Source organism: Streptomyces sp. NPDC037203 (assembly GCF_055605065.1).
The window spans coordinates 1-53,595 of record NZ_JBVJUC010000009.1 but is presented as its reverse complement, the minus strand read 5'-3'; the positions used below and the strand labels follow the sequence as shown (position 1 = coordinate 53,595).

The 53,595-nt window shown below is 71.6% G+C and carries 58 protein-coding genes (1 of these 58 only partly in view); 27 read left to right on the top strand and 31 right to left on the bottom strand.

Going from position 1 to position 53,595, the window contains the following annotated elements:
* From ACZ7EC_RS23570 to ACZ7EC_RS23560, 3 genes are all read right to left on the bottom strand, one after another.
* Window positions 1-1,161: the 5' portion of a phospholipase D-like domain-containing protein gene (locus ACZ7EC_RS23570; protein ID WP_471065394.1), read on the bottom strand. Its footprint begins 48 nt before the window's first position; 1,161 of the gene's 1,209 nt are visible here — the first part of the coding sequence; it begins with the start codon at window positions 1,159-1,161; its stop codon lies beyond the left edge, outside the window.
* Between the two features lie 190 nt (window positions 1,162-1,351).
* Window positions 1,352-2,536: a PP2C family protein-serine/threonine phosphatase gene (locus ACZ7EC_RS23565; protein ID WP_471065761.1), complete on the bottom strand. Its 1,185-nt coding sequence runs from the start codon at window positions 2,534-2,536 to the stop codon at window positions 1,352-1,354.
* A gap of 300 nt (window positions 2,537-2,836) precedes the next feature.
* Window positions 2,837-3,541 (bottom strand): GntR family transcriptional regulator, encoded by a 705-nt coding sequence (locus ACZ7EC_RS23560; protein ID WP_471065392.1) that lies wholly within the window; start codon window positions 3,539-3,541, stop codon window positions 2,837-2,839.
* A gap of 219 nt (window positions 3,542-3,760) precedes the next feature.
* Here ACZ7EC_RS23560 and ACZ7EC_RS23555 point away from each other — a divergent pair, with 219 nt between their 5' ends.
* Window positions 3,761-4,687, top strand: coding sequence for a dihydrodipicolinate synthase family protein (locus ACZ7EC_RS23555; RefSeq protein WP_471065390.1), 927 nt, complete (start codon window positions 3,761-3,763; stop codon window positions 4,685-4,687).
* Window positions 4,688-4,717: 30 nt separating this feature from the next.
* The gene (locus tag ACZ7EC_RS23550; protein ID WP_471065388.1) at window positions 4,718-5,719 is read left to right on the top strand and encodes a proline racemase family protein; all 1,002 of its coding nucleotides are present in this window, start codon (window positions 4,718-4,720) and stop codon (window positions 5,717-5,719) included.
* Between the two features lie 111 nt (window positions 5,720-5,830).
* Here the strand turns inward: ACZ7EC_RS23550 and ACZ7EC_RS23545 are convergent, their stop codons facing one another.
* The 4 genes from ACZ7EC_RS23545 to ACZ7EC_RS23530 are packed head-to-tail and all read right to left on the bottom strand — an operon-like array spanning window position 5,831 to window position 9,493.
* A complete protein-coding gene (locus ACZ7EC_RS23545; protein WP_471065386.1) occupies window positions 5,831-7,300 on the bottom strand; it encodes an FAD-dependent oxidoreductase in 1,470 nt (489 codons plus the stop codon).
* Entirely contained in the window at window positions 7,297-7,641 is a 345-nt protein-coding gene (locus ACZ7EC_RS23540; protein WP_471065384.1) for a (2Fe-2S)-binding protein, read from the bottom strand. Before ACZ7EC_RS23540 ends, ACZ7EC_RS23545 begins: the two co-directional genes overlap by 4 nt.
* Window positions 7,638-8,837 (bottom strand): NAD(P)/FAD-dependent oxidoreductase, encoded by a 1,200-nt coding sequence (locus ACZ7EC_RS23535; protein ID WP_471065382.1) that lies wholly within the window; start codon window positions 8,835-8,837, stop codon window positions 7,638-7,640. Before ACZ7EC_RS23535 ends, ACZ7EC_RS23540 begins: the two co-directional genes overlap by 4 nt.
* A 38-nt stretch (window positions 8,838-8,875) precedes the next feature.
* On the bottom strand, window positions 8,876-9,493 hold the full coding sequence (locus ACZ7EC_RS23530) for a helix-turn-helix domain-containing protein (protein WP_471065381.1): 618 nt from the start codon (window positions 9,491-9,493) through the stop codon (window positions 8,876-8,878).
* 213 nt (window positions 9,494-9,706) lie between these two features.
* Between ACZ7EC_RS23530 and ACZ7EC_RS23525 the strand changes: the two genes are divergently transcribed.
* Window positions 9,707-10,666 carry a LysR family transcriptional regulator gene (locus tag ACZ7EC_RS23525; protein WP_471065379.1) on the top strand — a complete coding sequence of 320 codons (960 nt, stop codon included), beginning with the start codon at window positions 9,707-9,709 and terminating at the stop codon, window positions 10,664-10,666.
* Between the two features lie 100 nt (window positions 10,667-10,766).
* On the opposite strand, the gene ACZ7EC_RS23520 is transcribed toward ACZ7EC_RS23525, so the two are convergent.
* Window positions 10,767-13,058 carry a M9 family metallopeptidase gene (locus ACZ7EC_RS23520; RefSeq protein ID WP_471065378.1) on the bottom strand — a complete coding sequence of 764 codons (2,292 nt, stop codon included), beginning with the start codon at window positions 13,056-13,058 and terminating at the stop codon, window positions 10,767-10,769.
* Between the two features lie 435 nt (window positions 13,059-13,493).
* Between ACZ7EC_RS23520 and ACZ7EC_RS23515 the strand changes: the two genes are divergently transcribed.
* Together ACZ7EC_RS23515 and ACZ7EC_RS23510 are read left to right on the top strand one after the other, a co-directional pair.
* A complete protein-coding gene (locus tag ACZ7EC_RS23515) occupies window positions 13,494-13,865 on the top strand; it encodes an ATP-binding protein (RefSeq protein ID WP_471065376.1) in 372 nt (123 codons plus the stop codon).
* A gap of 216 nt (window positions 13,866-14,081) precedes the next feature.
* Window positions 14,082-14,990: a TolB-like translocation protein gene (locus ACZ7EC_RS23510; RefSeq protein WP_471065374.1), complete on the top strand. Its 909-nt coding sequence runs from the start codon at window positions 14,082-14,084 to the stop codon at window positions 14,988-14,990.
* Between the two features lie 45 nt (window positions 14,991-15,035).
* Here ACZ7EC_RS23510 and ACZ7EC_RS23505 read toward each other — a convergent pair whose 3' ends face one another.
* From ACZ7EC_RS23505 to ACZ7EC_RS23485, 5 genes are all read right to left on the bottom strand, one after another.
* Entirely contained in the window at window positions 15,036-15,599 is a 564-nt protein-coding gene (locus tag ACZ7EC_RS23505; RefSeq protein WP_471065373.1) for a hypothetical protein, read from the bottom strand.
* 92 nt (window positions 15,600-15,691) lie between these two features.
* Window positions 15,692-16,126: a DUF6010 family protein gene (locus ACZ7EC_RS23500; RefSeq protein ID WP_471065371.1), complete on the bottom strand. Its 435-nt coding sequence runs from the start codon at window positions 16,124-16,126 to the stop codon at window positions 15,692-15,694.
* Window positions 16,123-16,419: a DUF3817 domain-containing protein gene (locus tag ACZ7EC_RS23495; RefSeq protein ID WP_471065370.1), complete on the bottom strand. Its 297-nt coding sequence runs from the start codon at window positions 16,417-16,419 to the stop codon at window positions 16,123-16,125. The genes ACZ7EC_RS23500 and ACZ7EC_RS23495 overlap by 4 nt, the downstream gene beginning before the upstream one ends.
* Window positions 16,420-16,421: 2 nt before the next feature.
* Window positions 16,422-16,898, bottom strand: a complete 477-nt coding sequence (locus ACZ7EC_RS23490; RefSeq protein WP_471065369.1) for a DUF2269 family protein — start codon at window positions 16,896-16,898, stop codon at window positions 16,422-16,424.
* Window positions 16,895-17,059 (bottom strand): hypothetical protein, encoded by a 165-nt coding sequence (locus tag ACZ7EC_RS23485; RefSeq protein WP_471065368.1) that lies wholly within the window; start codon window positions 17,057-17,059, stop codon window positions 16,895-16,897. The genes ACZ7EC_RS23490 and ACZ7EC_RS23485 overlap by 4 nt, the downstream gene beginning before the upstream one ends.
* Before the next feature lie 358 nt (window positions 17,060-17,417).
* Here ACZ7EC_RS23485 and ACZ7EC_RS23480 point away from each other — a divergent pair, with 358 nt between their 5' ends.
* Entirely contained in the window at window positions 17,418-18,356 is a 939-nt protein-coding gene (locus tag ACZ7EC_RS23480) for a GlxA family transcriptional regulator (protein ID WP_471065366.1), read from the top strand.
* Window positions 18,357-18,439: 83 nt separating this feature from the next.
* Here ACZ7EC_RS23480 and ACZ7EC_RS23475 read toward each other — a convergent pair whose 3' ends face one another.
* Window positions 18,440-19,552, bottom strand: coding sequence for a sensor histidine kinase (locus ACZ7EC_RS23475; RefSeq protein ID WP_471065365.1), 1,113 nt, complete (start codon window positions 19,550-19,552; stop codon window positions 18,440-18,442).
* The gene (locus tag ACZ7EC_RS23470) at window positions 19,549-20,217 is read right to left on the bottom strand and encodes a response regulator (RefSeq protein ID WP_471065363.1); all 669 of its coding nucleotides are present in this window, start codon (window positions 20,215-20,217) and stop codon (window positions 19,549-19,551) included. The genes ACZ7EC_RS23475 and ACZ7EC_RS23470 overlap by 4 nt, the downstream gene beginning before the upstream one ends.
* A 266-nt stretch (window positions 20,218-20,483) precedes the next feature.
* Between ACZ7EC_RS23470 and ACZ7EC_RS23465 the strand changes: the two genes are divergently transcribed.
* Complete coding sequence (locus tag ACZ7EC_RS23465; RefSeq protein WP_471065361.1) at window positions 20,484-21,791, top strand: DUF418 domain-containing protein; 1,308 nt, start codon at window positions 20,484-20,486, stop codon at window positions 21,789-21,791.
* 12 nt (window positions 21,792-21,803) lie between these two features.
* Here ACZ7EC_RS23465 and ACZ7EC_RS23460 read toward each other — a convergent pair whose 3' ends face one another.
* From ACZ7EC_RS23460 to ACZ7EC_RS23440, 5 genes are all read right to left on the bottom strand, one after another.
* Entirely contained in the window at window positions 21,804-22,865 is a 1,062-nt protein-coding gene (locus tag ACZ7EC_RS23460) for a 1-acyl-sn-glycerol-3-phosphate acyltransferase (RefSeq protein ID WP_471065360.1), read from the bottom strand.
* A gap of 74 nt (window positions 22,866-22,939) precedes the next feature.
* The gene (locus ACZ7EC_RS23455; RefSeq protein ID WP_471065359.1) at window positions 22,940-23,797 is read right to left on the bottom strand and encodes a patatin-like phospholipase family protein; all 858 of its coding nucleotides are present in this window, start codon (window positions 23,795-23,797) and stop codon (window positions 22,940-22,942) included.
* A gap of 125 nt (window positions 23,798-23,922) precedes the next feature.
* Window positions 23,923-24,117, bottom strand: coding sequence for an antitoxin (locus ACZ7EC_RS23450; RefSeq protein ID WP_471065357.1), 195 nt, complete (start codon window positions 24,115-24,117; stop codon window positions 23,923-23,925).
* Window positions 24,118-24,336: 219 nt separating this feature from the next.
* Window positions 24,337-25,500 (bottom strand): PP2C family protein-serine/threonine phosphatase, encoded by a 1,164-nt coding sequence (locus tag ACZ7EC_RS23445; RefSeq protein ID WP_471065759.1) that lies wholly within the window; start codon window positions 25,498-25,500, stop codon window positions 24,337-24,339.
* A 35-nt stretch (window positions 25,501-25,535) separates the two neighbouring features.
* Window positions 25,536-27,113 carry a sensor histidine kinase gene (locus tag ACZ7EC_RS23440; protein ID WP_471065355.1) on the bottom strand — a complete coding sequence of 526 codons (1,578 nt, stop codon included), beginning with the start codon at window positions 27,111-27,113 and terminating at the stop codon, window positions 25,536-25,538.
* A 123-nt stretch (window positions 27,114-27,236) separates the two neighbouring features.
* Between ACZ7EC_RS23440 and ACZ7EC_RS23435 the strand changes: the two genes are divergently transcribed.
* The 4 genes from ACZ7EC_RS23435 (at window position 27,237) to ACZ7EC_RS23420 (ending at window position 30,489) form a co-directional block, all read left to right on the top strand.
* A complete protein-coding gene (locus tag ACZ7EC_RS23435) occupies window positions 27,237-27,590 on the top strand; it encodes a hypothetical protein (protein ID WP_471065354.1) in 354 nt (117 codons plus the stop codon).
* 18 nt (window positions 27,591-27,608) lie between these two features.
* Window positions 27,609-28,040, top strand: coding sequence for a response regulator (locus ACZ7EC_RS23430; protein ID WP_471065352.1), 432 nt, complete (start codon window positions 27,609-27,611; stop codon window positions 28,038-28,040).
* Window positions 28,041-28,280: 240 nt separating this feature from the next.
* Complete coding sequence (gvpJ, locus tag ACZ7EC_RS23425; RefSeq protein WP_471065351.1) at window positions 28,281-28,646, top strand: gas vesicle protein GvpJ; 366 nt, start codon at window positions 28,281-28,283, stop codon at window positions 28,644-28,646.
* A gap of 334 nt (window positions 28,647-28,980) precedes the next feature.
* Window positions 28,981-30,489, top strand: a complete 1,509-nt coding sequence (locus ACZ7EC_RS23420) for a cryptochrome/photolyase family protein (RefSeq protein ID WP_471065349.1) — start codon at window positions 28,981-28,983, stop codon at window positions 30,487-30,489.
* A gap of 110 nt (window positions 30,490-30,599) precedes the next feature.
* Here the strand turns inward: ACZ7EC_RS23420 and ACZ7EC_RS23415 are convergent, their stop codons facing one another.
* Both ACZ7EC_RS23415 and ACZ7EC_RS23410 read right to left on the bottom strand, forming a co-directional pair.
* Window positions 30,600-30,983 (bottom strand): darcynin family protein, encoded by a 384-nt coding sequence (locus ACZ7EC_RS23415; protein WP_471065347.1) that lies wholly within the window; start codon window positions 30,981-30,983, stop codon window positions 30,600-30,602.
* 33 nt (window positions 30,984-31,016) lie between these two features.
* A complete protein-coding gene (locus ACZ7EC_RS23410; RefSeq protein WP_471065345.1) occupies window positions 31,017-31,910 on the bottom strand; it encodes an NAD(P)H-binding protein in 894 nt (297 codons plus the stop codon).
* Window positions 31,911-32,014: 104 nt separating this feature from the next.
* On the opposite strand from ACZ7EC_RS23410, the gene ACZ7EC_RS23405 reads away from it, so the two are divergent.
* The 3 genes from ACZ7EC_RS23405 (at window position 32,015) to ACZ7EC_RS23395 (ending at window position 34,702) form a co-directional block, all read left to right on the top strand.
* On the top strand, window positions 32,015-32,998 hold the full coding sequence (locus ACZ7EC_RS23405; protein ID WP_471065757.1) for a LysR family transcriptional regulator: 984 nt from the start codon (window positions 32,015-32,017) through the stop codon (window positions 32,996-32,998).
* A gap of 222 nt (window positions 32,999-33,220) precedes the next feature.
* The gene (locus ACZ7EC_RS23400) at window positions 33,221-33,712 is read left to right on the top strand and encodes a hemerythrin domain-containing protein (RefSeq protein WP_471065343.1); all 492 of its coding nucleotides are present in this window, start codon (window positions 33,221-33,223) and stop codon (window positions 33,710-33,712) included.
* A gap of 564 nt (window positions 33,713-34,276) precedes the next feature.
* Window positions 34,277-34,702: a DUF6003 family protein gene (locus ACZ7EC_RS23395; protein WP_471065341.1), complete on the top strand. Its 426-nt coding sequence runs from the start codon at window positions 34,277-34,279 to the stop codon at window positions 34,700-34,702.
* 56 nt (window positions 34,703-34,758) lie between these two features.
* On the opposite strand, the gene ACZ7EC_RS23390 is transcribed toward ACZ7EC_RS23395, so the two are convergent.
* A complete protein-coding gene (locus tag ACZ7EC_RS23390) occupies window positions 34,759-35,139 on the bottom strand; it encodes a DUF2267 domain-containing protein (RefSeq protein ID WP_471065339.1) in 381 nt (126 codons plus the stop codon).
* Window positions 35,140-35,766: 627 nt separating this feature from the next.
* On the opposite strand from ACZ7EC_RS23390, the gene ACZ7EC_RS23385 reads away from it, so the two are divergent.
* Together ACZ7EC_RS23385 and ACZ7EC_RS23380 are read left to right on the top strand one after the other, a co-directional pair.
* On the top strand, window positions 35,767-36,396 hold the full coding sequence (locus ACZ7EC_RS23385) for a DUF4291 domain-containing protein (protein WP_471065338.1): 630 nt from the start codon (window positions 35,767-35,769) through the stop codon (window positions 36,394-36,396).
* Between the two features lie 219 nt (window positions 36,397-36,615).
* Complete coding sequence (locus ACZ7EC_RS23380) at window positions 36,616-37,323, top strand: alpha/beta fold hydrolase (RefSeq protein ID WP_471065336.1); 708 nt, start codon at window positions 36,616-36,618, stop codon at window positions 37,321-37,323.
* A 70-nt stretch (window positions 37,324-37,393) separates the two neighbouring features.
* Here ACZ7EC_RS23380 and ACZ7EC_RS23375 read toward each other — a convergent pair whose 3' ends face one another.
* From ACZ7EC_RS23375 to ACZ7EC_RS23365, 3 genes are all read right to left on the bottom strand, one after another.
* Window positions 37,394-37,954, bottom strand: a complete 561-nt coding sequence (locus ACZ7EC_RS23375) for a hemerythrin domain-containing protein (RefSeq protein ID WP_471065334.1) — start codon at window positions 37,952-37,954, stop codon at window positions 37,394-37,396.
* Between the two features lie 274 nt (window positions 37,955-38,228).
* On the bottom strand, window positions 38,229-39,113 hold the full coding sequence (locus ACZ7EC_RS23370; protein WP_471065332.1) for a glucose 1-dehydrogenase: 885 nt from the start codon (window positions 39,111-39,113) through the stop codon (window positions 38,229-38,231).
* 472 nt (window positions 39,114-39,585) lie between these two features.
* Window positions 39,586-40,086: a hypothetical protein gene (locus ACZ7EC_RS23365; RefSeq protein ID WP_471065331.1), complete on the bottom strand. Its 501-nt coding sequence runs from the start codon at window positions 40,084-40,086 to the stop codon at window positions 39,586-39,588.
* 370 nt (window positions 40,087-40,456) lie between these two features.
* On the opposite strand from ACZ7EC_RS23365, the gene ACZ7EC_RS23360 reads away from it, so the two are divergent.
* The 4 genes from ACZ7EC_RS23360 to ACZ7EC_RS23345 all read left to right on the top strand — a co-directional run bounded on the left by ACZ7EC_RS23360 (window position 40,457) and on the right by ACZ7EC_RS23345 (window position 42,370).
* Window positions 40,457-40,783, top strand: a complete 327-nt coding sequence (locus tag ACZ7EC_RS23360; RefSeq protein ID WP_471065329.1) for a hypothetical protein — start codon at window positions 40,457-40,459, stop codon at window positions 40,781-40,783.
* A gap of 384 nt (window positions 40,784-41,167) precedes the next feature.
* Window positions 41,168-41,329: a hypothetical protein gene (locus tag ACZ7EC_RS23355; protein WP_471065328.1), complete on the top strand. Its 162-nt coding sequence runs from the start codon at window positions 41,168-41,170 to the stop codon at window positions 41,327-41,329.
* A 2-nt stretch (window positions 41,330-41,331) separates the two neighbouring features.
* Complete coding sequence (locus ACZ7EC_RS23350) at window positions 41,332-41,607, top strand: DUF4190 domain-containing protein (RefSeq protein ID WP_471065326.1); 276 nt, start codon at window positions 41,332-41,334, stop codon at window positions 41,605-41,607.
* A gap of 160 nt (window positions 41,608-41,767) precedes the next feature.
* Window positions 41,768-42,370, top strand: coding sequence for a hypothetical protein (locus ACZ7EC_RS23345; protein WP_471065324.1), 603 nt, complete (start codon window positions 41,768-41,770; stop codon window positions 42,368-42,370).
* A 177-nt stretch (window positions 42,371-42,547) separates the two neighbouring features.
* Here ACZ7EC_RS23345 and ACZ7EC_RS23340 read toward each other — a convergent pair whose 3' ends face one another.
* Window positions 42,548-42,976, bottom strand: a complete 429-nt coding sequence (locus ACZ7EC_RS23340; protein WP_471065755.1) for an ATP-binding protein — start codon at window positions 42,974-42,976, stop codon at window positions 42,548-42,550.
* 220 nt (window positions 42,977-43,196) lie between these two features.
* Between ACZ7EC_RS23340 and ACZ7EC_RS23335 the strand changes: the two genes are divergently transcribed.
* Together ACZ7EC_RS23335 and ACZ7EC_RS23330 are read left to right on the top strand one after the other, a co-directional pair.
* A complete protein-coding gene (locus ACZ7EC_RS23335) occupies window positions 43,197-43,577 on the top strand; it encodes an STAS domain-containing protein (RefSeq protein WP_471065322.1) in 381 nt (126 codons plus the stop codon).
* Between the two features lie 318 nt (window positions 43,578-43,895).
* Window positions 43,896-44,999, top strand: coding sequence for a serine hydrolase domain-containing protein (locus tag ACZ7EC_RS23330; protein ID WP_471065320.1), 1,104 nt, complete (start codon window positions 43,896-43,898; stop codon window positions 44,997-44,999).
* A 569-nt stretch (window positions 45,000-45,568) separates the two neighbouring features.
* Here ACZ7EC_RS23330 and ACZ7EC_RS23325 read toward each other — a convergent pair.
* On the bottom strand, window positions 45,569-46,492 hold the full coding sequence (locus ACZ7EC_RS23325; protein WP_471065319.1) for an NADP-dependent oxidoreductase: 924 nt from the start codon (window positions 46,490-46,492) through the stop codon (window positions 45,569-45,571).
* Window positions 46,493-46,635: 143 nt separating this feature from the next.
* Between ACZ7EC_RS23325 and ACZ7EC_RS23320 the strand changes: the two genes are divergently transcribed.
* Both ACZ7EC_RS23320 and ACZ7EC_RS23315 read left to right on the top strand, forming a co-directional pair.
* Window positions 46,636-47,706 (top strand): GlxA family transcriptional regulator, encoded by a 1,071-nt coding sequence (locus tag ACZ7EC_RS23320; RefSeq protein ID WP_471065317.1) that lies wholly within the window; start codon window positions 46,636-46,638, stop codon window positions 47,704-47,706.
* A gap of 478 nt (window positions 47,707-48,184) precedes the next feature.
* Window positions 48,185-48,538 (top strand): hypothetical protein, encoded by a 354-nt coding sequence (locus ACZ7EC_RS23315; protein ID WP_471065315.1) that lies wholly within the window; start codon window positions 48,185-48,187, stop codon window positions 48,536-48,538.
* 48 nt (window positions 48,539-48,586) lie between these two features.
* On the opposite strand, the gene ACZ7EC_RS23310 is transcribed toward ACZ7EC_RS23315, so the two are convergent.
* Complete coding sequence (locus ACZ7EC_RS23310; protein ID WP_471065313.1) at window positions 48,587-49,336, bottom strand: DUF1990 family protein; 750 nt, start codon at window positions 49,334-49,336, stop codon at window positions 48,587-48,589.
* A complete protein-coding gene (locus ACZ7EC_RS23305) occupies window positions 49,333-49,545 on the bottom strand; it encodes a hypothetical protein (protein WP_471065311.1) in 213 nt (70 codons plus the stop codon). The genes ACZ7EC_RS23310 and ACZ7EC_RS23305 overlap by 4 nt, the downstream gene beginning before the upstream one ends.
* Before the next feature lie 110 nt (window positions 49,546-49,655).
* Between ACZ7EC_RS23305 and ACZ7EC_RS23300 the strand changes: the two genes are divergently transcribed.
* Complete coding sequence (locus ACZ7EC_RS23300; protein WP_471065310.1) at window positions 49,656-50,378, top strand: DUF1990 domain-containing protein; 723 nt, start codon at window positions 49,656-49,658, stop codon at window positions 50,376-50,378.
* Between the two features lie 250 nt (window positions 50,379-50,628).
* The gene (locus tag ACZ7EC_RS23295) at window positions 50,629-51,516 is read left to right on the top strand and encodes an NAD-dependent protein deacetylase (protein WP_471065308.1); all 888 of its coding nucleotides are present in this window, start codon (window positions 50,629-50,631) and stop codon (window positions 51,514-51,516) included.
* An 18-nt stretch (window positions 51,517-51,534) separates the two neighbouring features.
* On the opposite strand, the gene ACZ7EC_RS23290 is transcribed toward ACZ7EC_RS23295, so the two are convergent.
* Window positions 51,535-52,761, bottom strand: coding sequence for a PP2C family protein-serine/threonine phosphatase (locus ACZ7EC_RS23290; RefSeq protein WP_471065307.1), 1,227 nt, complete (start codon window positions 52,759-52,761; stop codon window positions 51,535-51,537).
* 413 nt (window positions 52,762-53,174) lie between these two features.
* On the opposite strand from ACZ7EC_RS23290, the gene ACZ7EC_RS23285 reads away from it, so the two are divergent.
* A complete protein-coding gene (locus ACZ7EC_RS23285; protein WP_037661210.1) occupies window positions 53,175-53,378 on the top strand; it encodes a cold-shock protein in 204 nt (67 codons plus the stop codon).
* Window positions 53,379-53,595: the final 217 nt, after the last annotated feature.

Here is a 53,595-nt window from a genome sequence, read left to right as displayed (position 1 = left end):
CAGCGCTGCCCTGCGTCTCCATCGATGGAGATCGATCTCCGTGCTGCGCTCCAGGTCCGCCTCGTAGTCACGGTCGAGCGACGCGGTGAACTCCTCGTCCAGGACGGCGAGCATGACCTCTTCGTCGTGGTCCATGGAGCGGCGGTTGAAGTTGGTGGAGCCGATGAGGCAGGCGACCGAGTCCACGGTGATGATCTTGGCGTGCATCATGGTCGGTTGGTACTGGCGGATGTGCACACCGGCCCGCAGCAGGCGCGTGTAATGGTGCTGGCCGGCGAGCTGACAGGCACGCTGGTCGGTGTGCGGGCCGGGCAGCAGGATCTCGACCCGCACACCCCGGCGGGCGGTCTCGCACAGCAGATCGATGAAGTAGGTGTCGGGCGCGAAGTAGGCGGTGGCCAGCCGGAAGCGTTCCTCGGCGGACGTGAGCATGACGCGGATGAGGGTCTGCATGTCCTGCCAGCCGATGCTCGCGGAGCCCCGGACGACCTGCACCACCGCCGAGCCGGCCTGCGGGTGCTCCGTGAAGCGGTCACGGTCGTCGAAGAGTTCGTCGTGGCACTCCGCCCAGTTCTGCGCGAACGCCGCCGCGATGCCGTCGACGGCCGGACCGCGCACCTGGACATGGGTGTCGCGCCACTCGTCGGCGTTGCGGGCGTTGCCGCACCACTCCTGCGCGATGCCGACGCCACCGGTGAAGGCGGTCTGCTCGTCGATGACGAGGGCCTTTCGGTGACAGCGGTGGTTCTGCTTGAACGGTGACAGCAACACGGGCTTGCGAAACCACGCCACCTGTACGCCCGCGGCGCTCATGAGGTCCAGCAGCCTCCGCTCGATCCTCTTCGCGCCGAACCCGTCGAGCAGCAGCCGCACCCGCACTCCAGCGCGGGCCCGGTCCGCCAGAGCGGCGGCGAAGTCGTGCGCGATCTGCCCCCGCCAGTACACGAAGGTCATCATGTCGATGGTGTGCCGAGCCTCGCGGATCGCACCGAGCATGGCGGGGAAGATCTCATCACCGTTGCGCAGCGGCACGAGGTCGTTGCCTTCGGTGGCGGCTACGCCGATCAGTCGCTCAAGGCGGCGGCGCAGGCGCTGCTTTCGCGCCGCCGCGTCACCTCTGGTCGCGCGGACGGCAGGTGCCGGTACACCGTCGAGTATCACGTCGCATTCCCCCAGCGGGACGGAGAGCCGATGCCACGGGCCCTCTGACGAGCCCGACCGAGCGGATGCCCGGTCGGCATCGGGTTACTCCAGCCGATCGCCGGGAGCGGGCCGGGCAGCGGGACCGCCGGCGGCTCACCTGCCGCCGTGCGCGACCCACAGCCCCGAGCGGTCGGCGCCTACCCGGTCGTCAGGTGTTGGCGCCACCGTGGGTGCGGCGCTGCCCCGAACAGCTGCCGTGCCAGTCCAGCACCAGGGCGGTGGCATCGTCCGGGAGATGGTCGCCGCAGGCTTCCTGCACCGCCGTGGTGAGGGTGCGGACCACCTCGCGGGGGTGTGCGTCGCGGGTGTCGAGGACGAGGGAGGGCAGGTCGACCTCGGCGGCGCCACGCTCCTGCATGCCGTCGGTGAGCAGTACCAGCCGGTCTCCCCTGTCCAGGTGGAGCCGCTGTACCTCGTAGGTCACCGGCGCGAGCGCCCCGAACGGGAGGTTCGCCTTGAGGACCAGTTCTTCCACGCGGTCTCCGCGCAGCAACAGCGGCCGGGGGTGGCCGGCGTTGACCAGGTCGCAGGCGCCCGTCTCCAGCTGGATGCGCAGCAACTGGCCGGTGGTCATGCCGCGCGCGTTCTCGGTGATCGCCTGGTGGGCGGCGTACGCCTGGTCGAGCAGGCCGCGGCCGGCACGGCGGGCCCCGCGCAGGGCGTTGACGGTGAGCGTGGCCAGCAGCGCCGAGGCGGTGTCGTGTCCCATCGCGTCCGTGACCGACACATGCAGGACGTTCTGGTCGAGGGCGTAGTCGTAGCTGTCACCGCCGACGTCGTCGGCGGGCGCCAGGCCGCACGCCAGCGTGAACTGGGCCGCCTCGCAACAGGGTGCCGTCGGCAGCAACTGGTGCTGGATCTCCGCCGCGAGACTCATGGTGGTGGTGCGTCTGCCGCAGTGGTAGAGGTCGGTGAAACGGCGGTCGGTCACCACGATGTACGCCAGCGCGTGCGCTGCCTGCACCACCGCGTCGAGGACCGAGTCGTCCGCGTACGGCACCACCAGATCCAGCACCCCGATGCAGTCACCGCGGTTCGTCACCGGCGTCACCAAGCGCCGGCCGCCCTCCCCGTCGTCCTCCTGGTGCAGACGCTGCGTACGGAGCACCCGTTCGTAGACGCTGCCGGCCAGCTCGACCGTCTCCACCTGTGCGCACGCCTCCCCCACCCGGCCGGCCCTGGGCAGCCGAACGGCTTCCTGTCCGAGGATGTCGACGAACAGGAACGAAACCTCTGTCGCCGAGAGCCGCTTCTCCAGATTCCGGGCCACCACGTCCACCGACTCCACCGGGGCGGCGTCCTCAGCCGCTTTCAACACGTCGTCCAAGCCCAAGCCTTCTTCACCGGCCACAGCCACCTCCCTGGTCTGTTCCACTCCAGGTTCCCCCGCACCACGTCCCGGATTCGCCGGACTCTCGTGACGTCCGACCAGGGCCGGGAGGGCGAGGGGAGCGTCACCCGTGTGTCGCCGGGGCCTGGCCATGGTCGGCTACCCGTCCGCGGGGTGTCGAAAAGCGCGCGCCCCGCGGTGTCGGCAAGGCTCGGGCCCGCCGGAGGATGGAAGTGCGGCTCACACCCCGGTCGGTGCCGTCGCGTCGCCAGGGCCCTGAGCGCCGCGCCCCGGCGCGGAGCGTCAGCTCGCGCCGCGGTCGAGCCCGGCGGTCGGCGCCTCCTGGGCGGAAGCAGCCCACAGGGACCGGACTTTGCCAAGGTGTCGCCGCATGCATGCCTCTGCGCCCGAGGTGTCGCCGGCGAGCATCAGATCGAGCAGTTCGAGGTGCTCCTCGGCCGATTCGACCAGGCGGCCGCCGGCATCCAGAGCGGTCAGCCCGTACAGCCGCGAGCGCTTGCGGAGGTCGCTCACCACCTGGACCAGGTGCGTGTTGCCGGCGAGGGCGAGCAGGCCGAGGTGGAAGCGGCGGTCGGCCTCCAGGTAGGCGATCAGGTCGTGTCGCCGGGCGCCCTGGACGATCTCCTCGGCGAGCGGGCGCAGCGCCTCCAACTGCTCGGCGCCGGCGAGGTCCGTGACGCGTCCGATCGTGGGGACCTCGATCATCTCCCGGATCTCGGTGTACTCGTCGAGCTCGCGCTCGCTCACCTCGGTGACCCGGAAGCCCTTGTTGCGCACCGCCTCGACCAGGCCCTCCCTGGTCAGGTCGAGCATGGCCTCGCGCACCGGGGTGGCCGAGACGCCGAGTTCGGCGGCCAGGGTGGGCGCGGAGTAGACGACGCCGGGCCGCAGCTCGCCCGCGATGAGCGCGGCACGCAGCGCGTTGGCCACCTGGTCGCGCAGGTTCTCCCGGACGGGGATGACGCTGCGGGACGACAAATGGCCCATGACCGATCCTCCAGACGTACGCGGACGTCACTATACAATGTCACGTTGTTCCCAAGGCGTCTGCTCGCCCTGTCCGTCGCCCGCCTTCTGCCGGCCGACGACCACCTTGCTGTTCGCACGCCGGGCCCGGAGAGGCATCCCCCAACTGACGGTCGCGGCAGCCTTGTGGGCGCCGCGCACCGCTCAGTAAAATGTCACACACTACAGAAGGGTGCCCTCATGACCGCCACCACTGCGCCCAACCCCGACACCGCTTGGAACGCCGAGCGCCCATGGCGCGGCATCATGGTCGCCACCGCACTGCCGCTGCGCGACGACCTCGCCATCGACTACGACGCCTACGCCGAACACGTCCGCTGGCTCCTCGACAACGGCTGCGACGGGGTCGTGCCCAACGGCTCCCTCGGCGAGTACCAGACCCTCACCGGCGACGAGCGCGCCCGTGTGGTCCGCACCGCCGTCGAAGCCGCTGGGGACGGCGCGCGCGTGATGCCGGGCGTCGCCGCCTACGGCAGCACGGAGTCACGCCGCTTGGCCGAGGAGGCCGCCGAACAAGGCTGCGGGAGCGTCCTGTTGCTCCCGCCGAACGCCTACCGCGCCGACGAGCGGGCGGTGCGCGCCCACTACGCGGACGTCGCGCGGGCCGGGCTGCCCATCGTGGGGTACAACAACCCCATCGACACCAAGGTCGATCTCACCCCCGCGCTTCTCGCCCGACTCCACGGCGAAGGCAGCATCGTGGCGGTGAAGGAATTCAGCGGCGATGTGCGCAGGGCCTATGAGATCGCCGAAGTCGCGCCGGAACTCGACGTGCTGGTCGGCGCGGACGACGTCCTGGTCGAACTCGTCCTGGCGGGCGCGGTCGGCTGGATCGCCGGTTACCCGAACGCCTTCCCCGCCGCCTGCGCCGAGTTGTACCACGCCGCCGTCGCCCGCCCCGACACCGCGCTCCCGCTGTACAAGTCCCTGCACCCGCTGCTGCGCTGGGACTCCAAGACCGAGTTCGTGCAGGCCATCAAGGTGTCCATGGACGTCGTCGGGCGCCGCGGCGGCCCCACTCGCCCACCGCGTATGCCGCTGCCCGCCGCCGCGGAGGACTCGGTCCGCACGGCGACCGAGAAGGCCGTCGCCCGCGGCCTCCGCTGACCGGAACGGCTTCAAAGGAAGGGACGTCCATTGCGTACCCGTCACGTCTTCCACGCCGTCGACTCGCACACCGAGGGCATGCCCACCCGCGTGATCACCGGTGGTGTCGGGGTGATCCCCGGAGCCACCATGGCGGAGCGCAGGCTGCACTTCATCGAGCACATGGACCACCTGCGCACGCTCCTGATGTACGAGCCCCGCGGTCACGCCTCCATGAGCGGTGCGATCCTCCAGCCACCGACGCGCCCCGACGCGGACTACGGAGTGCTGTACATCGAGGTCTCCGGGGTGCTGCCGATGTGCGGACACGGCACCATCGGAGTGGCCACCGTCCTCGTGGAGACCGGTATGGTCCCCGTCTCCGCCACCACGACCGTCCGCCTCGACACCCCGGCCGGCCTCGTCACCGTGGACGTCCACGTCGAGGACGGCGCGGCGAGGTCGGCCACGCTCACCAACGTCCCCGCCTACTGTGCCGGCCTCGACCGCAAGGCGGACGTACCGGGGTACGGGACGGTGACGTACGACCTCGCCTTCGGCGGGAACTTCTACGCCTTCGTCGAACTGGACGCACTGGGGCTGCCGTTCGACCGCTCGCGGAAGGACGACCTGCTCGCGGCCGGGCTGGCCATCATGGACGCGATCAACGCGTCACCGGACCGTCCCGTCCACCCGGAGCAGCCCGAGATCGCCGGGGTCAAGCACGTCTACCTCGCCGCCCCCGGCTCCGACGCCCACCGCTCCCGGCACGCCATGGCCATCGAACCGGGCTGGTTCGACCGCTCGCCGTGCGGCACCGGTACGTCGGCACGCATGGCCCAGCTGCACGCCCGCGGGGCACTGCCGCTGCACCGCGACTTCGTCAACGAGTCCTTCATCGGTACCGAGTTCACCGGCCGTCTCGTCGCGGAGACCGAGGTCGGCGGAATGCCCGCCGTGGTTCCCCGCATCACCGGGCGCGCCTGGATCACGGGCACCGCCCAGTACTTCCTCGACCCGGACGACCCCTTCCCCGGCGGCTTCCTCCTGTGACCACGGCCCGGCCCCCGACCTCTCGGGGGCCCGGCCGCCTCTTCCGACGTCCACGTCTCTCGCCGGGAAGGACCCGGCGGGCGGCCGGTGCCGACGCGCGGAACTCCTGAGTCAGGCCGTTTCGTTCGGGGTCTGGTCCGGGCCACCGGCCAGTTCGCCGAGCCGGATGGGCTGGGCGATCGGCCGGTGGTGCGGGCGAGCCGTCGGCAGTCCCTCGACCGGCCGGTCGAGGGACTCGCCGCGCAGCCGTGCGCTGAGTTCGGCGACCGTGGGGCCGCACATGCGGGCCTGGCACGGGCCGAGACCGGCGCGTGTCTCCAGTTTGGCGACTCTCGCGGCAGAACTGGCCACATGGGTGACGGCCCGGCAGAGCGACGCGTAGTCGGTCTCCTCGCAGCGGCAGACGACCGTCTCCGGCCGCAGCCACTGCGGCCACGCCGCGCCGATGGGGTGCGCTCGGGCCAGCCGCTCGGCGAAGGCCCTGCCCTGGTCCCGGCTTCGGCGCAGGCGGCGCAGGGCGGGAGCCGCCGGATCGCCGCCCCCGGCCACCCACCCGGCGAGCGCACCCTCCGCCCGTGCGGCCGGGGCGCCCGCGATGCCGGTGATCTCCCCGCAGGCGTACACCCCCGGACAGCTGGTGCACTGGTCGTCGTCGACGTCCACGAACTCGCCGGCCGGCGAGCCCCGCAGCGCGCAGCCGGCCGCCACCGGAAGCTCCAACTGCGGACTGAAACCGTGGGTGACGCACACCGCGTCGACCGCGATGGTGCGTTCACTGCCCGGCAGCACCGACCAGTCGCCGCGCAGCCGCGCGGTGACGACCTCCTCCACCCGGCCGTCGCCCCGCGCCTCGATCACGGCACGGCCCGTCCGGCAGGGCACCCGATGCCGTACCAGTGCCGCCGAGTACTCCACCAGCTCGGCGGCTTTCCCGGCCTGCGCGGCCAGCTCCCAGGGGCGCCGCGACCAGCCTCGCGCCAGGGTGGCCGGCGCGTTCGCCTCGAACACCGCCAGCACGCGGGAACCGGCTTCCAGCAGCGACGCGGCGACCGGGAGCAGGAACGGTCCGGTGCCGGCGACCACCACCCGGTCCCCCACCACCACTCGTTCGCCCTTGGCCAGCGCCTGTGCCGCGCCGCCGGTGAACACGCCGGGCAGGTCCCAGCCGGGGAACGGGAGCACCCGGTCGTGGGCGCCCACGGCGAGCACCAGTGCGTCGGGGTCGAGCCTGAGGCGACGCCGGTCAGCGCCATCGGCCGGGCCGCGGAGGACGTGGACCCCTGGTGGTCCGGGCTCGTGCGGGGCCGGGCGCTCCAGCGCCCACACCGTGGTCTCCGGCCACCAGGTGCAGCGCGGGTGCGCCAGCACCCTCCGGCGGCGCCGGTCGAAGGCTCGCCAGCCATGCTGGAGCCGCTCCGGGCGGGCGGCGGCGTAGGCGGCCGGCAGCATGCGGTGGTATTGGCCGCCGGGCTGTTCCGCCGCGTCGATCAGTGTCACCCGTGCGCCGGCGATCAGGGCGGCCTCCGCCGCGGCGAGGCCGGCGGGGCCCGCGCCGACGACGGTCACGTGCGGGGGCGTCATCTCTCCTCCGCCGCGGACTCTCGCCCGGTTCCCGGCGTGCCGGGCTTGCGGGACTGAAGGGTCACCACGTCGCCGTCGCGTGCCCGGCGGCGACAGGCGCGCACGTCGCGCTCGGCGCCCACGGTCACCAGGCAGTCGAAGCAGACGCCGATTCCGCAGAACACTCCCCGGACGGCGCCGGAGACGCCGCGGCGCCAGCCGAGACGGCCGGCCGCGAGCATCACCCCGGCGATGCTCTGCCCGGCGATGCCCGCGACGGCCTCGCCGTCGACGGTGATCAGCAGCGGCCGCTCCCGCCGCCCGACCGCGTCGGCCTCGGCGCGGACACGTCTCGGGCTCATGCCGTCTCCTCACTCGCGGGATGCGCTGTCGCACCCAGTACGGCCGGGCGGTCCACCCGGAACGCGGTCACGTCGATCTCCGTCGGCAGATCCAGCATCAGATTCCGTATCAGCCGGGCAGTGCCCACCGACAGGCCGATTCCAGCGCCCTCGTGGCCCCCGGCGTGCCAAAGCCCGGTCAGGCGCGGGTCGGCGCCGATGATCGGCAGGTGGTCGGGTACATAGGGCCGGAACCCCCCGTACGCGCGCATCACCGGGACGCCGGCCAGACCGGGGAACAGCCGCAACGCCTTGGCGGCGATGGCGGTCAGGATGTCGGGGCGTAGCCTGTCGTCGAAGCCGACCCGCCGGCGTGAGGACCCGATGAGGACGCTGCCGCCACGGGTGGACTCGACCACCGCCGACGTCTGCAGTTCCCCGGCACTGCTGCCGACCGCGCCCACGTAGTCGGCGTCGTAGACCTTGTGGAAGACCGTCGGCGGCAGCGGTGTCGTCACCAGCACATCGCCGCGGCGGGGACGGACGTCCACGGGAGCACCGAGGCGGGCGGCCAGCTCGCCGGCCCACGGTCCGGCGGCGTCGACGAACATGTCCGCCTCGACGAGGCCGGCCGAAGTACGCACGCCGGTGAGCCGCCCCGCGTGCGTGACGGCACCGACCACCTCGCATCCCGTCCGCAGTTCCGCGCCGCTCCGCAACGCGTCCGCGAGCAGGGCCGCGGCGGCCGCGGCGGGCTGGACCTGGGCATCGTCGGGGTAATGCAGTGCCGCGGTGTGGTCGCGGGTGATCGACGGCTCGGCCGCGGCGAGCGCGTCGGCGTCGAGCACCTCCGCGCGCACCCCCGCGGCGCGCTGGGCGTCGGCGAACCGGGACAGCTCGACGGCCCCGGCATCCGTGGTCGCGACGACGACGCCTCCCTTGGGCTCCCACTCCACCGCGCGTGCCGCGTGGGCGGACCGCTCGGCGATGGCGGCGAGCACCTGCGGCCACAGCCTCCGGGACAGCCGGGCGAGTTCCAGCTCCGGGCCGGGCCCCTTGTCGGAGACCAGCACGTTGCCCTCGCCGTGCGCGGTGGTGGCCTGGCCGGGGTCGCCGCGATCGACGACGGTCACCTGGATGCCGGCCAGGGCCAGCTCGCGGGCGCAGGCGGCGCCCACGATCCCGGCGCCCAGCACCGCTACCCGCGTTCCGTTCACGGAACCCCCAGTGTTCGCTATATCGAACGCTCGGGAGGCTATGAGGTCTTGCCCCGCGTGTCAACGGTCACATCGGGCCGGACTTCCTGTCGGCGCGGCCCCGCGCTCGTCCCCGTCACCGGCCCCGGACAGGGGGCGTCGAGCGCGGGGGCGGACAGGTGCAGCCGCTGATCGGGCCGGTATTGCAGCAGCAGCACCGAGCGCACCTCGCCGCCGAGCGCCGTGTAGCTGTGGGGCAGCGCCGCGTCGAATCCCACGTAGTCGCCCGGACCCAGCTCCACCTCGCGTCCGTCCACCCGCACGCCGAGCCTGCCGGCCTGCACGATGGTGTGCTCGGTCCCGACGTGCCCGAGGGAATCCTGCCGGCCACCGCCCCGTACCCGCTGGTCGTAGACCTCGAAGACGGCGTCACCCGATTCGATCCGGCGCAGTGAGCGCAGATCGACCGCCTCGCCCCGCAACACCTCCACCTCCTCGGCACGCGCGAGGACCAGTCCGTCGGAGGGCCGGGCGTCCAGCAGGTCGGAGATCGGCACCTCCAGCACGCGCGACAGGCTGAACACCGTCTCGATGGTGGGGTTGCCCGTGCCGGACTCCAACTGCGACAGCGTCGCCTTGCCGATCTTCGAACGCCGGGACAGCTCTGAGATCGACAATCCTCGCCGGGTCCTCGCACGCCTCAGGTTGGCGGCCAGCATGCCCCGGATCGAGCCCTCGGAGGCACTCACACTCTTCCCTCTTCTCCCCCACCTCCGTTCGCTATACCGTACGGAGCGGCGACTGGTCGTTCGCTGTCCCGAACAGCTTCGGACATCGCGCCGCGGCACGGCAAGAAACCCGGCCGTGGCCGAGATCTGGAACGGGTGCTGATGGAACTCGAACTCCGACACCTGCGGATTCTGTGCACGATCGCCGACACGCTGAGCCTGGGCCGGACGGCCACGGTCCTCGGGTGCTCGCAGCCGGCGGTCAGCAGCCAGCTGAGGCGCATCGAGCGGCTGTTGGGTGCCGACCTGTTCGTCCGGGGCAGTGCCGGGGTGACGCCGACACGCTTCGGGGTGGAAGTCGTGGTGCGGGCGCGCGAGGTGGTGGCGCTGGCCGACGCGATCGGGCGGCCGCCCAGCGTGGAACGGCCCGGCACTGATCGGGTGCTGCGGCTGGCCGCGACGAACACCCCCATTCTGCCGGGCCTTCTGCAACGGGCGCGCGCCGTCCTGCCGTCGCTGACCACGCAGGTGAGCAGCGTCTACTCCTCGGCCGGGATCGTGGCTCTCCTGGAGGAGGGCCGGCTGGACGTCGGCGTCGCGGTCGACTATCCGGGAAGCGAGTTGCGGCACTCGGAGGCCGTGGTGCGTCGTGGCATCGTCACCGAGCCGAGCTTCGTCGCCCTGCCCGCCGGCCATCCGGCGAGCGCGCGGTGGGACGTGTCGCTGCGCGAACTGGCCGGCGACGCCTGGTTCCTGACGCCGGACGACGGTGCGGGCTGGCCCGGCGTCTGCTACGACGCGTTCCGGGCCGCCGGCTTCATGCCCGCCAGGGTGCACGAATTCCTCGGGGACCGCGATCAGTTGCAGCGGATGATCGCGGACGGGCTGGGGGTCTCCGTCGTGCAGGCGACGTGCAAGCCGAATCCGGGTGTGGTCGTCAAGCCGTTGGCCGGTACGCCCCTGTGGTGCCGCTACGTGCTGGTGTGGCATCGCGAACGCGTGTCCGACGTGACGGCCGAGACCCTTTTCGGTGCCGCCCTGGCCGCCTACGAGGAACTCATCGGCCGGGCACCGCACTTCCAGGCGTGGGCCGCCCGTCACTACCGCACGTCGCGTACGTAGGCCGCAGGGGGCGAACGGCGGGCGCGCTGCCGGGGCCGCGGCGGTCGACCGGAGTCGGCCGGGCCGCGGCCCCGGATCAGTCGGTGCCGGTGACCGGAACTCAAGAGGAGGTGGTGACGGTGACCCCCTTGAAGTCGGTCGCCGCGTACAGGCTGATGTACCGGTAGCCCGCCTCGCTGTTGCTGACGGTGATGCTCTCGGTGTTGCCGGAGTTGGTGGACCTCTCGGTGTAGGCGGTCGGACCGGCCCAGGTCGCCGGGTCGTAGTAGAGGTCGGCATTGCCGCTGCCGCCGCTGGTGGTGACCTTCAGGGTCGTGGTGCCGGCCGGCAGGTAGATCCAGAAGTAGTCGGTGTCGCCCGCCACCCCGGACTGGCCGGAGCGGTAGCAGTTCCGGCCCATGGCCTGGGTGTTGGAATCGGTGCACGGCACGGACGAGCCGCCGCTGCCACCGGCCAGGGTGTCGAGCCAGGCGTCGAAGTCGGCGTCGTAACCGGTGCCGATGCTGTTGTAGACGGCGTAGGCGCCCTGGTAGTCCCCGGTCCGCATCTTGGCCAGCATGGCTTGGATCCGGTCGGGGTGCTTCTCGGTCATGTACCGGACGGCCAGGTAGCCCCACGGGTAGGTTCGGGTCTCGTCGTCGATGGCGTAGGTGTTCTGGAACAACTGGCTGAGCTTGTAGGTGTGCTTCGCGGCCTCGGTGATCGCGCCGTCGTCGGTGATGCCGCGGTACGTGTAGGAGACGTACTCCGCCTGCCCTTCTATCCACCACACGTCCGGCACGGTGACCTGGGTGCCGAAGTCGCCCTTCATGTCGTAGACGGACTGCAGGATGTGGGCGAACTCGTGGTTGAGGTTCCAGGCGTTGGCCGGGAAGCCATTGTCGGTCGGCCACTGGTAGAGGATGGAGTAGGCGATGTTGTGGGGGTCGGCGGGCGTGCCGGTCAGCGTCTCGCCGCCGTTGTCGGTGTCGTTGCCGAAGATCGCCCACGAGTAGGTCGCGTAGTCGGTCTTGCTCCCGAAGATGACCATCTTCAGGTCGAAGTACTCACCGGGTATCGGCGTACTGGTCTTGACCTGGTCCTGGTAGAAGCCGACCTCGTTGGTCAGGCTCGTGCAGACGGCGGTCTGTTCCGTCGCGGTGAGCGCCTGCGCCATGACGGTGAAGTCGGCACAGGGGTAGTCGATCGGCAGCGCGGCCGCGGTGAGCTGCTTCGCCAGATCGCAGACCCCGTAGTAGGAGCACTGGTCCGGATCGCCGATGCTGGCGCGGTAGGCGACGTGCACCCACAGGTTGTCCGTGGCACCGGTGATGGACGAGCCGTCCAGCAGGCCCTTGATGAGCGGGCGGATCTTGCCCTGCAGGGCCGGGATCTGGATGAAGTTGGCCAGGTCGTTCCCCGCGTTGGAGTCGAGGACGTCGTTGCCGCCGCCGAGCAGGTCGCGATGGTCGAGGGTGAAGTGGTAGAGGGTGTCGGCGATGCCGGGGTCGGCGGTGATCGCGGCGACGAAGTCCGGGAGCCACGGGCCGCGCCACAGCGGGGTGTAGATCGCGTTCAGCGCCCGGTCCATCTCGGGGACGGCGTCCCAGGTGCCGCTGTCGTAGGCGTCGAGGTAGCGGGAGTAGACCTTCAGGTAGTCGGCCTGCACCTGCGCGCTGTCGGAGAGGATGAACGCCTGCTCCAGCACACCGCCGTTGCCCGCGCTGACGTCGTTCGCGTGGCCACTGGCGAACAGCGTGTCCAGGCCCTTCTCGATCGCGCCGCGCAGCGAGGAGTCGTAGGCGCCGACGTCCTGGGGGTCGCCGTACTGCACGTAGTAGCCGGCGCGCATGAAGTACATCAGTTCGTACAGGCCGCCGGAGTCGTCGCCGGTGTAGGAGCCGGCCGCGCTCGTGATGCCGTTTGCCACCGCGAGCATCTGCGACTCGTTGAACACCGCGTGCGCGTCCGAACCGGTCAGGCTGAACAGCGGGTTGAGGCAGGAGTTCCAGTCCACTGTCTTGATGTACGACACCAGGTCGCTGCCGGACCGGCCCGCGAAGTCCGCCGTGGTGCACGCGGCACCGGCCGCGTTGAGTGCCGCGTGCCCTGACAGGTGCGGCTTGGACGGCTTGGCCGACCCCAGGGCGGCCGGTTCCCCGCGGAGCTTCGGGGGCAGCGGCTTCGCCTGTGTGGTGGGGGCTTGGGACCGACCGGTCTCGGGTCCGGTCGGCGTGGCCTTTCCGTGCTGTCTGGCCGCCTGCACGACCGCGGAGGGTGCCGCGGCGGACGACGGGGCCGGCCCCGAGACACCGGGGGCCGCGGTGGCCTGGGCGCTCATCAGACCCGCGACGAGCCCTCCGGCCGCCAGCCCGGCGGCGAGGATTCTGGGCAGGAGTGGTCGAGACTGCATCGCGTCTCCAGTGGGGGGAGCGAAGGGGAGGCCGCCCGAGGAGGCGGGCAGCGGTATGTAACATTGCACTGACGTGAAGTCATGGGCAATACTCAAGGGCCCAGCACTGTCGGCGGCCGACCCATAACACCGGTGCGCGGAAGTGCCGGTGCACCAGGCCGCCCACGCCTGACCGGAGTGAGAGTCCGGCGACCAGGACGCCCGACGAGACGACCGGCCGGACGGTCCGACGGCAGCCTGCCGATGCCGCGGCGCAAGCCCCCTGCGTTCATGGCCGCCCGGATTTTCGCGCGGACCACCGCCCACGGGCCCCCGGCAACCGGAGCTGAATCGGCCGAACGCGGGCACCCGGAAGGCGTACGACCGGTCGCCGAAGGAGGAGAAGTGGAAGACGGGTCCTCGTTGAAGGCTGTGGGATGGGCACGGACGCTGCCCGTGAGCAGCGGGGTGAAGGCGGCCAGGGACTGGACACGGACGCATCTGGAGACACTCGGCTGGACCCGGACGGAGCCGGAGCTGGTGGACTCGGTCCTGCTGACCGTCTCCGAACTCGTCACCAACGCCCACGTGCACGCCCACAGCACGGCGCAGCTGATCCTCACCTGGGACGAAGGCTGCCTCCATGTGACCGTGCACGACGCCGATTCCAGACTCCCCGAGCAACGGCGTCCCGACACCGACGCTCCGGGAGGGCGCGGCCTGTTCCTGGTCGACGCCCTCGCGCACGAATGGGAGGTCCATCGCTGCCCCCGCGGCAAGGACATCGTCGCCTGCTTCCGGCCGCCGATCCATTCCGTCGAAGCGTGACCGCGGCCGCTCGTACCTGTCGGGCCGGGTGGTGGCGACGCCGAGCGCTCGCAGGGCTCGAGGGTGCGGGACATCACCGAACGCACGCACCGGGCCTTCGTGTTACCCGCCTGTGACACCGAACGGACGATTCGAGGACCGGTGCCTGCCAGGCTCGGGACCGGCGCCGGTGTACCGCGCCACTCGGCCTCTCCACGTTCTCGGGGGAATGCACTCATGACCACGCGTACGCGCACCGTCGCCGCCGCCATCGCCGTGGCCGCGACCGTCACCGGCACCGCGCTTCTCGGCGGCACCGGAGCCGCCTCGGCCGCCTCCGGTGCCGCGCACGGCACCCTGACCGTCAGCAACGGCACCAGGTATGTGCTGATCGGCGGTCGCAAGGTGGACTTCGGGGTACCGGTCCGTGACCTCGCGTGGTCGCCGAACGGCACCGAGGCCGCCTTCGTCGACGGCTCGGGCAACCTGGACATCGCCGGTCCCGACGGCAGCGGGCGCGTCGTGGTCGCCAGGAATCCCGGCAACCAGAACTGGTCCCACCCGACCTGGCAGGTGACCGCGAAGGACTCCCGGTACGACATCCCCGCCAAGGACAACCTCATCTTCGCGGCGCGCGCGGGCGGTGTGTCCCGGCTGAAGTACGTATCCGCCAAGGCCGTCCACGGCACACCCAAGACGCTGTCCCTCTTCGGCGACCCCGGCCCGGACGGGCAGCTGCCGCAGACCCACAACGTCTGGCCGAACGCCGCCGGCCACTACGGCACTTCGGTGTACGCCAACGACCACACCGGTTTTGTCTACATCCGTGACGACTATCTGCGCCAGCAGGGCACCAAGCTCGCCAAGGGCTCGGAGCCGGCGCTGTCCCCGAACGAGGAGGAGGTCGTCTTCGTGCGCTCGGTCGCCGGTCACGACCACGTCCTCGTCGAGGACCTGACGCACGGCGACCGCGTCAAGGACCTCACCCCGCATGCCACGACCGACTACACCGAGCCGGCCTGGTCCCCCGACGGCAAGAGCCTCGCGGCGCGCACCCCGTCGGGCACGGTGACCCTGCGGGCCGACGGCACGGGCCGCCCGGCCAGGGCCACTTCGACCACCGGCCTGGCGGCGTACCGGCCCTGACCGCGGCCGACGAGGCGGACGGGCAGGTCCGGGGCGCGCGGCGGGTCAGCGCGGGGTCCGGGCCAACTCGGCCCGCAGCTCGTCCAGATGCTCGTCGGCGCTGTCGTGCGGCAGGAACTCGACGATGTCGAGGAAGCGGAACAGCACCCGACTGGCGGTGACGGCGTACTCGTACTCCGCGAACCCGACCACCGCGCCCCGGCCGCCCCGGACGGCTCCCCGCACCACATGGGCGGTCATGTCGTCCGGCTCGGCCGCCGACATGCCGCGCCGGGCGTTGGGGCGGGCCAGGTACGGACAGACCATCGAGGCGTAGAGCATGCACGCGCGATGTCCCGGACCTTCGAGGGTCGGCGCGAGATTGCGGTACGGCCGCCCGGTGGCCAGTGCCTCGCCGATCGCCGCGCTCTCCGCGGCGCCCACCACCCGCCACACCGGGCCCCGCGGCATGGCCTGGTCGCACACCGAGCACCGGCGTTCGCGGGCGCAGGCGGCGCTGCGGTCGTAGTCGGTCAGTGCGAACCGGGGCTCGTCCGCCTCCCAGGGCGTGATCGCCGGCACGGGGTAGCCGCGGACGTCACGGGGCCGGGCCCCGACCGACGCCGGCATGGGGACACTCTCGAATCGCACAGGGGCATGCCTACCAGGTCGTCGGCGCAGGGCCAAGAGCCGCCGGGAGCCGCAGCATTCGCCCCGGTGGCTCAGGAGGAGGCGGAGGCGTGATCGTGATCCGCTCTCCGGGCGGCCCCCGACCAGCGGCGCAGGTGCTCGATCAGCGACGGTCCGCCGCGGAAGCACCACAGGGCGATGACGGGGTCGCAGATGGCGCAGCCCATGGACGAGGTGTGGGCGAAGGGCAGGATGGGACGGCCCTTGAGCAGGTGGACCACGTCCCAGGCGGTGTGCAGCAGCCAGCCGATGCCGATGAAGGTCCAGGATTCCAGGCCGCGGTAGGCGATGTAGGCCATGAGCGCGGTGAACGGCAGCTCCCACGGTCCGACCCCGCCCCCGCTCAGATAGGCGGCCCCGGCGCCGGCCAGCATGATCGCGTTGAAGCGACGCCGGTGCGGTTCCTTGATCAGGGACATCAGCAGGCAGTAGGCGATGCCGATGACGATCGGCGCCACGTAGATCATGAGGGAATGGCCTCCTTCGACTGGACCCGGCCCTGGTCGGCGCCGTCGACCCGCCGCAGCGCGAGCAGCCCGCCGGCTCCCGGTACGAGAGCCAGGAACCTGGCGGCGGTCGTCGCCCCTTCCAGCCGCCAGGTCGCGAGGACGACGAACAGGTAGGCGCAGCCGTGGGTGGGGCCCATCAGCGTGGAGATGGGTTTGAGATGGACGGTGAACAGGTTGGCCAGCAGGGCGGTCAGGGAGATCAGTTCGGTGTGGGCCGCGACGCGCAGGTGGCGTGGAGGGCGCAGGCGCATGGTCACACCCCCGTGGTGGAGCCGGGACGGGTGATCATCAGTACGGTGACCGTGGCCCACAGCACGTTGAAGATGCCGGTGAACATGGCGAGTCGGCCCGCTGCCCGGGGGGTTCGTGCCGGCCACGGCGCGGCGGGACCCGTCGTCTCGGCCAGGGCACGGTCCTGAGCGGGCAGGATGAGCAGGGCCAGGACACCGGCGGCCATGGCGGTCAGCAGGATCGAGGTGATCAGCCATGGGCTGCCGAGCACGCCGAGGCTGCCGGCCGTGGCGAAGCCGAAAAGCGGGACGGCGACGCCGATGCCCGCGTAGACCCGGCAGATGCGGTGCAGTGTCCGCAGGGTCGTCCGGGCGTCGCCGTCGCCGGAGTCGCCCACGGCGCGGCGCAGCGCCGCGGGGAACATGCTCGCGGCGACGGTGACCGGGCCGACGGCGACGACGGCGGCCAGGACGTGCAGACACAGCAGGAACTTGGTCACGCCTGGCGCTCCTGTCCTTCCCGGCGCTCGCCGGTGGCTTGCGCGAACGGAAGGTGGTCGGCCCCGGAGGGTCCGCCGTGGCGGGTACGCCGTTCGGCTACGGCCTCGTTCGTGCCGACGGGGAGGGAGACGGGCAGGCTGCGGGCGTCTTCGACGGACATGCCGATGTTCTTCCTGACTGGACGACGGGGAGGGCGAGCGGCCGGCCCTCGAGGGGCCGGGCGCTCAGGAGGTGGCGGGCATCGGGGCCGGTTTCCGCTGGTCGCCTCGTGAGCGCTTGCTGCCGGGACGGTCCGACGGTCACCGCACCCTCCGGCGTCGGCCTGTCGGCCTTCGGGGTCGGTTCCCATCGGATGCTCCGAAGTCAACCGGCTGCCACGGTGATCTCCCAGTGGCACTGGTGACATGTTTCAACGGGAAATTGCCAGCGGCTTCCCAGCGGTCCGGAACCGCGGTGACATGAGGCGATCCGGATACCGGCCCGGACTCGTCACACCGGGAGGAAGGTACGTTCTGGCCATGCACACCGTTGCCGTTCTCGCGCTGGACCAGGTGATCCCGTTCGACCTGTCCACCCCGATCGAGGTCTTCTCCCGGACCCGGCTGCCCGACGGGAGGCCCGGATACCAGGTCCGCGTGTGTGCCGAGAGCCCCGAGATCGACGCCGGAGCCTTCGCGGTACGCGCTCCTTGGGGTCTGGAGGGACTCCAGGAGGCGGAAACGATCTTCGTGCCCGGTGTCACCGATCCCACCGCTCCGCTCGCTCCCGCCGTGCGCGACGCGCTGCGCTCGGCCGCTGCCGCCGGTACGCGGATCGCCTCCATCTGCGCGGGCACCTTCCCGCTGGCTGCCACCGGGCTCCTGGACGGGCTGCGCGCCACGACCCACTGGTGTGCGGCCGAGTTGCTGGCGGCCATGTACCCGGACGTCGAGGTCGACCCGGACGTCCTCTACGTCGACAACGGCCAGTTCCTCACCTCGGCCGGCGCGGCCGCGGGCCTGGACCTGTGCCTGCACATGATTCGCCGTGACTACGGCTCGGCCGTAGCCGCCGACGCCGCCCGCCTGTCGGTGATGCCGCTCGAACGGGAAGGCGGGCAGGCGCAGTTCATCGCCTACGACCATGCGCCCGCGCCGCACGGCTCCGAACTGGAGGCACTGCTCGCCTGGCTGCGGGAGAACCTGGCCCGCGACCTGACCCTCGCCGACATCGCCGAACGGGCGGGGACCAGCACCCGAACCCTGATCCGGCACTTCAACGACCAGATCGGCACCACGCCGCTCCAGTGGCTCCACCGAGCCCGCATCCGCCAGGCGCAGCACCTCCTCGAAACCACGAGGCACTCCGTCGAACACATCGGCGGTCAGGTCGGCTTCGGCTCACCCACCGCCTTCCGCGACCGCTTCAAGCGCACCACCGGTGTCAGTCCGCAGACCTACCGACGCGCGTTCGGTTGAACCACCGGCCCGGCACCGCGGCTCGCTTCCAGGCGATCGGCCGGCCGGCGGCGTGCGGGGCGTGGTGGCCGCCGGCCGGGAGGTCAGCGGTTGCGCCCGATGGGCAGTTCCAGGCGGAGTTCGTAACCGCCCTCCGCGGTGGGCCCAAAGGTCACGCTGCCACCGAGGAGTTCGGCCCGCTGCGCCAGGCCGACCAGGCCGTGCCGGGCGCTCGGCAGCGCCAGCGCCCGCCGGAGCGGGGCGGTGTTGGTGACGGTGGTGCGGACCCGGTCGCCGCGGTGGACGATGCGGACGGTCGCCGTGGCACCGGGGGCGTGCTTGCGCGCGTTGGTCAGTGCCTCCTGCACGGTGCGGTAGACGGCGCGCTGCAGCGTGGGCGGAAGGTCCTCGGGCAGATCGGTCTCCAGTTTCGTCTCGATGCCGCTGGCGTCGATCAGCCGCTCCAGGTCGGCGAGGGAGGGCTGCGGTGTCAGTTCGCTCGGCTCGCTGCCGGAGTCGCGCAGGACGCCCACCATGTGCCGCAACTCGTCCAGGGTCTGCACACTCAGGCGGCGGATCGTGGCCGCCGCCCGCCTCGTCTCGGTGTCCCTGCTCCCCACCTGGAGCGCTCCGGCCTGTACGGCGATCAGGCTGACCTGGTGGGAGACCACGTCGTGCATCTCGCGGGCGAGCTGGGCGCGTTCCTCGGCGAGGACGCTCCGGGCGGTCAGCAGCCGTTCCTGCTCGCGCGCCGCGCAGATGTCGGCGAGGCGCAGGGAGAGTTCGCGTCGTGCCTGGACGAGTTGGCCCAGGAAGACCGGGGCGGCGGCGGTGGCCACCGTGTAGCTGAGGTGGAAGAGGTTGTTCGTCTGGGACAGCTCGGTGGCGTCGAGGGACGACCACGGCCAGGGCAGGTAGTCGATGACGGCATACGTGAGGGCACAGGCTGCCAGCAGGACGCGGTGGCGATTGAGCGAGGCGAGCGTGTACAGCGCGGCCATCGGCGCGAGGACCGCGTCCGTGACCAGGGCGGTGGGGAGCGTGAGGACGAAGGTCGCCAGGGGCAGCCGACGGCGCGCGCCGAGCGAGAGCGCGCCGAGGAGCGCGCAGGCGGCGGCCGGCCGGTCCGCGATGGCGACGTGGGCCGACGCGTCGACCAGCGCGAGCCCGACGAGGACCACGTCGAGCTGCCGGTCCGAAGGCCGTCGGAGGGTCAACGTACGCCCTCGTCCCCGTCCCGCGCGAGCAGACCTGCGCGCTCGGCGATCAGTACGGCCTGGACCCGGCTGCCGACCCGCAGTTTGCCGAGCAGGTTGGTGACGTGGCCCTTCACGGTTCCGGTGCTCAGGTGCAGCCGCTCGCCGATGTCGGTGTTGGCCAGTCCCTCGGCCATGAGGACGAGGACCGCCCGTTCACGCTCGGTGAGCCGGTCGGTGAGGCGCACCGCGGTGGGCTCGCGCACGCCGTGGTCGAGGTAGCCGTCCACCACCCTGCGCATGACCTTGGACGACAGCACGGTCCCGCCCTGCGCCAGCGTGCGCACCAGGTGGGGAAGCTCCTCGGGATCGGTGTCCTTGAGCAGGAAACCGGCCGCGCCCGAGCGCAGTGCCGTCGTCACGTAATCGTCCGCGTCGAACGTGGTGAGGACCGCCACCACCGGGGGCTCGGGCATGCGGCGCAGGTCGGCCAGCACCGACAGCCCGTCGACGTCCGGCATCCGGATGTCGAGCAGGACGACATCGGGTCGCAGTTCCCGCACCGCGTGCACGCCCCGGCCGCCGGGCACCGCGCCGACGACCTCGATGTCGTCCGCCGCGTTGAGGATGTGCGTGAAGCCCGAACGGATCAGGGCTTCGTCGTCGATCACCATTACCCGGACCACGTGCGCTCCGCTCGTCGCATGCCTCCCGTGCGATGCCTACCCCCGCGGGAGCCCGTCGGAGCCGGACGGCGTGCGGTACCCGCCGATCGGCGGCACCGGCTCGCCCGGTCGGCGGGCGACCGGCCGTCCGGTCGGCGGGGGTGGTCGCGGACGTGTGGCGGAGGGGGCCGCGGACGTGCGGCGGAGGTGGCCGCGGACGTATGGCGGAGGGGGTCGGGACGGCTGCCGGAGTGGTTCGGGCGGCGTCGCGGTGAACCCATCGGTACATGACCCGCAAAGCACCGGCGCACAGCGCGAGACCAGCTCCCGAAGCACTCCTGGCCCCGGCGGCGCGTGTCCCACCACTGCCGGGGCGGGCCCGTCCCCCCACTCCGGCTCCCGCCCGCGCCGGGAGAGTGCCGCCGGGGCGGCTCATCGGGATCGACCTGGCGCGCGGGCTCGCGGTCCTCGGCATGTTCTCCGTGCATGTCGGTCCCGACCCGGCGGTGGGCGGCCCGGTGGGGTTCCTGCTGGAGACGGCGAGTGGCCGCTCCTCCGCCCTCTTCGCCCTGCTGGCCGGGTTCTCCCTGGTCATCATCACCGGCCGCCCGCAGCCCCGTACCGGCCGGGCGGGCCGCCAGGCCGTGGCCACGGTCGTGATCCGCGCCGGCGTGCTGCTGGTCCTCGGGTACGCGCTGAGCGCGCTGGGCACCGAGGTCAACGTGATCCTCAGCTACTACGGGGTTCTCTTCCTCGCCGTTCTCCCGCTGTACCGGCTGCGGGCCGGGACGCTGGCTCTCATCGCCGCCGCGTCCGCCCTGCTCCTCCCCCAGGCCCTGTACGGGATCCGGGCGGCCGTCTCGGACGGCGGCTGGGCGGACCTCGTCACGGCCCATGACCCCCTGGCCCGCGTCACCGGCACGGACGGCACCATGGGCCTGCTGTTCACCGGGGACTACCCGGTGCTCACGTGGATACCGTTCCTGCTCGCCGGAATGGCGGTGGCCCGGCTGGACACGGGCCGCCCGCACGCGAGATCGCGGCTCGCGCTGACCGGTGGGGTACTCGCGCTGCTGGGCTACGGCGGTTCCTGGCTGGCTCTGCACCTGGTCCCGCACGCCCTGTCCGCGGTCGCGTCCGCCACGCACAGCCCGGCGTCGTCCCCGTGGTGGTGGTCCGACATCGCGGGCGAGCCCGCGGGCCGGCCCCCGCCGGCCTGGTTGCTGGTGGCCGTCCCGCACAGCGAGACGACGTTCTCCATCGTCGGCAGCACCGGAGTCGCCGTGGCCGTGGTCGCCGCCTGCCTGACCGTCGCCGAGCGGACGCCCCGGCTCGCGCGTCTGGCCGGCCCCGTCGCCGCGGTGGGCATGATGGCCCTGACCGCGTACGTCCTGCACATCCTGGCGCTGTGGTTCTTCGACGACGTCTGGTACGTACCCGCCGTCGACGGCGACGGCATGTCCGCCCTGGCGGTGCTGGCCGTCTTCATCGCGGCCACCATGCTGCTGGCCACCGTGTGGACCCGGCTGTTCAGACGCGGCCCCATGGAGCAGCTTCTGCACCTCCTCACCCGCCCGGCCAAGTCGATCAGGTGACCGTGGCCGGCTTCAGGCGTGCGTGGCGCCCGCGGCGGCATGGTCGGCCACCCAGCGGTCGACGCGGTCCCACTGGGCGAGCAGCCATTCACTGCGGGCGTCGTCGCCCCGCGGCACACTGCCGGCGGGTATGCGCCACCAGTGCGCGCGCACGGCGTTCCGCAGGGGCAGCCGGGTCCACGCGGTGCGCGCCGAGTGGACGACGTCCAGCCCGGTGTGGGCGACGAAGACGATATCGGTCGTGGGCGCGGCGGCGATCGCGGCGAGGGCTCCGGCGTCCCTGGGCGGCAGGACATGGTGCATCCGTTCCGCGCGGCGCGCCCGGCGCGGCAGCCCGCGGCGGCGCAGCGAGGCGATCGCGCGCCGCCGCCGGCGCGGCGTGAAGTTGCCGCCCTCCGGGAAGATGACGAGCGCGTCGCCCGGCCGCAGTCCCGCCGCCAGTTCCCCGATCGCTTCCTCGTCCCGGCCGTCGAGGGCCGGGAGGAAGCAGTGGGGTACCTGCCCGATCAGCACGTCGAGGGCGGGGTCGGCGCGCAGGATCCGCTTCAGCACGAGGTGCGGGCGCAGTCCGGCCTGGCCGAGCAGTGTCTGCATCAGCAGGAAGGAGTCGCCGACACCGGCGTGCCGGACGAAGACGAGAACCGGCGCGGTCACGGGACGGGGCGTGGCGGGGAGCGCGGGCGTCACCTCCAGCCTGAGCCGGAAGACCGGTTCGGCGGCCCGTCGCAGCAGCCGTAGCAGCCGCTCCAGTACGGCGAAGGCGTCCGCGGCACGGCGCTCCTCCCGGTGCCGCCGGTCGGGCAGTCGGCGAACCCACAGGACGGCGGCGGCCAGCAGCCCGCCCAGCTCCGCCAGCAGGTACAGCAGGGCGAAGCCGATGATCCGTACGGGCCGCCACGGCTCGCGCGCGACAGGCGCGAGCGGGGCGCAGAGCAGGCCCGCCACGACGAGGAGACCCGCCGCCACGGGCACGAGCGCCAGCAGCAGCGCGATGGTGGTCGCGCGGCGCAGGCCGGTGACCGCAGCACCGGCCGGCCCCGCCAGGCGCCTGCGCAGGGCTCTCGCACCGGTCATGGTCAGGGCCCTTTCTCTGGGATCGGTCGGCTCCGGGGGAACGGGGTCCCGCGACCCGGCGAGAACCGGGGGGCTTACCCGAGGGAAGTGTCGAGGTAGCGGGAGGAGGCCGCGTAGGCGCGTTCGATGCGTTCGGCCGTCCGTCCGAAGCTGCGGTGACGCAACTGCCGCAGGGTCGCCGCGCTCTCCTCGTGGCTCGACCCGGAGGGCAGCACGTGGACGGTGACTCCTGACGGGAGGTCCGCCATGTCGCGGGCGAACCGGTGCCTGCGGGCGATCTCGAAGGCCACCAGAGCGACCTGCCAGGGGACCCGTGGCGGCGAGAGGGCCCGCTCCACCCGGCCCACCTGGAGGACGTACACCTCGGTCGCCCCGAGGGCCACCGCGCGGCCGACGGGAATGCTGTTGACCAGACCTCCGTCGACGTAGTGCTCCCCGTCCACCCGGACGGGCGGCAGCAGTCCGGGCACCGCGCACGAGGCGAGCACGGCCTCGACCAGCGGCCCGTCGGTGAACCAGTGCTCGGCGGCCCGCTCGATGCTCGCGGCGACGCACTGGAACGCCAGGGTCAGGTCCTCGATGTGCGCGACCGGTACGTGGGAGACGAGCAACTCGCTCAAGGGGGTGGCGTGGTAGAGGTGCGTGCCGCTGCGCGCCGCGGTGCCCAGCCGGCCCAGCAGCGATCCGGAGAACACGCCGGAACGCCCCAGACCGGTCCACAGATCGGCGAGCCGGGCCACGGACGAACTCGACGGATCGGCGGCGACGACAGCGCCGTTGATCGCGCCCACGGAGGTCCCGACGACGAGGTCGGGGCGCACCCCCGAGGCGAAGAGGGCCTTGAGCATGCCGACCTCGTACGCGCCGAGCGCGCCACCGCCGCCCAGCACGAAGGCGCGGGTCGGTGGACGCGTGCCGGGACTTTCCTCCATGGCCGTAGGGTGCCCCGAGACGGCGCCGACACGCCTCGCCTTCACCGGCGCCCCCTGGTACGAGGGCAGGCACGACCGGGCCCCGCGGCGAGCTGCCGCGGGGCCCGTCTGCCGGTGGTGCGGGGTCAGTGCTCGGCCGTGCCGGGACCGCCGTAGGAACGCCGCACCGCTTCCGCGGCCTTGTCGGTCTGGGCGTCGTACTTGTCGCCCGTGCGCTCGTCGACCAGCCGCTCGACGCTCTCGACGCCCTTGTCGGCCTGATCCGGGTGGCGCTCGGCCATCTCCTTGGCCTTGTTCGCCAAGTCCCCGAGCTTGCTCATGAGATACCTCCCGCTCTGCTGGTACGTCGTGCCCGACGACGGGTACCCCGCTCCCGGAGGGGAATGCATCGAATCCGGGCGCGGCCTCCGGGGCGCCCCGGCCCCTCCCCCGACCACCGCCCGGTGATGGCGCGTCAGGATGCCCGCCCAGTAGGCCCGTTCACCTCAACAGATGTCACCGATGTCGCCCGAGCCGGTGGGCGGCCGTACCGCGGTCCGTCAAGCGCTCCCCGTAGGGCCGGGCGCCGCTGCCCCTCTCTTCCAGTCAAGGCGCAGGACGGCCAGGTCGTCGGTATGGCGATCCGCGTTGAGCGCGCGGGTGCGGGCGATGATCTCGTCGAGATGGGCGCCGGGATCGGACGTGTGCAGGCTGCCGATGATGCGCAGCAGACCGTCCACGCCGAGCCGGGTGCCCGTGCCTTCCGTGAAGCCCTCGATGAGACCGTCGGTGTAGGCGATGAGCGCGCCTTCCGCGGGCAGCGCCACCCTGGTGGCGGGCCAGTCGCCGAGTCCGGGCGCGATGCCCAGCGCGATGCCGTGGGCGGCGCTGACCTGCCGTGTCCCCTCCGGCGTGACGAGAAGAGGCTCGTGATGACCGGCGAGGTGCAGGGTGAGCGTGGCGGCCACCGGGTCCAGGGTGATCAGGGTGCAGGTGGTGAACAGGTCGTTGCCCGCACGCTCGGCGATGTGGATCTGTTCGAGGAGGTGAAGAAGTTCCTGATCGCGGTGGCCACCGAGGGTGAGGGATCGCCAGGCGATGCGGAGGCAGACGCCCAGCGCGGCCGCGTCGGGGCCGTGGCCGCTGACGTCTCCGATGACGGCGTGGACCTGGCCGTCCCCGGTCTGGACGACATCGAGGAAGTCGCCGCCCAGCAGGGCCTGCGCCCGTCCGGGGTAATAGCGGCTGGAGGCGGTGACGCTGGTGGAGGACAGGATGGGTTCGGGGAGCAGCCCGCGTTCCAGGCGTGCGTTCTCCTCCGCCCGCAAACGGCCGATCTGCAGCGCCGCGTTGGCGCGTTCGGCCTGTTTGCGCTGGACGGCGTAGCGGACGGCCCGCTGCATCAGCTCGGGCTCGACCTTGCCCTTGATGAGGTAGTCCTGGGCGCCGGCGGCGAGGGCGTCGACCCCGGCGCGGGGCTCCTCCAGCCCGGTGAGCACGATGATGGCGGCCTGTGTGTCGGCCTGGATCGCCTGGACCGTCGCCACACCGCTCGCGTCGGGCAGGTGCAGATCGAGCAGGACGCAGTCGACGGGAGCCGCCTCCAGTGCCCTGCGCGCCTCGGCCGCCGAACGGCACCGCGTCAGGGTGTGCGGCAGGTCGGTGTCGTACAGGAGCTCCTCGACCAGGAGGGCGTCTCCGTCGTCGTCCTCCACCAGCAGCATCGCGTACTGCTCGGCGCGGCCTGCGACTGGAGCGGTCACGGCTTCGTCTCTCTGTCCGGGGCCGCCGTCGCGGCGTCGAGGGCGGGGAGGGTCAGGACGACGCGGGTGCCGAGGTCGTGGTCCGGATCGATGCTGATCGTGCCGCCGTGGAACTCCACGACCTTCTTGCACATCGCGAGGCCGATGCCGGTGCCCGGATAGGCGTCTTTGGTGTGCAGCCGCTGGAAGAGGATGAACACCTTTTCCTGGAACTCCGGCGCGATGCCGATGCCGTTGTCGGTGACCGTGAACTCCCACATGTCCTGCTTGCGCTCGGCGCCGATGTGGATGCGCGGCGGCCGGTCGGGACTGTGGAACTTGAGCGCGTTGGACAGCAGGTTCTGCCACAGCATGCCCAGCTGGGTCAGGTCTCCGACGACGACGGGCAGGGTGTCGTGGGTGATCTCCGCACCGGTCTCCTCCACCCGCACGCTGAGGTCGTCCAGCGTTCTGCCCAGTACGTCCTCCAGGTCCACGGTCCGGTGCTCGTTGTGGACACGGCCGACTCGGGAGAAGGCCAGCAGGTCGTTGATGAGGTTCTGCATGCGGTTGGCGCCGTCGACGGCGAAGGCGATGTACTGGTCCGCCTTCGCGTCCAGCTGCCCGCCATAGCGGCGTTGCAGCAGCTGGGTGAAGCTGGAGACCTTGCGCAGCGGCTCCTGGAGGTCGTGCGAGGCGACGTAGGCGAACTGCTCCAGCTCCGCGTTCGACCGCTTCAGGTCGCCGGCCTGCTCGTCCAGGACCCTGCGGGTCCTTTCGCTGAAGCGCAGCTCCTCCACCAGCCGCAGGCGCATGGAGTCCACGTCGGTGGCCAGCCGCCGCAGGTCGGCGGGTCCGCTGCCGGTGATCGTGCGGTCGAAACGGCCCTGGGCGACGTCGCGGGCCGCCGCGCCGAGCCGGCTGAGCGGGCGGGTGACACCGCGGCGCAGGCCCTCGAAGACGAGCACCGCCACCACGGCGATGACCAGGGCGATGCCCGAGAACATCCAGTTCCGCAGGCTCACCGCCTGCTTCAGCTCACGCGTGGCCGTCGCCCGCTCGTCCTCCAGGTGGGCCTGCTGGCGTGCCATCGCACGCCGCAGCGAGTCGAAGTCCGCCTTGCCCGCCTCGGCGCGTTCCCCGGTGATCCTCATGGCCTCGGCGGGGGACGCCGTCGCGATGGGCCGGGCTATGAGCTTCTGCCAGGCGTCGGCGTTCTTCTCCACCTCGGCCAGATCGGCGAGCGCCCGGCTGTCGTCGACGAGAAGGAGCCGCACTCTCCTGAGTGCCGTCTTCTCGTCGGCCACGCCCTGGCCATACGGCTGCAGGAAGTCCCGCCGACCGGACATGCCGTAGCCGCGGATGCCGGTCTCCTGATTGATCAGAGCCTCTTCGATCCGGATCGACTCGATCAGGGCCGGGGAGCGCCGGTCGACCAGCGAAGCGGTCAGGTCGGAGGTCCGCCACATGGCCCAGCCGCCCAGGGACCCCAGCACCGCCAGGACGACGAGCACGCCGGTCACCCCGACGCGCAACCAGCGGCGGGTCGTCCAGCCGCCCAACACGCCAGGAGCCTGCGCCTGCTCGCTTGTCATCGTTTCGGCTTCTCTTCCCTGGTCGGCCGCCCTTGCCGCACTGAGGTGCACGGCAGGGACACTGTACCCGCGCTTCGACAACACATGTTGTCCACCTCTGTGGCGGGGCAGTAGAGTGATGCCATGCTTGATCCGCCTCCCGCTCCCCGCCCGCCCAGCGAGGATACGGCCGCTCTGGTGGCCCGACTGGTGGACGAAGTCAGCCGGCGCCTCACCCCGGAAACCGTCCGCCCGCCGGTGAAGCCCGTTGATCAGATTCAAGAGACCCGCAGATATGCTCTGCTGCGCCTGCGGGTTCTCACCGACGTCAAGCAGGCCGTTCGACATCTGGAGGACCAGGCCGCGCACGCTGCCGCCGAGAGCGGAGCCGGGTACCCCGAGATCGGTCAGGCCGTCAGCATGAGCCGGCAGGGAGCACGGCGCCGCTGGCCCGGTCTGATCACCAGCGAAACCATCCATCCGACCCATCGCCCCTGACACCGGAGCACCTGAATCATGGCTGCCGCCGCAACCCGCCCCTACGACGTGCTGCTGGTCGAGGACGACCTCGCCGACGCGATGCTCATCCAGGACGCCCTCACCGAACGCGGTACCCGCAACCTCACCCAGGTCTCCGACGGCGTCGAGGCGCTCGACTATCTGCGCGACCCGGACAACACGCGCCCCGACCTCATCGTGCTCGACCTGAACATGCCGCGCATGAACGGACGCGAGTTCCTCGCCGTGGTCAAGGAGGACGCCGACCTGCGCACCATTCCGGTCGTCGTCCTGACCACGTCCGCCGCCCCCGATGACGTCACCGGCGCCTACCACCACCACGCCAACGCCTACGTCACCAAGCCCGTCAACCTCGAAGAGTTCGAGGCGGCCGTCCGCAGCATCGACGCCTTCTACCTCGACGTCGCCGTCAAGCCTCCCAGGGAGTAGAACGGCGCGGCCCGCGCGCCCGCCGACCGGTGACGCTCGCCCGCCGGGACGGGGGCGGAGGCACGTACACCCTCGACCGCCCGATCGCGTCCGCACGGGAAGCCGCCCAGGGCGTCGGCCGATCGGCTCGCACACGCGTTTGCCCACGGCGCACCGGGTCACACGAACAGGCAGCCCTCCTCGCTGCCGGGCGCGGCGTCGGCGGGACCACGCGGGACCGAGGAAGAGGGGTTGGTCGTGATGACCGTGGCAGCGCGGGCCGGCGGCGGAGGCGGGTCCAGCGGCCTTTACGACGTGCTGGAACTCATCCTCGACCGGGGGCTGGTGATCGACGCTTTCGTGCGGGTCTCCCTCGTCGGTATCGAGATACTCAAGATCGACATCCGTATCGTGGTCGCCAGCGTCGACACCTACCTGCGCTTCGCCGAGGCATGCAACCGTCTGGACCTGGAATCGGGACCCCGCAAACCGGCCGGTCTCACCGAACTACCCGAGCAGCTCGGGGGATCCGGCACCCGTGGTATGGCCAAGGGCGTCCTCTCCGGTGCCGCGGAGGCGCTGTCGGACGCCTTCCACCAGGCACGGGACGAGGGCCGGGCACGGTAAGGGCGGGGACGGCGCGGATGACGCGGGCGGCGCGGTCTCCCTTCAACCGCCGCCGACAGCTGTCCCGCTGAGCACCGGGACACGGCGAGCCGAGCCCGCGGCCGACCTGTGGCGTGCGGCCCGTGGCGTGCGGAGCAGCCCCCTGGATTCTCCGGCGGCGGTCCCCGGACACCTGCTCGCGGTGCTCCCCGTGCCCGCACCCGGTCGGGTGACTCTCGACGGCCCGCCGCGCCCCCCATTGCGTCGCCGGGGCGCGAGCATCCGAGAGTCGCCCCATCGAAATCGGAAGCAAGCCCCGATGCGGACCTCGGTCGTCGCCTGCACCCTGGGACCCATGACCACCCCGCACTGGATCTTCGGCGACCAGCTCGGCCCGCACTTCCTCGTGCCGGACGGCAAGGACGGACCCGGTCGCGGGGCGCCCGTGGTGATGATCGAGGCCAGGTCGGTCTTCCGGCGGCGGCGCTTCCACCGTGCCAAGGCGCACCTGGTGCTCTCCGCGATGCGGCACCGCGCGGCGGAACTGGGCGAGCGGGTGACGTACGTGCGGGCCGAGACCTACCGCGAGGGCCTGCGTCGCGCGGTGGGGAAGACCCCGGTCACGGTGTGCCACCCGACGTCGTACGCCGCGCTCCGGCTGGTCCGGTCCCTGCCCCGCGTACGGATGCTGCCCGCCCGCGGCTTCCTGGTGACGCACGAGGAGTTCGCCGGCTGGGCCGAGGAGCGCGGTGAACGGCGGTTGCTCCAGGAGGACTTCTACCGCTGGGTGCGTCAGGAGCACGACCTGCTGATGGAGGGCGGCCACCCGGCGGGCGGCCGGTTCAACCACGACCACGCCAACCGTGAACCCCCGCCGGGCGGTACCGGGAAGCTCGGGGTGCCGGGCCCGTACCGGCCGCGGGAGGACGGCATCGACGCGGAGGTGCGCGAGGATCTCGACCGGTGGGAGCGCGAGGACGGCGTACGCTTCGTCGGCCGGGACGGGCCCCGCCGCTTCCCCGCCACGCGCCGGGAGGCGCTGTCGGCCCTGCGGCGTTTCGTGGAGCGGCGATTGGCGTCCTTCGGGCCGTACGAGGACGCGATGCTCACCGGTGATCCGGTGATGAGCCACAGCCTGCTGTCGTCCTCGCTGAACCTGGGGCTGCTGCACCCGGCGGAGTGCGTGGAGGAGGCCGAACGAGCCTGGCGGGCGGGCGACGTGCCGGTGAACAGCGCGGAGGGTTTCGTGCGGCAGGTCGCGGGCTGGCGGGAGTACGTCTGGCAGCTGTACTGGCACTTCGGCGAGGACTACCGGCAGGGGAACGCCCTGGGGCACACCGGGGAACTGCCCGAATACTTCGCCGGGTTGAACGCGGACGCGGTCACCGCGCACTGCCTGTCCACCGTGCTGGCCGAAGTGCGCGACACCGGGTGGACGCACCACATCCCCCGGCTGATGGTGCTGGGCAGCCACGCTCTGCAGCGCGGCTGGGATCCGGCCGCGGTGACCGACTGGTTCCACCGCTGCTTCGTCGACGGTTACGACTGGGTGATGGTGCCGAACGCGGTCGGGATGTCCCAGTACGCGGACGGCGGCAGGATGACCACCAAGCCGTACACGTCGGGCGGCGCCTACATCCACCGCATGAGCGACCTGTGCGACGGCTGCGCCTACCGGCCCACCGAGCGCACCGGGCCACGCGCATGCCCCTACACCGCCGGTTACTGGGCCTTCCTGCACCGGCACCGGCGGGGCCTGTCCGGCAATGGCCGGATGCGGCGCGCGCTTCAGGGCCTGGACCGGCTCGGCGACCTCGACGAGCTGCTGCGGCAGGAACGGCGGCGGGTGAACGAGGTCCCGTGAGAGTGGTCCGGCCGCCCCGCCTCGACATCCCTGTGCATCGCAGTTCACCGCGATCCAAGCACCGGGGGCCGCACGCGCCGACGGGTGCGGCCCCGGACTTGCCTCACAGGTCAGGTGGCGATGGTGGCGACGGGTTCGAGGCCGTACGTGCGCGCGTAGGCGTTCTCGGTGCCCACGAGGAGGTCGACCACCTCGAAGTAGCGGTCCCAGAACGGGGTTTCGCGCAATGCGTCGACGAGGAGCTGATAGGCGTGGTGGTCCACGGCCTCCCATACCCAGACGTCGGTGACGCGCGCGGAGTAGAACTCCGTGTCGTAGAAGCGTGACCGCACCCCGGTGGTCTTGGCCTCGATGGCCGGCAGAACCTGGGTGGTGAAGGCGTCCACGCGTTCCTGGACGGTCAGGGCGAGCCATTCGGGTGTGGTCTTGACCAGCATGAACGCCGTGACGGGCGGTTCGGTGCCGTCGGTCTTGCCGGTCTTCTCGGTGGGCATCGGAGAACCTCCGTAGGTGATGAGTGACGGGTCTCAGGACAGGACGGCGGGCTTGAGTGTCTGGGCGCACCACTGCTCGAAGCCGGTGGGGGAAGCGGTGTCCGGCGTGCGGGTGACACCGGCGTCGAGGCCCTCGTCCTTGGCCTGCTTCATGTCGACGATGCCCTGCGCGAACGTCGCGTCGAGGCCGTAGCCGACGAGGGTGCTGTACAGCTCGTCGAGCGGCTGGCGTTCGTAGCGGACAGGGCGGCCCAGCTGTTCGGTCATGATGCGGGCCAGGTCGTTGGGCGACAGATCCTGCGGCCCGAGCACCGGGACGCTGCCGGTGCCGGTCCATGAGCGGTCCAGCAGCAGCCGGGCGGCGGCCGCCGCGATGTCGGCGACGGCGACGAGGGGGGCCTTGCGGTCGGCGTGGACGGAGTCGGTGAAGACGCCCTTCTCGCGGATCGAGCCTGCCTCCTCCAGAAGGTTCTCGAAGAAGGACGGGCAGGACAGCGCCCGGTAGGCGACCCCGGTACCGGCGATGAGGTCGTCCATGGCGAGCGAGGCGGTGACGATGCCTGCCCGGTCGGCGAGCGGGGTGCCCCGGCCGAGCGCGGAGACGCCGACGCAATGGCCGATGCCGTGGGCGGTGAGCGCCTCGGCGGCGGGCCGGGTGAATCCGGTGTAGGCGTCGTGCGGGGTGAGCGAGGCGTCCGGGGGGACGAGCCAGAACACGGCGTCCGCGCCCTCGAAGGCCCGGTCGAGGACATCGGCGTCCCCGTGCGAGCCGGTGACCACCTGGAGGCGTCCGCGCGCCGCGTCCGGAAGCCGGGCGGGGTCGCGCACGATCACGCGCAGTTCCTCGCCCGCGGCGGGGGCGGACTCCAGGAGCAGGGAGAGCAGATGACGGCCGATGTTCCCGGTGGGAGCCGTGATGACGATCATGAATACCTCGTAGGTCGTGCTGATCGGGTAGGTGCCTCATCCTGCTGAGCGGCTCCGTGCTGCCACAATGGGAACTTCGGCACGGAATCATTGACTGAAATGGAATAACACTGGTGAGCAGCTCTGATCCGGTCATCGACGCCAATCTCGCCATCGCGTTGGACGCGCTGCTGGCCGAGCACAGCGTGACCCGTGCCGCCGCGCGTCTGCACACGTCGCCCGCCGCCATGAGCCGCACGCTCGCCCGGCTGCGCCGTGTCCTCCAGGACCCCCTCCTGGTCCGGGCCGGACAGACCATGGTGCCCACCCCACGCGCCCAGGCCCTGCGCGAGGAAGCCGCCGCGGTGGTGCGCAGCCTCGGAGCGCTGCTCAGTCCCGGCACGAGCGTCGATCCCGCCGGTCTCACCTGCACCTTCACCATCCAAGCCGCCGACCTGGTCGGCGCGGCGCTGACGCCCGGACTGCTCCGGTTGTCCCGGCGGGAGGCGCCGGGCGTCTCGTTCCGGGTCCGGGCCGAGGAACTGGAAGCCGGGCCCGCCCTGCGCGACGGCCGGATCGATCTGGAGGTCGGAGCCATCGACCATGTGGACCCCGAGACCTGCGTCGAAGATCTCGTCGGCCTCCGCATGATGGCGGCCGTCAGGTCCGACCACCCGCTCACCGGAGAGCCGTTGACCGCGGCCCGGCTCGCTGCCGCCCAGCATGTAGCGGTAAGCCGTCGCGGCCGGTTCACGGGACCACTCGATGCCGCCCTGGCCGAGCAGGGGCTCCAGCGGCGGGTCAGCGTGGTCCTCCCCAGTCATCTGGCCGCGATGGCCCTCGCCGCCCGCAGCGACCTCGTCTGCCTCGTGCCCGCCGCGCTCCCCGGCGCCGCTCCCTCGCCCCTCACCCATGACGCCCACGTCCTCGGACTGCGCCTCCTCGACATCCCCCTGGCGCTGCCGTCCCTGACCATCGGTATGGCCTGGCACCCCCGGCACACGGCCGACGGAGCCCACCGCTGGCTCCGCGACGCCGTCCGCCGGACCCTCCGGGCACAGGCGGTCGCTTCGGATTCGACCGTCGCGGACACGGTCGAGGGCGAGTAGTGCGACAACATGCCTGAGCCGAAGGGGAGTTGGGCGCTGCTCGGCGGGCGGTGCGGGCAGGCGGCGCCGAGGCCGGCCAGGGCCGCCCGGACCCGGTCGGCGGTGTGCCACGGGATGCCGGGGGCCGGGGCGTCGTGACCGGCGAGCCTGGGTGTCATCAACACGGTCGGCGGGGGTAAGCGGCAGGAGCCCGACCGTTTTCACGAAAGTGGTGCCACAACCATGGCCGAAACCCAGGACGTCGTCGACCTCATCCTCCAGGACCACCGGCGCATGGAAGACCTGTTCCGCCTGATGCGCAGCGTCGAGGCGGACCGAGCGGCCGCGCTCCGGGAGTTCGCGGACCTGCTGGTCGCCCACGCGCTGGCCGAGGAGTCCGAGGTCTATCCCGCGCTGAAGCGGTACAAGAACATCGACGACGAGGAGGTCGAGCACGGCGAGCACGAGCACGACGAGGGCAACCAGGCCCTTCTGGAGCTCTTGGAGGTGACGGACGTCGGCTCCGAGGAGTGGGACACCAAGCTGGAGGCACTGGTGGAAGCCGTCACCCACCACGCCGACGAGGAGGAGCGCACCATCCTCAACGGCGCGCGCGAGAACGTGGCGATGCGGCGGCGCGAGGAACTGGGAGCGGCGTTCCTGGACGAACGCGAGCGCCAGCTGAAGGCCGACTGCGGCTCGCTCGACAACGTGCGCCGTATCGTCCAGTCCTGAGCGCACCCCGGCGCGAGGGCGCCCCGCGCCGGGGACATCGAACCGGATCGCCGCTCGGCACCCCACCTGACCTGGCCCCTGCCTCGCCGGGCCACCGGTCCCGCGGGCCGAGCGGCTCGCCGTCCGGACCACAGCCTCCGCTCACATCGACGTCACGCGTACCACCGCACGAGGGCCGCCGCGGTGACGGGGAGCCGCGGCCTCCCATGCCGTCGGTGTCCGGGACGGGCCGGTGCCCGGCCGCACCACCGATGTCGGCCCGGAGCAGACGCGGTGAGGTCCTCGCGGGCGCGGAGCGCGGACCGCGACACCTCGGGCGGGCGCAGGCGGGCCGATCGGGCTCCCTTCGCACGCACCGGACCGGGCTCCCTCTGCACGCGTGTGCCCAAGCCTCGCCCGTTGCCCTCCCCCACCGCTCGCTGCCGTCCACGGTGACCTCGACCGGTGCAGGCGAACCCGGACGGGTGATCCGGGCGAGTGAGTATCGCGCGTGCGGGCAGAGCGCATCCTGAGGGGATATCAATGACGTCCCCGACCTGCTTCTTCGAAAGGGGTGTGACGGCCATGGCCGACGATGCCTTGTTGTTCCTTCTCCCGGAGCGTCATCCACGTCTGGGGGCCGCCCTGTCGGCGGTCGGCGACCTGGAGTGCGCGGAGAGCCCGGCGGTCCTGGGCTGGCTCCACGCCCACGGGACAGCTGTTTCCTCCGAGCACGTCAGGATCGTCCCGGCGGGCTCCGAGGTGCTCATTCCCGAGGAGGCGGAGCGGCTGCCGGTCCCCCTCAGCGAGGAGGAGACACTGCGGGTCGAGCACGCGTGCACGCCCGCGTCCCTGACGGACATGGAGACCGAGCTGCTCAGTTTCCGGGACACCACCCAGGACTGGCAGTCGCTGGTCCACCGCGCGCTCACCGCCGGCATCCCCGCGCCGCGTATCGCCCAGCTCACCGGCCTGGACCCGCAGGACATCGCCCAGGCGGTCGGCGACTGACCCCTGGGCGCGCGCCGAGGGCGCCCAGGGCCTCGCCCCCGCTTGCGCCCCGCCGGTCATCCGGGGTCCGTGCAACCGAACAGGCCCGCGTGCCCCGGAGGCAGCTGGGTGAGCAGCCGCCGCAGCAGTGCGTGGTCGGCGGCGTCGGCGAGGGTGGGCAGTACGGCGTCGATCTCGCGCCTGGCCTCGGCCACGTCCTCGTTGCTGTGGTCGGCCACGGCTCGGACGAACGACGCCGGTGACAGTGGTTCGCTGGCCGGCTCGGCGGCGGTCAGCAGCGACCCGCACCCGTCGGGAAGCAGGGCCGCCAGGTCGGTGCGGTCCGCGCCCACCAAGTGGGCGCCGAGGACCTCCAACACGTTCCGTACGGCTCTGGCTCCCTGTTGCGGTCTGTCGTAGCGTGCGCGTTCGGTGACCTGGGCAATGAAGGTGTCCACGTTCCATTCCATGGCGGCTCCTGTCGTGGGTCTGTCCACCTGCGGCGATCCGGATCGTCCTGCCGGCCGGAGGTATGCGTCGGGCGTCACACGGGGGCGGCGGTGCGCGTTGACGACGCTGCTGCGGCGCGCCGTCCGCGGGTCGGCTTCCAGCCGACCGGCTCCGGCACCGATTTCCGCCCGGCAATACCGACTGAGGCTTTTCCGGACGTGGTTGACGAACGTGCGCTCCTCGCCGTCGGCGGTCAGCGGGTGCGGGAAATCGCACAGCGCGGCCCGGCATTCGGCCTCCGCGCCGCGCACGAGGCGAAGCAGATCGTCCGCCGTCCGGTGACCCTTGAGGATCACCGCCACGACCTCCCGAGTCGGTGCCATGCGATGCGCCTCCCAAGCGGAGTGGCTTTCACCTCCCGCTACCCGCGCCGGCGCCAGAGATTCTCCGATATGACCCGTTTGTCCGACACGCCAAGGTCAGGGAGGGCTCGGAACCGATACGCGCCAACACACCGCCCAACCGCACGCGCACAGCGGGGATCCCCACCATCGGCGCGCAACCGTGCCCCGTCGGTATCGCCGCCACCCTCATCTGCCATCGCGGGCTCGACGGCCTCGCACCGCCGTAATTCGATGGCGCGTACGGAACAGTGTGCGCAACCTGGTCCCGTGGCAGAACCCAAATACCAGATTCGAGCCTTGCACACGCACTCCACGGTCACCGTCTATCAGGCGTACGCCCCGGAGATAGGACTGCATGCGGCCCGCGATGGGCGTTTCCCGGCGGTGTGGCAGCGGGACCGGATGACATGGATCAAGCCGTCGTTCCTGTGGATGATGTACCGCTGCGGGTGGGGCACCAAAGAAGGACAGGAGACCGTCCTCGCCGTAGAAATCTCCCGTGACGGCTTCGAGTGGGCACTGGATCACGCCTGCCTGTCCCACTACGAGCATGGGCTGCACGCCGACCGCGCCACATGGAAGCGCCAATTGAAGCGGGCTCCGGCCCGAGTGCAATGGGACCCCGAACGCGACCTGCGCCTTCAGCCGCTTGCCCACCGGTCGCTCCAGCTCGGTCTGGCCGGCGAAGCCGCACGCCTCTACGCCGATGAGTGGATCATCTCCATCACCGACGTCACATCGCTCGCCCACACGATCCACGCGCGTGTACGGGACGGAGACCTGGACACCGCACGGCAACTCCTGCCCCCTGAACGTCCCTACCCTGTGAGCGACAGAGCCCTGGCTCATCTACGCCGATGAGTCCGCTTGCCGATCGCGATGACCTCCAAGGCCGCTTGGTACACGTCGCCGTGCTACACCGCCCCCGACGTGCGCGGTCTTTTCGGTCTACTGGGACGAGATGCCGAACTGAGCACTACGCGGAAGGATCCGGTGCTCAGGGCGGTTCGCGGAGACCGAGCGGTATCGTCAACCGTCCCGACAAGACCGGTAGTCGAGAAACCGCGGAGGCACCCCCAGATGTCCGACACCCAACGGCCTAGCCTCCTGCTGGTCCATGGGGCATGGCACGGTGCCTGGTGCTGGGATTCGGTGCGCACCGCGCTGGAAGCCGACGGCTGGCGGTCCCACGCCGTCGACCTGCCCAGCGCCAACCCGCCGGCCGGCTCCCGCGGAGACGGCAGTCGCCAGGTGGGCATGCGGGAGGACGCGGAGGCCATCCGGGACAGTCTGCGGCGCATCGACGGTCCGGTAGTGGTGGTCGCCCACTCGTACGGCGGCGTACCCAGCACCCAGGCCATCGCTGACGCCGCCAACGTGATCCGCGTGGTCTACCTCGCCGCTTTCCAACTCGATGTCGGGGAAAGCATGTTCAGCTTCATCGGCGCGCCGGTGCCGGACGACGGCACCGGCCAGGCCCCGCCCTACCCGGACGCTCGGCAGGTACTCTTCGCCGACGCGCCCGAGGCCGACGCCGAGCGCGCTGTGGCCCGGCTGCGCCCGCAGAGCGTCCGCTCCTTCACGGAGCCGGTGACCTCGGCGGGCTGGCGCACCGTGCCCTCCAGCTACGTGGTCTGCGAACACGACCGGGCTCTCGATCCCTCCCGGCAACACGAGCTCGCCACCCGAGCCGACTCCGTGCACAGGTTGCCGGCCGGCCACTCGCCGTTCCTCTCCATGCCCCGGCAACTCGCCACGCTGCTGGGCCGGATAGCCACCGCCGGATAGCCCACCCTGTCATGGACGCCGAGCGCGCAAATCCGAACGCGGTCTCGGGGGCGCCGGGTGCCGCGCGACGTCAATCCTTGCCGCGCCCCGTCAGGGCGTCCCTGATCCGGTCCACCAAGCCTGTGCCGGGGGCCAGCAGTTTGTTGGCCGGCGGGGTGTCCGGAGCCGACGGGTGCGGCCGGGTCGGGGCGGTCTTCTTGGCCTGGCGAACCTTGTCGCCCAACTTCATGAGCTCGTCCTCGGAGGCCGCCGAGCGCAGCCGGGGGAAAAGGTTGGTCTCCTCGTCGCTGACGTGCGAGCGGATCTCGGTCATCAGCTGGCCGACGAGCCGGTCGAACTCCGGGTCGCCGGCGTCGAGACCCTCGAGTGCCTTCATCGTCCGCTCGGCCTCCGCGTGGTCCTCGATCTCCTTGTCGGCGACCGTGTCACCGTCCGGCAGGAACTCGCGCACAGCCGGGTAGAGGTACGCCTCCTCGGCGACGGAGTGCCGCACCAGCTCGATCACCGCCTGGTCGGTGTACTTCTTCCGCTGCTCGTCCCCCGAGGGAAGGGCTTCGATCTTTCCGAACAGTTCGTCGACCTCGCGGTGATCGGTGGTCAGTTCCGCGATGACGTCTCCACCATGGCCCATGGCTGTCCCCTTCTCCTGTGCAGACCGGAATGCCTCGACCGTGTATCCCCGGCCCCGCGAGCGCAAACCGGCTGAGCATTCGGCGCAGCCGTGCCGCGGCTCGTCTACGAGAATGAGTTCCGCGCCAAGGCGCTTCGCAGCAACGGCAGCAGTGTCAGGGCGACGCACGCGGCGGCGGCCAGGGAGCGCACCGCTGAGCCCGGTGCCGATACCGCACAAGCAGAGCGCGACTGTGTAGAAGGCCGGGAACGGTGCCACGGTCAGGGGCGCGCGGTTAGGGCAGGGGTGTGCCGCCTGTGGCGTTGACGATCTCCCCGGTGATGTAGCTGGCCTGAGGGGAGGCGAGGAAGACGTACGCAGGTGCCATTTCGGCCGGCTGGGCGGGGCGGCCGAGTGGTGACTGCGCGCCGAACTCGGCGGTGTCGGGCATCGTCGCGGGGATCAGAGGTGTCCATACGGGGCCGGGGGCGACGGCGTTGACGCGGATGCCGCGCTCGGCGACCATCTGGGCCAGTCCGTGCGTGAAGGAGATGATCGCCGCCTTCGTCATCGCGTAGTCCAGGAGGTGCGGGCTGGGCTGGTAGCCCTGGACGGACGTGGTGTTGATGACCGATCCGCCGCGCGGCATGTGCGCCAGTGCCCTGCGGGTCAGCCAGAACATCCCGTACAGGTTGGTCTTCATCACCCGGTCGAACTGCTCGGTGGTGATGGCCTCGATCCCGTCGGGCTGCGACATCTGGTAGGCGGCGTTGTTGACGAGGATGTCGACGCGCCCCAGCTCGCTCACTGCCCGGTCGACGAGGGCGTTGCACTGCTCCTCGTCCCTGATGTCGCAGGCGACGGCCACGGCCTTGCGGCCTGCGCCGCGGATGAGCCGGGAGGTCTCCTCTGCTTCGTCCGCCTCTTCGGGCAGATGGGTGAAGACGATGTCCGCGCCTTCCCTCGCGAAGGCCAGGCACACGGCCCGTCCGATCCCGGAGTCGCCTCCGGTGACCAGTGCCGCTCGGTCGCGCAGCACCTCGTGGCCGCGGTAGGAATCTTCCCCGTGGTCCGGTCGCGGATTCATCGCCTCGGTCGAGCCGGGATGTTCCTGCTCCTGGTCGGGGAGCGGCGGCTGGGGGTGCCGGGTGGCGGGGTCGGGGAGGTCGGACGCTGGCACGGTGTTCTCCTGTCGGGGTGAGCGGGGCGGGTGTGTCAGCTCGCCGGGCACGGTTCGTCCTCGAGCCGGCGGGCGAGGTGGGCGGTGTTCGCCGCGCACGTATGGATGGTGGTAGCGGTCTCTTGGCCTCTTCGCGAGCCTCGACGAGTCCTGGTCGGGGTGCTCTGCGTGGCGGCGCCGACCCAGTCCGTGACCGTGGTCGGGGCGAGGGCGAATCGGACGTCGTTCAGGTTCTGGAAGAGGTCGGAGCTGACCCTCTGAGCCGGGTGGTCTCTCCCGTCACGCCGTGTCCGGCGAGGACGACCATGGTCTGCTCGGCCGGCAGCTGTGCACTCATGGTGATCGACTACCCCTGCGGTCGGCCCTGCTATCGCCCGCAGGCTCGATTCATCCTCTGCGGCTTGGTCACCCTGCGGTGCGCTCCAGTGGGGCACAGCGCCAGCGGCCCTGGAGTAAAGCGGGCCGACCCGCTTTACTCCTCGCTCGTCGGATTCCTCGCGGCACGGAAGACCGCCTCGACCGCACGGACGCGCCACTCCTCCAGCGTCTTCTGCTGACGTCGGGCCCTTTCCAGCAGCGTGTCGAGCTGCGCCGCGTCAAGACGTGGGTCGACGGCACTGAGCCGGCGCAGGGTCTGCCACCCGGCGGCCTTGCCCTCCACCGCAAGACGCAGCGCCTCCAGCTCCAGCACTGTGCTGAGTGGCGAGCGCCGGACCAGGCGGCCGTTGCCCTTCAGCCGTCCCAGCCTTTCGCCCGCCCAGCCCGCGCAGACCTTGTAGCGGCGCACGGGGACGCCGAGGTCGCGCATGATGCCCAGCAGCGCCGTCCGGTCCTGCGCGATCTCCGTGGCCACGGGACCGACCGCCCGGCCGAGCTCGGAGCCGCGGGTGCTCCGCGCCAGATGACCAGCCCGTAGCACGCCCGCGGTAGCACCGGCGATGTGGTCGTTGAGATAGATGCCGAGCAGCTTCATACCGGGGCCGTCAGCGGGCGGTCGGTGCGATGACTTCTCCGAACGGTGCGGGCTGTCCATCTCGGGCCTCCTACGGAACGAACGAGGTGAGCGGTCGTATGACCATGGCCCTCGGGTACCCGCAGTCACGCGATGACGCCTGCGCTGTGGCAGGTCTGCCTCGCCGGGACGGCCGGGGGGAGCGCCAGAGGCCGCTGCCCCTTGCTGTCCGGGTGCCCGGCACGTGGCGCGCTCACGCGTCTCCTGGTACGACAGCGGACGCCTGCCGTCGAAGCCGGCGCGCTGGAGACCGTGCACCACGGAGTGAGCGGCGCGGCAGCCGCTGAAGCAAGCCTCCACGGGGAACAGGGGAGAACTGCGGGGGACTTCAATGAAACGTGCACAGGGCAGCGCCGTCCGCCGAATCACCGTCACGGCCTTCGCCGCGGCGCTGATCTGCGCGACGGCTCCTGCGGCCGAGGCGGCGACACCGGAGACGGCGGCGGGGACGCCGGGGAGCACACACGCTTCGACGTCCGGGGCCTCCAGGCAACCTGCGGCGTTGCTGGCCGAGTTGGCTGCCAAGGGTGTCCCCTCCGGAACGGGTACGTTCACGATGCCGCGCGGCGCGACCGTATCGTTCCTGTGGACGTGGTTTTCCGTCGCGAAGCCGACGCAGGGCGCCTATCGGTACGTGACCTGCACGTTCAAGCCGTAGCCACCAACTGACGCCAGGTTCCCGGAGCACCCTGGTGGCCGGCGTCCAGGTCGGATATCTGGAGTTCGACATCGGCCTTGAGCCGGAGGCCCTGGTGGAGGTTCTCGCGGTCCACACTCAGGACTACCGCTGGCCTGACCGGCCTGAACGCTGTCCCGTAATCGGCCGCGGACGTGCTCGCTGACCGCCGGTCCGGATCCGGCGCGGCTGCGGTGCGTGCGTCATCCGCGGTGCGGTCGATGGTGCTTCCGGTGCGTGAGGCGCGCGTCGGCGGGTATCCGGCGATGTCATGGACGCGTTGACGAAACGGCCGCAGAGGCCGCCGTACGGACACGGCGGCGAACCGCCGTCCGCCGCCGGCACCGTCGGACCGAGGAGGTAGGCGTGCTGTTCCTGGTCGTCGCCCTGCTCCTGCTGGGCATCATCCTGGGCTCGGCCGCCTACCTCCCGTGGCCCGTCACCCTGCTGGCCGGCGCCGTGATCGCCGGCTGGCTCGCCGTGTTCGCCGGACGCGAGCGGCGCCGGCGCCGGTCGAGGAGGGCCTGACCATGCGCCTGACCGCACCACCCTCCGCCCGCACCGGCCGACGCGACACCGAAGGCATGGCCGTGGCCTCCTTCGTCCTGGGACTCCTCGGACTCCTCGTCCTCAACCTGGTCCTCGGCCCCATCGCCATCCTCCTCGCCGTCCTCGCCCTGCGCCGGGACACACCCCGCCGCTTCCGGGCACAGCTCGGACTCGGCCTCGGCATCGCCGACCTGGTCCTCTTCGCCGTCCTGGCCTCCGCCCACGGAACCACCAACTGGACGATCTGGGGCGGCTGAACACTCCGGGACACCCCGGTGCCGTACGCGGGCGTCCCCTGAGTTTCGGCGCACCCCCGCCGGGGAAACGTCGCTCGTGATCTCGTACCGGCCACAGCAGTCCGTCCAGTGTCCGACAGGGCGTCGCGGGTGGCTGCGCTTCGACGGCTGGATCGCCGGGGTGGGCACCACGTCCGGCACCCGCCTGGTCGTCGGCCACTGGCCGCGCTCGCCCTTCGGTCCGTTCAGTGACGTGATGCTGGAACGGGCGGACGGCCACCGTCTCCTGCTCGCACCCAGCCACCGGACGGCGGACTTCATCGCCGCCACCTACAGCTTCGACGAGGTGCGGGTGGCGCCGGTGCACGTCCATGTCTCCGGTAGCCTCTGGGCGATCACTGCGGAGCCGCTCCTCGAACTGCGCTTCACCGTCGGCCGTCGGCCGCTGCCGGGCCTCCTGCTCGCCGCGGTGCCCGGAGCGCTGGCCGCGCGGCCCGGCTGGACGGCAGTGACCGATCCCCTCGCCCGACTGCTGCTCGGTCTGCGCACGCGAGGAAGCGCCGCAGGCGGCCGACGCGAGTGGTACGGCGCCCGCGACCTGCACCGGATCGTCGCGGCGAGCGCCGTCCACGAGGGCCGGGACCTGGGCTCCCTCGCGCCGGTCGAGCCCGCCGTGCGGTTCGGATTCGGCTCGGCTCCCCGCTCCCCCGGCCTGGTACGTGTCACGACGACAGTAGGGCTCCTGCGCGGGACCGGACGTCGTCGGGCGTCTCCGCCAAGCTGACCCGACGGGGCGTCGACCACGTGCTGCGGTGAGCGGTTGGGGGCAACGTTCCGGTAACCGGTGGCACCGATGAGGCACACGTGCCCGGCGATGCTCCTCAGGCAGGGCTCTGCGCTCTCCGACGTCGGCGAACCGCACGTAACCATGCGGTCATCCGGGGCGCCGACCGCGCTCGCCTTACAGGGGCCGGCGCCCGGTGACGGCGCCGCCCGGATCGTCGGCCAGGGCGATGCGCGCGGTGATGCGCTTCCCGACCGGCTCACGCTGCGCTTCGAAGCCCTGGGCGACGGCCATGACGATCTCCAGGCCATGCTGGCCGACCCGGCCGGCGTCCGCGGCCCGCGCGATCGGCAGTACCGGGTCCGAGTCCCACACGGCGACCTCGACCGTGTCACCGGTGACACGCAGGTCCAACAGCACCGGTCCGGGGGCGTACTTGCGCGCGTTGGTGACCAGCTCGCTGACCACCAACCGGGTGACATCCATCGCACGCTGCGAGACCGGCAGGCCATGCTCGGCCTGAACCCCAGTGAGGAACTGGGCCGTCAGATGACGGGCATGGGCGATGTCCGTGCCGTCTCCGAGCAGGGCCGCACTTGTCTCCATCACTGGCCTGTCCATCACCGGGCCGTCCACCGCCGCGTGGTCTGCCGGTGCCGGATCTGTCTTTTCCATCACGACCGCCATTCACTCCCCCGTCCATGTCGTTCCCGCACTTACCCCCGCAGTCGCGGATCACACCCCGTCTCTTCCGTCGGATCAGCCACACACGGACGCGGCCGAGCCGCACTGGGCAGGAGGGTCTGACTGTGCCAGGATCACCGGCATGTCTGAGGTAGAGATGACCGGCCCCCAACACGCCGGGCAAACCGGTCACCTGTCGGTCGAGACCACCACCGCCGACGGCATCCGCGTGCTGACCCTGGCCGGAGAGATCGACCACCACACCGGCGACACACTCCGCCAGGCCCTGCACGCCCACGACACTCCCCACCCCCGCGTCGTGGCCGACCTGCGCCAGGTCACCTTCATGGACTCCAGCGGCATCAACATCTTCATCACCGCCCACCGCGCCCTCAGCGAGGCCGGGGGCTGGCTTCGCCTGGCCGCCGCCGGCGAGTCCGTGATGCGCACCATCAGCCTGGTCGGGATCGACACCGTCATCGACTGCCGGGAGACTCTCCGCCAAGCCCTCCTCACCACGTAGGGCTTCGACCTGCGCGTCGTCGATACGGCCGCGCCGGAGTCGGGCAGCACCAACGTCAGTGCACGGGGTTGGCGGAGCCCGGCGCGGACAAGTACACCGCGCTGTGGGCTCCAGGCCCCGCTCCCGGCTGCCGACTCGCGCCGCGCTCAATCGGCCCGCGGACGAGCAATTCGATCGTCGTGGCGTCAGGCCGGCCGGTTGTCCCCCAGGGGACGGTCCAGGGTTGTGTCAGGGTGATCACTGATGGGTGACGACGGCAGGGGGCGGAAGAGTTGGCCTTGTCAACACATCCCGACCGCGCCGTTGAGGAGAGACTCGATGCGCATCCGCCATACGGTCACCGCTCTCGCCCTGGCCACTGTACTTACCGCCGGCGCAACCGCGTCCATGGTTGCCGCCGCGCCGAACGCCGGCGCCTCGACAGCCGCCGCGCCGACTGTCCAGGACATCCTCGCCCACCTGCCCGACGACGTGGTCGCGGGCGCGTTGGTCCGGCGGGACAGTGCGACCGCCACCGCCGGCCCTGTCTCCGCCGACGCATACATGCGGATCGGCAGCGTCACCAAAGTGTTCACCAATACGGTGGTCCTCCAACTCGTCGCGGAACACCGGATCGGCCTGGACACACCGGCCCGGCGGTACGTCCCCGACGCTCTGCCCAGGGCCTATGGCCACGTCACCGTGCGCCAGCTCCTCGACCACACCAGCGGGCTGCCCAAGCCCGCACGAACCCCCGACCCGTCCGACGGCCCCGGATGGCAACTCCAGTCCGTGAGCCCCGCGGAACTCCTCCGCGAGTCGTTCGCCGCCGCCGATGCGCCACCCTCGCCCGGACGCGAGCAGCAGTACAACGGGCTCAATTCCCTGGTTCTCGGGCTGATCGTCGAGAAGGTCACCGGCCACTCCTTCACCAGCGAGCTGCAACAGAGGATCATCCGGCCGCTGCACCTGAGTCACACCAGCCTGCCGGCGGCCGACGACCCGGCGATACCCTCGCCCCACGCGGAGGTGTACCTCGGCGGCCAGGACGTGACCGAGCAGAGCCCGTACCCGTGGGCCGAGGGCGGCATGATCTCCACTGTCGCAGACCTGGACCGCTTCCTCACCGCCCTGTTCCAGGGGCGTCTGCTTCCGCCCGCCCAGCAGAGGCTGGTGTTCGCGGTGCCGGACGTACCGAACGGCGCCGGGAACACCAACTGTGCGGGCGAAGACGCCTGTTACAGCGTCGGCGGCCTCATGCGCTACCAGCTCGCGAACGGCGAGTACGCCTGGGGCAAGACCGGTTCTCGCCCCGGCTGGGACAACGGAATCTTCGCCACCCGCGATCTGCGGCACCGCGTGGTGTACTCCCTGAACCCGACAGGGAACGGCGATGACCTGCCGTACATCAAGGCACTTGTCAACGCGGGACTCGCCGACTGACACCCGACCGGCCGCCCCTCAGCCGGGGCCGCCAGGCGCAGCCGCTGACCTGCACGTTGCCTCCTGACGGTGGTGTAGGTGCTGGATCCGGCCGGCGCGAACTGCAGCTTCACTGACGTGCTGCCGTAGCGGTCGTACCGGTGGCTGGACCAGTTCGCGCGCTCCAGGGCGCCGGTGACGGTGATCGTCTTGCCCTTGGTGACCGGTTCCGGGGAGGCGTTCATGCCCTGGATGCGCGAGGCACGCTGGAGTCGGACCGTCGTGGAGAGCATGTGGGTGTCGTAGCCACTGCCCTTCTTGATGGCGGTGGCCACGCTCTTCCACGTGGTGGCGTCACCGTTGACGAGGGGCCGCGGAGTTACGGTCAGCGATTCCGAAGAGTCGTGGAAGGCGTAGCCGCCCGGTTCCGCTGCTGTCGTCCGCCACTGGAGTGCCGGCCGCGACACCGGCCGGCACCCCCCAGCAGGCCGGCTGGTCGGTGACCCCACCGTCCGCGGGCAGGCCCGGCGGTCGTCGCCGTGATGCGCCGACCGCCTCGACCAGAACAGAAGACCGAGCGCGTCCGCGGCTCAGACGACCGTCAGCACGATCTTGCCGGTGGTGCGGCCCTGCTCACCGATCTGGTGCGCCTTCGCGGCCTCCGCCAGCGGCAGGACCGTGTCGATCACCGGCCGCAGCGCGCCCCGCTCCACCAGGGCGGAGATCTCGCGCAGGCCCAGGTGATCGGGTTCGACCAGGAGCCACACCGCCCGAACCCCGTCCTGGGCCGCGGGAACGTCGTCCGGGCCGGGCAGGGTGATCAGCCGGCCGCCGGCGCGCAGAACCGACAGGGAGCGTTCGGCCGTTTCCCCGCCGAGCCCGTCCAGCACCACGTCGACGTCGCTCACGACGTCCTCGAACCGGGCCGCGCGGTAGTCGATCACCTCGTCCGCGCCCAGTCGGCGCACCAGGTCGTGCTTGGCGGCGCTGGCCGTGCCGATGACGTAGGCGCCGCGCGCCTTGGCGATCTGTACGGCGAGGTGACCGACCCCGCCGGCGGCCGCGTGCACCAGCACCCGCTCGCCGGGGCGCAGGTCGGCGGTGTCCACGAGCGCCTGCCAGGCGGTGAGCGCGGCGAGCGGCAGGGCCGCCGCCTCCACATGCGTCAGGGATGCCGGCTTGAGGGCGAGGTGACGGGCCGGCGCCACCACGTACTCGGCGTAGGCACCAGCCTGGCGGGGGAACAACGGCATCCCGAAGACCTCGTCACCAGGGCGGAACATGCCCACGCCGGGGCCGACGGCCTCGATCGTGCCGGACACGTCCCATCCGACCGCCGGCGCCTCACCCCACTCGATGAGGGCCCCACTGGCACGCGTCTTCCAGTCCACCGGGTTCACCCCGGCCGCGTGCACCCGGACCAGAACCTCGCTCAGCCCCGGTTCCGGGCGCCGCACCTCCCGCTCGACCAGGTTCTCGGCCCCGCCCCACTGCTCCACGACCACCGCACGCATTGTCTTTCCTCGTCCTTCGCTGTTCTTCGTTCTTCGCTTCGTATCGGTCCGCGCCGGGAGGTCCCGGCGCGACGCAGCCAGCATCGGTCACCGCGCCTCGCCACGGTGTTGGCCGTACGGCCACTATGTGCCAGGATTTGGCCATGGATGGCGCGCGGTGGACGACGGTAGAGAGCGAGACCGGCCGCGTGGGCGGCACCCCGCGGCGGCACCGGATCGCCGTGCTCGCGCTGCCGGGGGTCCCGCCCTTCGAACTCGGCATCCCCTCACGCGTCTTCGGCAGCGTGCAGGACGCCGAGGGCCGCCCGCTGTACGACGTCACCGTCTGCACCGCCGACGGCGCCCCCGTGCTCAGCGACGCGGGTTTCACCGTCCAGCCCGCGGCCGGTCCGGAGGCCCTGAGCGCGGCGGACACCGTGATCGTCCCGCCCACGCACGCCATGCCCGAACTGGGCCGTGGCGGCCCGCTGCCCGCCGGGGTCGCCGCGGCCATCGCCGGCATCCGGCCCGGTACCCGGCTGGTGTCCATCTGCACCGGGTCGTACGTCCTCGCGGCGGCCGGACTGCTCGACGGCCGTCCGGCCACCACCCACTGGAACCTCGCCCCGGAGTTCCGCCGGGCCTACCCCAAGGTCAAGCTCGACGAGGAAGTCCTCTTCGTCGACGACGGCGACGTACTGACCTCGGCGGGCGTGGCCGCCGGCGTCGACCTGTGCCTGCACATGATCCGCCGCGACCACGGGGCCGCCGCCGCGAACCGGGCCGCCCGCATGTGCGTCGTACCGCCCTGGCGGGACGGCGGACAGGCCCAGTACATCGACCGTCCGGTACCCGAACCCACCGTCGCCAGCACCACCGCGACCCGCGCATGGGCCCTGGAGCACCTCGGCGAGCCGCTCACCCTCGCCCGGCTCGCCGAGCATGCCCGGATGAGCCTGCGCTCCTTCAGTCGCAGATTCCGCGACGAGGTCGGCATGACTCCGGTGCAGTGGCTCACCGCACAGCGCCTGGAGCTCGCCAAGCAGTTGCTGGAGACGACCGATCTGTCGATCGACCTGGTCGCACACCGGGCCGGCTTCGGTACGGCGAACTCGCTGCGCGCGCACATGAGAACGGCCTTCGGAGTGTCGCCCGCCTCCTATCGCCGCACCTTCAGCGCGAACGAGCCCCCGCCTGTTCGGCACCAGCAGTTGCAAGCGGAGCTGCCGGCTTGAGCGGTCCCGGACAGGGACGGAACGCGCGCCCTGCACCGTGGTCCGGGCCCGTTCCAGGTTGCCGGCGGGCCACCTGCGGATCCGGGGGCCGCCGCCGCGCCCCGGACCCGGACGGTCCCACGGACGTCGGCGGATGGCTCGACTCGTGGCCGACACCGTTTCCGTCCCGCGAAGCGGCAGCCGTGCTCCTCGGCGGCGGACCGGTCGGTGCGGGCTTGGCAGCCGGACCATGTCCTCGGGCTTCCTCAGGGCCATGCCTGACATCACGGCACTGCCTGGCCCTCGATCCGGAAGCGGTCGGCCGGGCACTGCGAGCGGGAGGCCGCGGTCGATCCGCCGACGGCACGCCCTCGAACCTGGTTCCCCGGGCGTCGCGCGTGGGCGTAACGACCCGTTCGGGGGACAAAGCGGCTATCCGCCTGCTTTCTGGGCATCGCTGGCATTGACCGCAATCAGTACCCGACAGAGAGAGAATCCCGTGTCTGCTCGCTCCCTCACGGCGGCGCTCGGTGCTGCCTGTAGTGCCTTCGTTCTGCTGCTGGCCACGCCGGGTTCGGCCGCGGCGGCGACCGGCCAGTTCCGCTACACCTACACCACCGCCGAGGGGTACGAAGCCGTCGGCTTCCTGAACAACCCCGCCAGCGGCGAGTGCATCGATCTGCAGGGGCCCGGCGCCGAGCCTGACTCCATCAGCCGGGCTCCCAAGAACCGTACGGACGCCACCGCGACGGTCTTCCTCGACGCCGGCTGCGAGGGCGACACCTACTACACCCTGCGCCCCGGCGCCGGCGCGAGTGACCGTCTCCTCCTGAGGTCCGTCGTCTTCTCCTGACCTCCCACGCACGGGGGCCGGACGCCTCCCACCGCGGAGCGGTGCGCGTCAGCCGGGGTGGGATGAGTGCGCCGGGGACTCCCGGTGGATGGCCAGGGTGTCCAAACGGTGGACGCGTGCGTCCGAGGGTGCGTACACCAGGGGGCCGATCCTCGTCGCCGGGCGGGGCGGCACGGCCTCGCCGCGCAGTGCCGTACCGACGAAGCGACGCATGCGTTCGCCGCACCGACGATAGAACCGCAGTTGGGTGCGGCGGCCGAACAGCCGCCAGCCGAGAGCGGTGACCGGGCCGAGTGTGGGGGCGCCCTGCGAATAGCAGGTGACCAGGAACTCCACCGCGCCGGTCCGGCTGTTCTTCACCACCTCGTAGGTGACCTTGCCGCGCTCCAGGTGGCCGTCGAGGGTCTCGTACGCCCATCCCCACACATGGTCCGTCGCCTCCCTCGTCTCGTCGACCACCTCGGTGACGCGTACGCCGCAGTGGAAGTGCAGGCCGTGGAAGCGGGCTTCGAGCAGCATGTCGCGGCCGAGGAGGGGGGCCGCCGGGTCGTACAACGCCCGGACGATCTCCGGTGGGGAGAACTCGTAGTCGTGGACGAGGCGGCGGGCGTGCGACCAGGATCCGCCGGGCGCGGGAGGGCCGGGCGGCTCGGCGGGCAGGGGGGTGCGGTGCACGTCGATGTTCCACGCGGGGCGGCGCACCTCGTCGGCGGAGTAGTTGACGGACGCGTCCGCGAGCCTCTGCCAGGCTCGTACCGCGTCGAACCGTCCGAAAGCCGGTCGCCCGGAGGCCGTCACTCCAGTTCCCGCAGCGATTCGCCGATCAGCCACAGCATCGGCGGCCACAGGCCGACGAACAGCGCGCGCCGTTCGGCGTTTCCGCGCTGCTCCTGGTCGACGGCCTTCGCGCGCACCCACAACGTCACGCACAGACCGATCGCGCCGAGCGAGGCGAGGTGCAGCTGAGCGCTGCGCGCGCCCGCTCGATGCAGCAGCCGGACCACCATGCGCGCCTCCAGGTTCGTCCACTCGCGTCACGCCACTGTGTCACCAGCGCTATACAGGGTATGCACCTATTCATTCATATTTATGCCTATACGGTGAGACGAGGAGTTCGATGCCCGGACAGCGCTGGCAGCGGAGCCTGACCGTGCTGGCGCGGTGGCTCCTGGGCACGATGCTGGTCACCTGGCGGTACCTGTGGGAGACGACGCCTCTGTACCGGGCGGGCGAGTGCGAGGGCGATGAGCGGGACCGGCCGCCGCGGCTTCCACCCGCGGCGGTCGATGGCGCGGTGCAGCGGGCCGAGGACGGCTGCGGTCCCCTGTTCCACCGTGTCTTCCGGGTGCGTATCGCCGGGGCCGATGTCGACGCCGCCCGGCTCATGGAGCATGTCTGCCGGCATTTCGAGCACTTCGTCCCGTCGGAGGTGGTCGGGATCCGCTCGGGCGAGCTCGGTGCCGGAGGTCTGGACGTCGCGGACGAGCTGGTGGTGGAGATGCCGGGTCCCTGGAACGGCCCGGTGCGGGTCCTCCACCGCGACCGGGGTCTGCTGCACCTGGTGACGTTGCGCGGGCACATGGAGGCGGGTCAGGTGCGGTTCCGCGCGTACGAGGACGGCGACCTGCTCGTGTTCGAGATCGAGTTGTGGGCACGCGCCGCGACCCGCCTGGTGCACGTGCTCTACTCGCACCTGCGCGTGGCGAAGGAGATCCAGCTCAACATGTGGGTCCGCTTCTGCCTGTCCGCGGTCCGGGACTCGGGCGGCCGGCTGGTGGACGGAGTGCACATCCGCACCCGCCGGCTCCGCCCCGCTCACGCGACGCCGCAGGAGGGCTGAGGAGCAGCCCGTGCCGAGCGGCCCCCTTCAGGACCGGACCGATGTCACCGACGCCACCGCTCTCGCGGAGGCGGCGGCCGAGGTGCCCACCCGGCTCGGCGGCCGTCGGTGGTCGGGGCGAACGCCGGTATCGCGCAGGGCAGCCCGTTCGCGACGTCCGCCCCCCTCTCGTGGCGCCGCGTCATCGACGTCAATCTGACCGGCGCGGACATACGGCCCGCCGTCGTAACCGCTGGCCTAAGCTACCCGTATGCGTATGCGTCCGATCGTCGGCCCGATACCCGATACCGGTGTGCGGCCCGCCGGCGGGATGGACGAGATCGCCGGGCAGGTGGCCGCCGGCAAGGTGGCGGTGCTGACCGGGGCCGGGATCTCCACCGAGTCCGGTATCCCCGACTACCGGGGCGCGAGCGGGCGGCACCGGCGGCACTCCCCCATGACCTACCAGGACTTCGTCTCGGACGAGGAGAACCGGCGCCGCTACTGGGCCCGCGGCTATATCGGGCGCCGTGCCATGGCCGGGGCCCGGCCCAACGCGGGGCACCACGCCGTTCAGACGCTGCGCGCCCGCGGGTACGTCAGTGCCGTGATCACGCAGAACGTGGACGGGCTCCACCAGGCGGCCGGGACGACGGACGCCGTCGCCCTGCACGGCAGTCTGGACCGGGTCGTCTGCCTCGACTGCGGGACGATCGGGCCGCGCGACGAGCTGGACGCCCGGCTGCGTGCCGCGAACGGGGAGTTCCTCGCGGCGCAGGACGCCGCCGGACTGCGGGTCAATCCCGACGGCGACATCGAACTGCCCGACGACATCGTCCGCACCTTCCGCGTCGTGCCGTGCGAACGGTGCGGCGGCGTGCTCAAACCGTACGTCGTGTTCTTCGGCGAGAACGTGCCCAAGTCCCGAACCGAGCGCTGCTTCGAGCTGGTCGACGCCGCCGACTCGCTGCTCGTGCTCGGCTCGTCCCTGGCCGTTCTGTCGGGGCTGCGGTTCGTCCGGCGCGCCGCGAAGGACGGCAAGCCCGTCTCCATCATCAACCTCGGCCCGACCCGCGGCGACGACCTCGCGCACGCGCACGTGGCGCTGCCCCTCGGCGCGGCCCTGGCCGAACTGACCGAACGCCTCGGCATCGGCTGAGCCGGGAGGGGGCCCGCGTCACCGTTTCCGGTCGGCCGGGCCGAGGTCGGCCCCGGCGTTCGCGGTGCGGCCTTCGGGGTGGGGGCCGTGCCAGTCCAGGCACACCACGGTGGCGTCGTCCTGGAGGTGCCCGCCGCAGGCGTCCTCGACCGCCCCGGTCAGCGCCCGTACGACCTCGCGGGGCCGCTCGCCGGCGGTTTGCCGGATCAGTTCGGGCAGGTCGGCCGTGCGTGCCCGGCGTTCCTGCATGCCGTCGGTGTAGAGCATGAGGCGGTCGCCGGGCCGCAGGTCGAGGTTCTGCGCCTGGTAGCAGCCGTCGACGGAGGGGATGCCGAAGGGCAGGTCGACGGCCGGCGGAACTTCCTCGACAGCGCCCGCGCGCAGGCGCAGCGGCCAGGGATGACCCGCGTTGACCAGCTCGGCGCCGCTCCCGTCGAGGGCGATGCGCAGCAGCTGGCCGGTGGCGAAGGTGCCGCGGCCGTGGTCGAGCATCGCCTGGTGGGTCCGGCAGGCCTGTTCGACGAGGCTGGCCCCGGCGCGCCGGGCGCCACGGGAGGCGTTGACCAGGAGGGTGGCCATCAGGGCAGCGTCCACATCGTGGCCCATGGCGTCGGTGAGGGACAGGTGCAGGGTGTCCTGGTCGAGGGCGTAGTCGTAGGTGTCGCCGGCGATGCTGTCGGCGGGGACCAGGGCGCAGGCGAGGGCGAACTCGGCGCCCTCGAAGGAGGAGGCCGAGGGCAGGAGCTCGCGCTGGATCTCGGCGGCCAGGCTGATGCCGGTGGTGCGCTGGCCCCAGTGGTAGAGATCGGTGAACCGGCGATCGGTGACGATGAGGTACGCCAGCGCGTGGGCGGCCTCCTCCACCTGCTCCAGCACGTCCTGCCCGGCATCCGGCAGGGACAGCTCCAGGACGCCGATGGTGTCGCCGCGGTTGGTGACCGGGGCGATCACCCGTCGCCCCTGCCCGCCGTCCAGCGGCGTGCACACCAGCCGCTGGGAGCGCAGGACGTCGTCGTAGACGCTGTCGCGCAGGTCGACCTGATCGGCGCAGGGGCGCCGCTGCGGGGAGTCCTCGGCGCCGACCCGCACCAGCTTGCGGTTGACGATGTCGACGAAGAGGAACGACACGTACCACGCCCCGAACCGGTCCCGCAGATTGCGCGCGACCACGTCCAGCGAGGCCATCGGTGCGGCGGTCTCCGCCTCGGCCAGCACCTCGGCCAGCCCGATCCGCTCAAGGGCCACGTCGGCCTCCCTGTCTTCCCCCCGCCCCCCTCCCACGTTCCCCCTCGCACCTCCGGCATCACGGACGTCTCGCCCCAGGTGCCCCGATCACGGCACGGGAGCGCCGTCAGACGGCGCCTGGGACCGCCGGTCTCCTCTTCCGCGTGCAGGAGCCCCAGGGGCCTGGTACAGCTGGATCAGGTTCTTCGGCACGGCCGGTGGGGCATACGCCATTGCGGTGAAGACCGACAGCGGCTCGGTGCGGGCGGAGCGGGCGCCGGGCGCGTTCCCGGCGACGACACCACGCCGACTGCTGTGTCATGAGCGGGATAGGCCGGGGTGCTCGGGGTAGAAACGATGTCGGCTCCTACTGCCAAGGGAGCCGGAGCAGCCCCGGACATGGGTGGCTTCCGGTATGAACGAAGGATCGATTGATGGCCAGCGGCACCGTGAAATGGTTCAACTCCGAGAAGGGGTACGGCTTCATCGCCCAGGACGGCGGAGGAGCTGACGTCTTCGCGCACTATTCCGAGATCCAGGGCGGTGGATTCCGCGAGCTCACCGAGGGCGAGCAGGTCACCTTCGACATCGGCCAGGGCCAGAAGGGGCCCCAGGCCCAGAACATCGTCCGGGGCTGACCGGCGACAAGCGTGATCCACCGGGGCGGCCACCACAGGGTGGCCGCCCCGGACGGATGACGACGTGGGACCTTCCGCGTTCCACACGATGTGCGGCCGCGGGGGGGGGGGGGGGGGGGGGGGGGGGGGGGGGGGGGGGGAGAGAGAGGGGGGGGGGGGGGGGGAAAGAGATAGGGGCAGGGGGAGGGGTGGGCGAAAAAAAAAAGAGGAACAAAGG

What these genes read in the sequence shown, in the direction of transcription:
- ACZ7EC_RS23300 (WP_471065310.1), top strand. Translation starts at nt 49,656, where the DNA reads ATGCCCGGACAGCGCTGGCAGCGGAGCCTGACCGTGCTGGCGCGGTGG.
- ACZ7EC_RS23385 (WP_471065338.1), top strand. Translation starts at nt 35,767, where the DNA reads ATGGCGCGTACGGAACAGTGTGCGCAACCTGGTCCCGTGGCAGAACCC.
- ACZ7EC_RS23295 (WP_471065308.1), top strand. Translation starts at nt 50,629, where the DNA reads ATGCGTATGCGTCCGATCGTCGGCCCGATACCCGATACCGGTGTGCGG.
- ACZ7EC_RS23460 (WP_471065360.1), bottom strand. Translation starts at nt 22,865, where the DNA reads ATGACCGGTGCGAGAGCCCTGCGCAGGCGCCTGGCGGGGCCGGCCGGT.
- ACZ7EC_RS23450 (WP_471065357.1), bottom strand. Translation starts at nt 24,117, where the DNA reads ATGAGCAAGCTCGGGGACTTGGCGAACAAGGCCAAGGAGATGGCCGAG.
- ACZ7EC_RS23400 (WP_471065343.1), top strand. Translation starts at nt 33,221, where the DNA reads ATGGCCGAAACCCAGGACGTCGTCGACCTCATCCTCCAGGACCACCGG.
- ACZ7EC_RS23545 (WP_471065386.1), bottom strand. Translation starts at nt 7,300, where the DNA reads ATGACGCCCCCGCACGTGACCGTCGTCGGCGCGGGCCCCGCCGGCCTC.
- ACZ7EC_RS23380 (WP_471065336.1), top strand. Translation starts at nt 36,616, where the DNA reads ATGTCCGACACCCAACGGCCTAGCCTCCTGCTGGTCCATGGGGCATGG.
- ACZ7EC_RS23440 (WP_471065355.1), bottom strand. Translation starts at nt 27,113, where the DNA reads ATGACAAGCGAGCAGGCGCAGGCTCCTGGCGTGTTGGGCGGCTGGACG.
- ACZ7EC_RS23350 (WP_471065326.1), top strand. Translation starts at nt 41,332, where the DNA reads ATGCGCCTGACCGCACCACCCTCCGCCCGCACCGGCCGACGCGACACC.
- ACZ7EC_RS23420 (WP_471065349.1), top strand. Translation starts at nt 28,981, where the DNA reads ATGACCACCCCGCACTGGATCTTCGGCGACCAGCTCGGCCCGCACTTC.
- ACZ7EC_RS23435 (WP_471065354.1), top strand. Translation starts at nt 27,237, where the DNA reads ATGCTTGATCCGCCTCCCGCTCCCCGCCCGCCCAGCGAGGATACGGCC.
- ACZ7EC_RS23445 (WP_471065759.1), bottom strand. Translation starts at nt 25,500, where the DNA reads ATGCTGCTGGTGGAGGACGACGACGGAGACGCCCTCCTGGTCGAGGAG.
- ACZ7EC_RS23525 (WP_471065379.1), top strand. Translation starts at nt 9,707, where the DNA reads ATGGAACTCGAACTCCGACACCTGCGGATTCTGTGCACGATCGCCGAC.
- ACZ7EC_RS23560 (WP_471065392.1), bottom strand. Translation starts at nt 3,541, where the DNA reads ATGGGCCATTTGTCGTCCCGCAGCGTCATCCCCGTCCGGGAGAACCTG.
- ACZ7EC_RS23495 (WP_471065370.1), bottom strand. Translation starts at nt 16,419, where the DNA reads ATGCGCCTGCGCCCTCCACGCCACCTGCGCGTCGCGGCCCACACCGAA.
- ACZ7EC_RS23520 (WP_471065378.1), bottom strand. Translation starts at nt 13,058, where the DNA reads ATGCAGTCTCGACCACTCCTGCCCAGAATCCTCGCCGCCGGGCTGGCG.
- ACZ7EC_RS23320 (WP_471065317.1), top strand. Translation starts at nt 46,636, where the DNA reads ATGGATGGCGCGCGGTGGACGACGGTAGAGAGCGAGACCGGCCGCGTG.
- ACZ7EC_RS23365 (WP_471065331.1), bottom strand. Translation starts at nt 40,086, where the DNA reads ATGAAGCTGCTCGGCATCTATCTCAACGACCACATCGCCGGTGCTACC.
- ACZ7EC_RS23500 (WP_471065371.1), bottom strand. Translation starts at nt 16,126, where the DNA reads ATGATCTACGTGGCGCCGATCGTCATCGGCATCGCCTACTGCCTGCTG.
- ACZ7EC_RS23285 (WP_037661210.1), top strand. Translation starts at nt 53,175, where the DNA reads ATGGCCAGCGGCACCGTGAAATGGTTCAACTCCGAGAAGGGGTACGGC.
- ACZ7EC_RS23375 (WP_471065334.1), bottom strand. Translation starts at nt 37,954, where the DNA reads ATGGGCCATGGTGGAGACGTCATCGCGGAACTGACCACCGATCACCGC.
- ACZ7EC_RS23415 (WP_471065347.1), bottom strand. Translation starts at nt 30,983, where the DNA reads ATGCCCACCGAGAAGACCGGCAAGACCGACGGCACCGAACCGCCCGTC.
- ACZ7EC_RS23505 (WP_471065373.1), bottom strand. Translation starts at nt 15,599, where the DNA reads ATGCCGGCGTCGGTCGGGGCCCGGCCCCGTGACGTCCGCGGCTACCCC.
- ACZ7EC_RS23555 (WP_471065390.1), top strand. Translation starts at nt 3,761, where the DNA reads ATGACCGCCACCACTGCGCCCAACCCCGACACCGCTTGGAACGCCGAG.
- gvpJ (WP_471065351.1), top strand. Translation starts at nt 28,281, where the DNA reads ATGACCGTGGCAGCGCGGGCCGGCGGCGGAGGCGGGTCCAGCGGCCTT.
- ACZ7EC_RS23465 (WP_471065361.1), top strand. Translation starts at nt 20,484, where the DNA reads ATGACCCGCAAAGCACCGGCGCACAGCGCGAGACCAGCTCCCGAAGCA.
- ACZ7EC_RS23360 (WP_471065329.1), top strand. Translation starts at nt 40,457, where the DNA reads ATGAAACGTGCACAGGGCAGCGCCGTCCGCCGAATCACCGTCACGGCC.
- ACZ7EC_RS23330 (WP_471065320.1), top strand. Translation starts at nt 43,896, where the DNA reads ATGCGCATCCGCCATACGGTCACCGCTCTCGCCCTGGCCACTGTACTT.
- ACZ7EC_RS23485 (WP_471065368.1), bottom strand. Translation starts at nt 17,059, where the DNA reads ATGTCCGTCGAAGACGCCCGCAGCCTGCCCGTCTCCCTCCCCGTCGGC.
- ACZ7EC_RS23510 (WP_471065374.1), top strand. Translation starts at nt 14,082, where the DNA reads ATGACCACGCGTACGCGCACCGTCGCCGCCGCCATCGCCGTGGCCGCG.
- ACZ7EC_RS23430 (WP_471065352.1), top strand. Translation starts at nt 27,609, where the DNA reads ATGGCTGCCGCCGCAACCCGCCCCTACGACGTGCTGCTGGTCGAGGAC.
- ACZ7EC_RS23305 (WP_471065311.1), bottom strand. Translation starts at nt 49,545, where the DNA reads ATGGTGGTCCGGCTGCTGCATCGAGCGGGCGCGCGCAGCGCTCAGCTG.
- ACZ7EC_RS23540 (WP_471065384.1), bottom strand. Translation starts at nt 7,641, where the DNA reads ATGAGCCCGAGACGTGTCCGCGCCGAGGCCGACGCGGTCGGGCGGCGG.
- ACZ7EC_RS23325 (WP_471065319.1), bottom strand. Translation starts at nt 46,492, where the DNA reads ATGCGTGCGGTGGTCGTGGAGCAGTGGGGCGGGGCCGAGAACCTGGTC.
- ACZ7EC_RS23480 (WP_471065366.1), top strand. Translation starts at nt 17,418, where the DNA reads ATGCACACCGTTGCCGTTCTCGCGCTGGACCAGGTGATCCCGTTCGAC.
- ACZ7EC_RS23410 (WP_471065345.1), bottom strand. Translation starts at nt 31,910, where the DNA reads ATGATCGTCATCACGGCTCCCACCGGGAACATCGGCCGTCATCTGCTC.
- ACZ7EC_RS23335 (WP_471065322.1), top strand. Translation starts at nt 43,197, where the DNA reads ATGTCTGAGGTAGAGATGACCGGCCCCCAACACGCCGGGCAAACCGGT.
- ACZ7EC_RS23395 (WP_471065341.1), top strand. Translation starts at nt 34,277, where the DNA reads ATGGCCGACGATGCCTTGTTGTTCCTTCTCCCGGAGCGTCATCCACGT.
- ACZ7EC_RS23455 (WP_471065359.1), bottom strand. Translation starts at nt 23,797, where the DNA reads ATGGAGGAAAGTCCCGGCACGCGTCCACCGACCCGCGCCTTCGTGCTG.
- ACZ7EC_RS23340 (WP_471065755.1), bottom strand. Translation starts at nt 42,976, where the DNA reads ATGGAGACAAGTGCGGCCCTGCTCGGAGACGGCACGGACATCGCCCAT.